Source organism: Pseudoduganella sp. GW821-FHT12E03 (assembly GCF_058807115.1).
In genome coordinates, this window is sequence record NZ_JBXAQJ010000006.1 from 339,126 (window position 1) to 396,796 (window position 57,671).

At 61.8% G+C, this 57,671-nt stretch carries 40 protein-coding genes, 1 tRNA gene and 2 pseudogenes (2 of these 43 cut by a window edge); 27 read left to right on the forward strand and 16 right to left on the reverse strand.

The window, feature by feature from the left end; translation table 11 throughout:
- Nucleotides 1-1,112, reverse strand: the 5' portion of a protein-coding gene (mdtH, locus tag AC1RRC_RS17685) for a multidrug efflux MFS transporter MdtH (protein ID WP_493056828.1). 109 nt of this gene lie to the left of the window's left edge; the window shows 1,112 of its 1,221 coding nt (coding positions 1-1,112); it begins with the start codon at nucleotides 1,110-1,112; its stop codon lies beyond the left edge, outside the window.
- Nucleotides 1,113-1,201: 89 nt separating this feature from the next.
- On the opposite strand from mdtH, the gene AC1RRC_RS17690 reads away from it, so the two are divergent.
- Nucleotides 1,202-2,107 (forward strand): LysR family transcriptional regulator, encoded by a 906-nt coding sequence (locus AC1RRC_RS17690; RefSeq protein WP_493056829.1) that lies wholly within the window; start codon nucleotides 1,202-1,204, stop codon nucleotides 2,105-2,107.
- Nucleotides 2,108-2,256: 149 nt separating this feature from the next.
- On the forward strand, nucleotides 2,257-2,679 hold the full coding sequence (locus tag AC1RRC_RS17695) for a hypothetical protein (RefSeq protein ID WP_493056830.1): 423 nt from the start codon (nucleotides 2,257-2,259) through the stop codon (nucleotides 2,677-2,679).
- A gap of 64 nt (nucleotides 2,680-2,743) precedes the next feature.
- On the opposite strand, the gene AC1RRC_RS17700 is transcribed toward AC1RRC_RS17695, so the two are convergent.
- Nucleotides 2,744-3,313 carry an RBBP9/YdeN family alpha/beta hydrolase gene (locus AC1RRC_RS17700; protein ID WP_493056831.1) on the reverse strand — a complete coding sequence of 190 codons (570 nt, stop codon included), beginning with the start codon at nucleotides 3,311-3,313 and terminating at the stop codon, nucleotides 2,744-2,746.
- Between the two features lie 77 nt (nucleotides 3,314-3,390).
- Complete coding sequence (locus AC1RRC_RS17705) at nucleotides 3,391-4,350, reverse strand: 3-keto-disaccharide hydrolase (protein ID WP_493056832.1); 960 nt, start codon at nucleotides 4,348-4,350, stop codon at nucleotides 3,391-3,393.
- Between the two features lie 185 nt (nucleotides 4,351-4,535).
- On the opposite strand from AC1RRC_RS17705, the gene AC1RRC_RS17710 reads away from it, so the two are divergent.
- Nucleotides 4,536-5,639, forward strand: coding sequence for an aromatic ring-hydroxylating oxygenase subunit alpha (locus AC1RRC_RS17710; RefSeq protein ID WP_493056833.1), 1,104 nt, complete (start codon nucleotides 4,536-4,538; stop codon nucleotides 5,637-5,639).
- Nucleotides 5,632-6,981, forward strand: a complete 1,350-nt coding sequence (locus tag AC1RRC_RS17715; RefSeq protein ID WP_493056834.1) for an amino acid permease — start codon at nucleotides 5,632-5,634, stop codon at nucleotides 6,979-6,981. Before AC1RRC_RS17710 ends, AC1RRC_RS17715 begins: the two co-directional genes overlap by 8 nt.
- Nucleotides 6,982-7,009: 28 nt before the next feature.
- Here the strand turns inward: AC1RRC_RS17715 and AC1RRC_RS17720 are convergent, their stop codons facing one another.
- Nucleotides 7,010-7,837 (reverse strand): substrate-binding periplasmic protein, encoded by an 828-nt coding sequence (locus AC1RRC_RS17720; protein WP_493056835.1) that lies wholly within the window; start codon nucleotides 7,835-7,837, stop codon nucleotides 7,010-7,012.
- A gap of 124 nt (nucleotides 7,838-7,961) precedes the next feature.
- Entirely contained in the window at nucleotides 7,962-9,137 is a 1,176-nt protein-coding gene (locus tag AC1RRC_RS17725; protein ID WP_493056836.1) for a glycerophosphodiester phosphodiesterase, read from the reverse strand.
- A gap of 136 nt (nucleotides 9,138-9,273) precedes the next feature.
- Here AC1RRC_RS17725 and AC1RRC_RS17730 point away from each other — a divergent pair.
- From AC1RRC_RS17730 to AC1RRC_RS17740, 3 genes are all read left to right on the forward strand, one after another.
- Nucleotides 9,274-9,349, forward strand: a tRNA-Lys gene (locus tag AC1RRC_RS17730).
- Nucleotides 9,350-9,574: 225 nt separating this feature from the next.
- Entirely contained in the window at nucleotides 9,575-10,324 is a 750-nt protein-coding gene (locus AC1RRC_RS17735) for a hypothetical protein (RefSeq protein ID WP_493056837.1), read from the forward strand.
- A 379-nt stretch (nucleotides 10,325-10,703) separates the two neighbouring features.
- Nucleotides 10,704-11,705, forward strand: a complete 1,002-nt coding sequence (locus tag AC1RRC_RS17740) for a metallophosphoesterase family protein (RefSeq protein WP_493056838.1) — start codon at nucleotides 10,704-10,706, stop codon at nucleotides 11,703-11,705.
- Between the two features lie 4 nt (nucleotides 11,706-11,709).
- On the opposite strand, the gene AC1RRC_RS17745 is transcribed toward AC1RRC_RS17740, so the two are convergent.
- Nucleotides 11,710-13,281, reverse strand: coding sequence for a sigma-70 RNA polymerase sigma factor region 4 domain-containing protein (locus AC1RRC_RS17745; RefSeq protein ID WP_493056839.1), 1,572 nt, complete (start codon nucleotides 13,279-13,281; stop codon nucleotides 11,710-11,712).
- Between the two features lie 362 nt (nucleotides 13,282-13,643).
- A pseudogene (locus AC1RRC_RS17750) lies at nucleotides 13,644-13,793 on the reverse strand (IS4 family transposase); the annotation flags it as partial.
- Between the two features lie 350 nt (nucleotides 13,794-14,143).
- Here AC1RRC_RS17750 and AC1RRC_RS17755 point away from each other — a divergent pair.
- A complete protein-coding gene (locus AC1RRC_RS17755; RefSeq protein WP_493056840.1) occupies nucleotides 14,144-15,499 on the forward strand; it encodes a Fic family protein in 1,356 nt (451 codons plus the stop codon).
- An 82-nt stretch (nucleotides 15,500-15,581) separates the two neighbouring features.
- Here AC1RRC_RS17755 and AC1RRC_RS17760 read toward each other — a convergent pair whose 3' ends face one another.
- Nucleotides 15,582-16,061, reverse strand: coding sequence for a PEP-CTERM sorting domain-containing protein (locus AC1RRC_RS17760; RefSeq protein WP_493056841.1), 480 nt, complete (start codon nucleotides 16,059-16,061; stop codon nucleotides 15,582-15,584).
- Between the two features lie 172 nt (nucleotides 16,062-16,233).
- A pseudogene (locus AC1RRC_RS17765) lies at nucleotides 16,234-16,449 on the reverse strand (HipA domain-containing protein); the annotation flags it as partial.
- 110 nt (nucleotides 16,450-16,559) lie between these two features.
- On the opposite strand from AC1RRC_RS17765, the gene AC1RRC_RS17770 reads away from it, so the two are divergent.
- Nucleotides 16,560-17,768: a hypothetical protein gene (locus AC1RRC_RS17770; RefSeq protein ID WP_493056842.1), complete on the forward strand. Its 1,209-nt coding sequence runs from the start codon at nucleotides 16,560-16,562 to the stop codon at nucleotides 17,766-17,768.
- 5 nt (nucleotides 17,769-17,773) lie between these two features.
- Here AC1RRC_RS17770 and AC1RRC_RS17775 read toward each other — a convergent pair whose 3' ends face one another.
- Nucleotides 17,774-18,139: a formylglycine-generating enzyme family protein gene (locus AC1RRC_RS17775; protein WP_493056843.1), complete on the reverse strand. Its 366-nt coding sequence runs from the start codon at nucleotides 18,137-18,139 to the stop codon at nucleotides 17,774-17,776.
- Nucleotides 18,140-18,370: 231 nt separating this feature from the next.
- Here AC1RRC_RS17775 and AC1RRC_RS17780 point away from each other — a divergent pair, with 231 nt between their 5' ends.
- Nucleotides 18,371-19,252 (forward strand): extracellular catalytic domain type 1 short-chain-length polyhydroxyalkanoate depolymerase, encoded by an 882-nt coding sequence (locus AC1RRC_RS17780; RefSeq protein ID WP_493056844.1) that lies wholly within the window; start codon nucleotides 18,371-18,373, stop codon nucleotides 19,250-19,252.
- A gap of 167 nt (nucleotides 19,253-19,419) precedes the next feature.
- A complete protein-coding gene (locus AC1RRC_RS17785) occupies nucleotides 19,420-21,330 on the forward strand; it encodes a TOL_0244 family TonB-dependent receptor (RefSeq protein WP_493056845.1) in 1,911 nt (636 codons plus the stop codon).
- Between the two features lies 1 nt (nucleotide 21,331).
- Here the strand turns inward: AC1RRC_RS17785 and AC1RRC_RS17790 are convergent, their stop codons facing one another.
- On the reverse strand, nucleotides 21,332-21,790 hold the full coding sequence (locus AC1RRC_RS17790; RefSeq protein ID WP_493056846.1) for a YciI family protein: 459 nt from the start codon (nucleotides 21,788-21,790) through the stop codon (nucleotides 21,332-21,334).
- A gap of 147 nt (nucleotides 21,791-21,937) precedes the next feature.
- On the opposite strand from AC1RRC_RS17790, the gene AC1RRC_RS17795 reads away from it, so the two are divergent.
- A complete protein-coding gene (locus AC1RRC_RS17795; protein WP_493056847.1) occupies nucleotides 21,938-22,732 on the forward strand; it encodes a substrate-binding periplasmic protein in 795 nt (264 codons plus the stop codon).
- A 151-nt stretch (nucleotides 22,733-22,883) separates the two neighbouring features.
- Nucleotides 22,884-25,067 carry a LamG-like jellyroll fold domain-containing protein gene (locus AC1RRC_RS17800; RefSeq protein WP_493056848.1) on the forward strand — a complete coding sequence of 728 codons (2,184 nt, stop codon included), beginning with the start codon at nucleotides 22,884-22,886 and terminating at the stop codon, nucleotides 25,065-25,067.
- A gap of 19 nt (nucleotides 25,068-25,086) precedes the next feature.
- Here the strand turns inward: AC1RRC_RS17800 and AC1RRC_RS17805 are convergent, their stop codons facing one another.
- On the reverse strand, nucleotides 25,087-27,054 hold the full coding sequence (locus AC1RRC_RS17805; RefSeq protein ID WP_493056849.1) for a helicase-related protein: 1,968 nt from the start codon (nucleotides 27,052-27,054) through the stop codon (nucleotides 25,087-25,089).
- A 65-nt stretch (nucleotides 27,055-27,119) separates the two neighbouring features.
- Between AC1RRC_RS17805 and AC1RRC_RS17810 the strand changes: the two genes are divergently transcribed.
- Nucleotides 27,120-27,713 (forward strand): IMPACT family protein, encoded by a 594-nt coding sequence (locus AC1RRC_RS17810; protein ID WP_493056850.1) that lies wholly within the window; start codon nucleotides 27,120-27,122, stop codon nucleotides 27,711-27,713.
- A gap of 21 nt (nucleotides 27,714-27,734) precedes the next feature.
- Here AC1RRC_RS17810 and AC1RRC_RS17815 read toward each other — a convergent pair whose 3' ends face one another.
- Nucleotides 27,735-35,351 (reverse strand): two-partner secretion domain-containing protein, encoded by a 7,617-nt coding sequence (locus tag AC1RRC_RS17815; RefSeq protein WP_493056851.1) that lies wholly within the window; start codon nucleotides 35,349-35,351, stop codon nucleotides 27,735-27,737.
- A gap of 311 nt (nucleotides 35,352-35,662) precedes the next feature.
- Here AC1RRC_RS17815 and ypfJ point away from each other — a divergent pair, with 311 nt between their 5' ends.
- A complete protein-coding gene (gene ypfJ / locus AC1RRC_RS17820) occupies nucleotides 35,663-36,544 on the forward strand; it encodes a KPN_02809 family neutral zinc metallopeptidase (protein WP_493056852.1) in 882 nt (293 codons plus the stop codon).
- Nucleotides 36,545-36,577: 33 nt separating this feature from the next.
- The gene (locus tag AC1RRC_RS17825; RefSeq protein WP_493056853.1) at nucleotides 36,578-37,450 is read left to right on the forward strand and encodes an RNA polymerase sigma-70 factor; all 873 of its coding nucleotides are present in this window, start codon (nucleotides 36,578-36,580) and stop codon (nucleotides 37,448-37,450) included.
- Here the strand turns inward: AC1RRC_RS17825 and AC1RRC_RS17830 are convergent.
- The gene (locus AC1RRC_RS17830) at nucleotides 37,445-37,903 is read right to left on the reverse strand and encodes a hypothetical protein (RefSeq protein ID WP_493056854.1); all 459 of its coding nucleotides are present in this window, start codon (nucleotides 37,901-37,903) and stop codon (nucleotides 37,445-37,447) included. The genes AC1RRC_RS17825 and AC1RRC_RS17830 overlap by 6 nt on opposite strands.
- Nucleotides 37,904-38,149: 246 nt before the next feature.
- Between AC1RRC_RS17830 and AC1RRC_RS17835 the strand changes: the two genes are divergently transcribed.
- The 3 genes from AC1RRC_RS17835 (at nucleotide 38,150) to AC1RRC_RS17845 (ending at nucleotide 40,544) form a co-directional block, all read left to right on the forward strand.
- Entirely contained in the window at nucleotides 38,150-38,602 is a 453-nt protein-coding gene (locus AC1RRC_RS17835) for a carboxymuconolactone decarboxylase family protein (RefSeq protein WP_493056855.1), read from the forward strand.
- A 73-nt stretch (nucleotides 38,603-38,675) separates the two neighbouring features.
- A complete protein-coding gene (locus tag AC1RRC_RS17840; RefSeq protein WP_493056856.1) occupies nucleotides 38,676-39,734 on the forward strand; it encodes a SecDF P1 head subdomain-containing protein in 1,059 nt (352 codons plus the stop codon).
- A gap of 207 nt (nucleotides 39,735-39,941) precedes the next feature.
- Entirely contained in the window at nucleotides 39,942-40,544 is a 603-nt protein-coding gene (locus tag AC1RRC_RS17845) for a DJ-1/PfpI family protein (RefSeq protein ID WP_493056857.1), read from the forward strand.
- Between the two features lie 32 nt (nucleotides 40,545-40,576).
- On the opposite strand, the gene AC1RRC_RS17850 is transcribed toward AC1RRC_RS17845, so the two are convergent.
- Nucleotides 40,577-42,532 (reverse strand): alpha/beta hydrolase family protein, encoded by a 1,956-nt coding sequence (locus AC1RRC_RS17850; protein WP_493056858.1) that lies wholly within the window; start codon nucleotides 42,530-42,532, stop codon nucleotides 40,577-40,579.
- 382 nt (nucleotides 42,533-42,914) lie between these two features.
- On the opposite strand from AC1RRC_RS17850, the gene AC1RRC_RS17855 reads away from it, so the two are divergent.
- The 8 genes from AC1RRC_RS17855 (at nucleotide 42,915) to AC1RRC_RS17890 (ending at nucleotide 55,057) form a co-directional block, all read left to right on the forward strand.
- Nucleotides 42,915-44,627 carry a glycosyl hydrolase family 18 protein gene (locus tag AC1RRC_RS17855; RefSeq protein WP_493056859.1) on the forward strand — a complete coding sequence of 571 codons (1,713 nt, stop codon included), beginning with the start codon at nucleotides 42,915-42,917 and terminating at the stop codon, nucleotides 44,625-44,627.
- Between the two features lie 165 nt (nucleotides 44,628-44,792).
- Complete coding sequence (locus tag AC1RRC_RS17860) at nucleotides 44,793-45,806, forward strand: cupin-like domain-containing protein (protein ID WP_493056860.1); 1,014 nt, start codon at nucleotides 44,793-44,795, stop codon at nucleotides 45,804-45,806.
- A gap of 4 nt (nucleotides 45,807-45,810) precedes the next feature.
- Complete coding sequence (locus AC1RRC_RS17865) at nucleotides 45,811-48,189, forward strand: chitinase C-terminal domain-containing protein (RefSeq protein WP_493056861.1); 2,379 nt, start codon at nucleotides 45,811-45,813, stop codon at nucleotides 48,187-48,189.
- Between the two features lie 75 nt (nucleotides 48,190-48,264).
- Nucleotides 48,265-49,662: a glycoside hydrolase family 19 protein gene (locus AC1RRC_RS17870; RefSeq protein WP_493056862.1), complete on the forward strand. Its 1,398-nt coding sequence runs from the start codon at nucleotides 48,265-48,267 to the stop codon at nucleotides 49,660-49,662.
- A gap of 86 nt (nucleotides 49,663-49,748) precedes the next feature.
- On the forward strand, nucleotides 49,749-52,532 hold the full coding sequence (locus AC1RRC_RS17875) for a DUF4214 domain-containing protein (protein WP_493056863.1): 2,784 nt from the start codon (nucleotides 49,749-49,751) through the stop codon (nucleotides 52,530-52,532).
- Nucleotides 52,533-52,682: 150 nt separating this feature from the next.
- Nucleotides 52,683-54,056: a DUF4214 domain-containing protein gene (locus AC1RRC_RS17880; RefSeq protein WP_493056864.1), complete on the forward strand. Its 1,374-nt coding sequence runs from the start codon at nucleotides 52,683-52,685 to the stop codon at nucleotides 54,054-54,056.
- A 231-nt stretch (nucleotides 54,057-54,287) separates the two neighbouring features.
- Nucleotides 54,288-54,779, forward strand: coding sequence for a cache domain-containing protein (locus AC1RRC_RS17885; protein ID WP_493056865.1), 492 nt, complete (start codon nucleotides 54,288-54,290; stop codon nucleotides 54,777-54,779).
- Nucleotides 54,780-54,865: 86 nt separating this feature from the next.
- Entirely contained in the window at nucleotides 54,866-55,057 is a 192-nt protein-coding gene (locus AC1RRC_RS17890; protein ID WP_493056866.1) for a DUF2970 domain-containing protein, read from the forward strand.
- Nucleotides 55,058-55,176: 119 nt separating this feature from the next.
- Here the strand turns inward: AC1RRC_RS17890 and AC1RRC_RS17895 are convergent, their stop codons facing one another.
- On the reverse strand, nucleotides 55,177-57,671 hold the 3' portion of the coding sequence (locus AC1RRC_RS17895; protein WP_493056867.1) for a diguanylate cyclase. It continues 568 nt past the right edge of the window; only the last 2,495 of its 3,063 coding nucleotides appear in the window; the start codon falls outside the window, past its right edge; it ends in the stop codon at nucleotides 55,177-55,179.

Sequence of the window (57,671 nt, forward strand, 5' to 3'; positions counted from 1 at the left end):
AGCCAAGGCAATGCCGGCATATGCAGCGCGCGGCTGCTGTCGGACAGCCAGCCGCCCGCCACGTAACCCAGCAAGCCGCCCAGCGCCAGCCCGATGCGGCTTAGCCCCATGTAGCTGGCGCGCGCCGTGGGGCGGGCAAAGCGCGCCACCAGGGATTCGCGGGCCGGCTCGGCAACCAGCAAGCCAAGGTAAAACAGCGCCACCACCGCAAACAGCGGCGCCACGCCTGACGCCAACGGCACCATCGCCAGCGCCACCGTCATCACCCCCAGGCCGCACAACAGGCGCACCTGTTCCGTCAGGTAGTGCGCCCCCAGCCGCGCCAGCGGATACAGCAGCAACACGGCCAGCGCCGCATCCATGCTGTACATCCACGCCACCGCTTGCGACGTGCCCGCCACTTGCGTCACCAGCACCGGCAACAACATCATCAACTGCACATTGAGCACGTAATAGCCGCTCAGCGCCAGCACCAGCAGCAGGTAGCGTTTGTCGGCCAGCGGCGTGCGCAATGCGGCCAGCGCGCCGGTACCCGGGGCCGCCATTCGGTAGGCCGGCAGCAGCAGTGCATTGAGCAACGCCGCCAGCACGAACACGGCGCAACCCCCCATTGCCACCCAATAAAAATCAAACGACAGCAGCCATGTTCCCAGCAGCGCGCCCGCCACGGCGCAGGCGCTCTCCAACGTCATCAGCAATGCATAAAAACCATTGCGCTCGGCGGGCCGCGTCAGCTTGACCGCCAGCGCACCGCGCGCCGGTTCGAACAGGCTACCGCCAAGCCCGGACAAGACGCAGGACACCAGCAAGTGCACGGGACTATGCGCATACGCCAGCACGGCAAAACCCGCGGCGCGCAGCAGCATGCCCGTCACCACCATCGGCCGCGCGCCATAGCGGTCCGACAGCGAACCACCGACCAGCGCCAGCCCCTGCTGCGCCACCTGGCGTATGCCCAGCGCCAGCCCCACCGCCGCCGCCGCCCAGCCCAGCTGGTCGACGAAGCGCAGCGCGATCATCGGGAACACCAGATAAAAGCCCGCCACCACCAACACGTTGTCCATCACGATAAACCGCTTGCCCAGCGTCCTTGCCCGTTCCGCACCTTGCATCACAACCTCCCTGATCAAGCAGCCATGGTAGGGAACCCTCAGCCATAATAGAATCCTCAATACTGAAATAATTTCTATTTGAAATTCTTATGGCTGAAAACATGTCGATTGAGTTCGATGACCTGCGCCTGTTGCTGGAAATCGTCGAGTGTGGCAGCTTCAGCCAGGCGGCCGCGCGGCGGCGCTGGTCGCAGCCGCAAGTGAGCCAGCGCATCGGTGCGCTGGAACAGCAAGTCGGCGCGCAATTGTTCCGCCGCCACCGGCGCGGCGCGATGCCGACCGAAGCCTGCCTGGCGTTCATCCCGTCCGCGCGCGACGCGCTGGCCGCGCTCGATGTGGGCCGGCGCGCGGTCAAAGGCACGCCGGCCCTGCCCAACGTGACATTGGCCTGCCTGCCCTCGCTGGCGTCGACCGTGTTTGGCGCGCTGCTGCCCGCGCTGGTCAGTTCACCGATGGAGATCCGCTGCACCACCGACCATTCGCCCATCATCATGGACATGCTGCTGACGGACCGTGCGCAATTGGGTTTTGTCTTGAAGTGTCCGGCCGTGGCCGGGATCCACCTGGAGCGGCTGTGCCTGTCGCCGATCACGGCCGTGGTGCGGCGCGGCCATCCGCTGGCGCAGGCCACGACGGTGGCCGATGTGGCAAACGCGCAACTTGCACCGCAATATTGGGGCCCGGATTGTGACACGCTGATTGCCATGCTGCGCGCCCACCGCACGGTCGCGCAACCGATCCACACCATCCAGCCATCGAGCGCCGCGCAGGAACTGGCGCTGGAACATGGATTCCTGACGTTTATGCCGGAAATGGCCGCCGCGCGCCTGCTGCGCACTGGGCAATTGCAGCGGTTGGCGCTCACGGATTTACCGCGCTGGGAGTGGGAATTGATGGTGGCCTGGCGCAGCGGCAAGCGGCCTGACGTTGCAAAAGAAACAGTGTTACAGCAAGTGCGCGCGCTGGCCAAAGACTGGACCGTGCCACCGGTTTGATACCGGGTTGGAACAAAGCTGCAACAAAGCTGACAATCAGACAATCAAATGTATAGTTGTGCACGATTGATGTGACAATGTGCGTATTTTGCGCGGGTCTGAATGGTGTACTCTTGCTGTCAAGTTATCCCCAGACCCCGGAGAACAGAATGATGATACGGATCCTGGCCAGTATTAACACCGGCCTGATGCTTAGTGAAAGTGCCCCTCATGGCGAGAGCCATGCCAGCCTCCCGGACGACATCGAGCGTCACGGCCAGTTGGAGCTGGTGCTGTTCGCTACCGATCCTTGCCCGACACAGCAAGATATCCAACGGCGCGCACTGATGCGCAGCGCCGACCGCGCCCGCAAGCGCAACAAAAAATATTTCATCATGTACGACTCGCTGGCCAGCGCAGCGCTGAACCAGCCATCGGAATCGCCACGCGTGGGCATGGTGGAAGGCTTGATGATGGCCACCGCTTGCGTATTGATGCTGGACGACCCGCTGCCAGGCGCATATGAAACCCGCGCCGTGCTGTCCGGTGTGCATGAAACCATGATGGCGGCGGGCTACGCGAGCCGCGCATAAATCAGCCGTTGTAAACGCCAACGCCGCGCTTCGACAGCGCGGCGTTTTTGTCTGTGCTGCCGCCCTACGCGGTCAGCGCCGCGTCTTGCAACAACTCCGCCAGCAATGCCTTGCCCTGCGCCCAATCCCCCAGGCCACTGGCCGCATTGATATGTCCCTGCGGGCCGATCGAGATATAGCGGCTGTTCCACGCCTGCGCGATCGCGGCGGCATATACCGGATTGCCATAAGGGTCGTTGTCGCTGGCGACCACCACGGACGGGAAGCCCAGCGCCTGCAAGGGCAGCGGCTTGAAATGGCGCGCCTGTGACGGAAAATTCGGGCCGTCCGGGTCCGGCACGGCCACCAGCAAGGCCGCGGCCACCGGCGCCTTCTTGCCCGCGTGCGTGGCCGCATAACTTGCCGCCCAATGCGCCACCGCCAGCGTCCCCAGGCTGTGCGCCACGATCACAGTGTCCGGTCCCAGTTCCCGCACGGTGGCGTCCAGCGTGGCCACCCAGTCATGCCGGTCCGGCTGGTCCCATTCCGCGAACGGTACGCGCACATAGGAAGGATTGTGCTGTTGCCAGCGGCTCTGCCAGTGTTCGGGGCCGGAATTGCCGATACCAGGGACGATCAGGACGGGATGTGACATTGGACTCTCCAGGTTAAACAGGTCGAGTCCATGCTAGCACGCCCCTCGGGCCACTATTAGTTTGTTTATTTATATCGTTATTCCACCGCGCGCGCCACGCTGATCTTGCGGATCATGATGGGGGTATGGTCGCCCTGCAGCATCAGCGGGCCTTTGTCCGCTTCGCGGCTGTCCAGCGCGCCGCCGGTAATGCCGGGAATTTCCTGCTGTTCGATGACGGTCACGCCGTTCAAGGTCACCGTGACAAAGCGGCCGCTCAGCGCCACTTCCAGCACCTGCCATTCGCCCGGTTTGCGCGATGCATTGGAGGTCGGCCGCAGGTGGCCATAAATGGCGCCCATGCGCAGCGGGTCGGGTGGCGCGCCATACGCATCGCCCAGTTGCACTTCATAGCGGCCGCGCAGATACACGCCGCTGTTCCCGCCCGCCACTGACATGAATTCCATGCGCAATTTGAAGTCGCCCAGCAGCGCATCGCTGATCAAGTTGGTGCACGCGGCGCTGTTGGTCAACACGCCCCGCTCGACTTTCCAGCACGGCTGCGTGGCAGGCTGCTGCGCGCGCCAGCCGTCCAGGTTGCGGCCATTGAACAAGTCCACCGGGCGGCTCCAGCGCTGGCCGGCTTTGCGCGGCAGCGCCGGGGCGCGCTGCGCCGTCCACGACAAGGCAATGCCGTCTTCATCGACCGTGGTGCCGCTCATGCGGTCACCCGCCGCCATGCCGTCGAAAATCAAGTCCGCCGTATCCTTTTCATATTGGCGCGGCACGCGCACCACCAGTTTGCCGCCCTGGTAACTGACTTCCGTGGCATGCCGCGATGAACCGAAACGGCCCACCATGGTGGCCATCAATTCCGTTTCCTTGCGCAGCCGGATATCGAACCAGCTCGCATAGGGCACGCCATCCTTGCCGGTCACCGTCAAATTCCACCGTCCCAGCACCGCATCGGCAAACCCGGGCGCCGCCTGCACAGGAGCGGTGGAGACGGTGGCGGCACAGCAAACCACGACAGCGGCAAAGGAAGAACGCAACAGCATAAGATCTCATCGGTAGCCGGCAGCCGCGCTGCCCATGTTAACAGTATGCATGGCACTCCCCGTTTCAGCCACGCAGACAGGAAGTCACCGGCGCCAAGCGTTGTATTACCGACAGTTCCCGATTTCCACTTGCCCCACAGCCATCAAATTGTGCGAAAGTGCAATTTTTCCGCCACGGAGCCGCCATGACGCCGCCGCGTGTTGTACCGCGAGGTTTACCGGAACCCTGCCATCCCGAACCGCTGGAACAGGCCCATGCCCTGCACGCCGCGTTTTACCGCGACGCGCACTGGCTCGCGGTCGAACAGGATGCGGTGTTTGCCCGCAGCTGGCAACTGGCGGCGCATAGCGGCGACCTGCGGCACAGTGGCGACCACGTGGTCGGCGTTATCGCCGGCAAGCCGGTCCTCATCGTGCGCCAGCCCGACGGCGGCCTGTCCGGTTTTTATAACGTGTGCCGCCACCGCGCCGGCCCGCTGGCCGTGTGCAATGGCAGCCAGGCGCGCGCGCTGCATTGCAAATACCACGGCTGGACTTACACGCTCGATGGCCAGTTGCGCGCCGCCACGGAAATGCAGGGCGCGCAGCAATTCGACATCGCGCAGATCCGCCTGCCGCGCATCCAGGTGCGCGAGTGGCAGGGACTGGTGTTTGCCGCGCTGTCCGAGGCGGCGGCGCCATTCGACGATGTGTTTGGCGGAATCCGTGAGCGCATTGCCCCGATCGATTTATCCGCCATGCGCTTTGCCAAGCGCGATACCTACCGCATCGCGTGCAACTGGAAAGTCTACGTCGACAATTTCCTCGAAGGCTATCACCTGCCCTTCGTACATCCCGGCCTGAACAAGGTGCTCGATTACCGCGCCTATGACACCGAATTGTTTACCTGGTATTCGCTGCAGCATTCACCGCTGCGCAATAACGACGGCATCTATGGCGACGGCGACGCGTTTTATTACTTTGTTTATCCGAACATCATGCTCAACATCACGCCGGGGCGGCTGCAAACCAACCGCATTCTGCCCGATGGCCATGGCCACTGCATGGTCGAATTCGATTACTACTACACCGGCGATCCGGACGTGCAGGCGCGCATCGCGGCGGAACAGGCCTTCAGCGATGAGATCCAGGCCGAAGACATCAGCATTTGCGAACATGTGCAGCAAGGGCTGGCGTCCGGTTCTTACCAGGCCGGGCGGCTGAATCCGAAGCGCGAAAGCGGCGTGTGGCATTTCCAGAACCTGCTGCGCGCGGCCTATCTGCAAGCAGATGCGCAAGCCCATGGCTGACCGCGACGACGTAGCGGCCCGCCCCCTGGGCTTTTGGATGTGCACCTCGCTGATCGTCGGCAATGTGATCGGCATGGGCATCTTCCTGTTACCCGCCTCGCTGGCCCCGTATGGCTTGAATGCGTTTATCGGCTGGGGCATCACGGTGGCCGGCTGCTGTTGCATCGCCTACGTGTTTGCCCGCTATGCCCAGGCACTGCCGGAAGAAGACGGCCCCTATGGCTATACCAAGCGCGCCTTTGGCGGCGGCGTGGCCTTCTTCGTCATGTGGTGCTACTGGGTCTCCACCTGGATCACCAACGCCACCCTGGCAATCGGCGTCACCGGCTACCTGACGGCGCTGGCGCCACCACTGGCCAGGGCGGTCCAGGCGGCGCCGCTGCTGGCGCCCGCCGTGGCGCTGCTGCTGATCTGGCTGTTCACCATCATCAATTTACTGGGCGCGCGCATGTCGGGCCGGGTGCAGATGGGGTCCACCTTGCTGAAGCTGTTGCCGATGGCGGCGGTCATGGTGCTGGGCGCGATGGTGCTGGCCACCGATCCGCAAGCGTATGTGGCCCATATGCCAACAACGCCCTTGTCGCTGGAAGCCACGGCGGCGGCCGGCACGGTATCGCTGTTCGCCATGCTGGGCGTGGAATGCGCCACCATCCCTTCCGGCAAAGTGGCCCGGCCGGCCGTGACGATTCCCCGCGCGACCATCGCCGGGACGCTGATTGCCGCGCTGGTGTCGATCGGCGTGTCGGCCGTGCCGCTGCTGCTGTTGCCGCAGGCATCGGTGGCGCAATCGGCCGCGCCCTTTGTCGATTTGTTCAACAACTACTGGGGCGCCGATGCGGGGCGCTGGGTGGCGCTGTTCGTGGTGATCAGTGGACTGGGTGCGCTCAATGGCTGGACCCTGGTGGGTGGCGAACTGACCGCGTCCGTTGCGGCCCACGGCATTTTCCCCGCCTGGCTGCGCCGGCAAAACCACCGTGGCGCGCCCGGCGCCAGCTTGCTGCTGATGGCGGTGCTGGCCAGCGCCATGGTGGCCATGAGTTACAGCCGCACCCTGGCGGACGGCTTTACGTTCCTCAGCGTGGTGACGACCGCCGCCAATCTGCCGTTGTACCTGGTGGGGGCGCTCGGCCTGTATAAACTGTGGCGGCGCGGCCTGGTTCCCGGCGCGGCAGGCTGGCTGCGCGGGTGCGCAATCGCGGCGGCCGTGTATTGCCTGTGGGCGTTTTACGGCATGGGCCGCGAGGCGTCGCTGTGGGCGGTGGCGCTGGGCGCGGTCAGCCTGCCGATGTTCTGGCTGGCGCGCCGCCGTCACAGGCAGCAGGCAGCCGCCCCCGCCACGTAAGCTTGCCGCAGCCGCTGAAAGCCTGCGCTCAGCGGCGCGCCAGCGCCACCCGTGGCAGCGGCGCGTCCACCGGCACTTCGTCATACCATTTGCCGACCAGGCGTTTCAGTTCGCCGCTGGCGTCAAGCTGCGCCAGCGCGCGGTTCAGGCGTGCCAGCGTACTGCCTGCCACATGACGGCCCGCCACCATGTAAAAGCGCTGGTTATCCATCATGACGGGCAAGACACGCACTTTGCCATCCAGTCCTGCCTTGCGGATTTCCGCCGCGATGCCGGGCGAACGGTGGTAATAGAAGCGTCCGCGCCCCGCCAGCAGCTTGCGCAGGTTGGTGGCGGCATCGACCGCGCCGGCATCGACCGTCAGGCCGCCCAGTTCCTTCAGGCGCGCCACCTGGCCAAAGCCGTGGATCGCGAGGATGGCGCCCTTGTCACCCAGGCCGCGCACGTCGTCCCATGACTGGACGTCGACCGGATCATCGGCGCGCGCCACCAGGTGGTACGACACGGTAAACAACGCCGGGTCGGCGTATGCCAGGTCCACTTCGCGTTCGCGGTTGCGCATCAGGCCACAGCCGATATCGAGCGTCCCGCTGCGCAATTCCGCTTCCAGCCGGGGCAAGGGCCGCCATTGCTGGTCGCCCGTGATGCGCAGCGCCGGATCGGTTTTTTCGATGGCGCGGTGAATATCGACACACAGGCCTGCCGCGCCGCCTTCGACTTGCACGAATTTCGGCGCGGTAGACTGCTGTGCGGCGGTGCGCAATTCAATGATATCAACTGCCTGCGCGGGAACGGACCATGCCGCCGCCGCTGCGATGGCGGCGATCATGATGGCGCCGCGCCCCTTGAACTTCATGCTTATCCCCTGATCCGCTCCGGTACCGCCATTTTGCCACGGTCCGTGCTGTAACTATAGGGCAGCCACGCGGGCCGCCTGCCAGTCATTGTAGGCGCAGCGGCGACGACGGCCATCAGGGATATCACCTACGCCCGCGCTCCAGGAGGAATTCCGCGCGCGCCGCCAGCGCGGTATCGGCGAAGTCGGAAAACAGGCCATCGACGCCCAGCGCATAGAACTGCTTGTATTCCGCCCCGGGGTCGCCCTTGTAATCGCTGGCCAGGCGGCGCTTTTCATTGCGGAAGGTGTAGGGATGCACGAATAGGCCCGCCTTGTGCGCATCGTCGACCAGGGTGCTGGCCGGCAGGGTCGCGGTATCGGATTCATTGACCTTGCCATCGCCATTGATGTCCGCCACCTTGCCGTCCGCGCCCACCGAGCCTTTGACGCTGACGATATAGCGTTTCCACGGCCCGATGCCGTCGGCGTAGGTCTTGATTTCCGCCAGGCCGGCCGGCGTCACCATCGACGAGAACAGGCGCGCATCGCCCGCCTGCGCCCAATCATGCGGGCGGTCGTAAGGCGCCGCATAGGTCAGCTTGCCGGTTTTCAGATCCACGTCGTCGGCATCGATCAGTTGCACCATTTTCAAGGTGGAACCCTTGCTGCGCATGTATTTCAGGCTGCCCGGCTCGAACGACTGGATGAACACCGGTGCGCCGCGGTCATTCCAGCCCGCATTGGCCAGCAGCGCCAGCAACTTGTCTTCCAGCGGCAAGCCTTGCTGGCGGTGGAACGTGGGGTTCTTGGTCTCCGGATAGAGCGTGATGGTGCGGCCGCTCTTCTTGATCATGTCGATGATTTCCTGGATCGTCGCGATCTTGTATTTGCCATTGAATTCCTGCGGGCGCTCGGCATCCGTCGAGATGCCGCCCAGCGTCTTGATTTCCGCCAGCGTGAAGTCGCCGGCGAACCAGCCTTCCTGCACTTCGCCGTCGACATTCATGGCGCGTTTGCGCGCAGCGAACTCCGGGTGCCGCGCAACGTCCGTGCTGTAGGCCAGGTTCGGGTCGTGGCGGGCGATCAGCACGCCGTCCTTGGTGGAAATCACATCCGGCTCGAGCGCATCGGCGCCCATCTCGATGGCCCTCGCATACGCTTCCACGGTTTCTTCCGGCAGCGCGCCGCTGGCGCCACGGTGCGCCAGCACCATCGGAGCCTTGCCATCGAGTGTCGGCAACGGGGTCTCCGTGCTGCCGCAACCGGCCAGCGCCGCCAGCATGCCCACCGCCACGGCGGTCTGTTTCAAGTGTTTCATGTTGCCATCCTTGCCGAGTTGAGATCGGGCGGATTGTAGTGAGCAAAGATGACAAGCTTGTGAAATTGATACCGAATTCTGTATCGAGACTATGGCTTGCGGAATTGAAGCAAGCTCCGTATAATGCGGGCCCTTCGGGTCGTTAGCTCAGCTGGTAGAGCAGCGGACTTTTAATCCGTTGGTCGCAGGTTCGAATCCCGCACGGCCTACCACGAATACCGCAGTAACTAAAAAGGCTTACCCGCTTCGGCGCGTAAGCCTTTTTTGCATCTGCATATGAAAAATATTCCGCAATGGGGGAATATTTTCTCACAATCACTCTCCACCCGAGAGCAACAAAAGTCTTAGTGGAGCAATACCACAGCGACCACAGATGACGTGCCTAGCTGCAACCAGAGACCGCTATACTGGACCTTGTTGCCTTTTAAGGAATTGTTATGTGGTCTCCTGCAGCACCGCTACCCCGGTGGTTCTATGCGTTTGCCCTACTACTTGTTGGCGCAATACTGGCTCTCCTTCTGCATGTCGAGGTTATAAGGAGCGATCACTTCATTGCACCATTAATGTCCGTCTTCGGGACGTTCTTCGGTGCCACCTTTGCATTCCGTCTCAACGAAGAAAAGGAAGCAAAAAAGTTAACAGAAACACGTCAGGAGGCTCTCAATAGAGCTCTCTTCACGCTCATGCGCCAAGTTAACGCAATGCATAACCTGAAGAAAGACTACGAGAGCAAGAATACGCTTTTCGAGCGCGCCTTTAATCTCCCGGCCCTGAAACCACCAATGTACGATGACTTAGTATTTAATTTTGCTGAGTTAGGATTTTTACTAGCATCGGACAATCCTCACCTATTGATGCAGCTCTCGATCGAACAAGAGCGCTTTCAACAGGCATTGGATGCTATTCGAATTCGAAATGAGTTCTATGTAGATGAAATCCAGCCAAAGCTGTCTTCTCTGAGCTTGAACGGAACCATAGTTACCGCTGGAAGACTAGAAGAACTGCTTGGCGATCGGCTGTACTCTGGCGCAATGAATGGTGCCGACAGAGCTTTTAAGCATATTGTAAAAACCGCTGAAAGCACATTGTCATTACAACAAGAATTATTCGACCTCGCAAAGAGGATTTACCCGAAAGGTCAATTTATCCGTTGTGATCCACTAGAAACGAAAATCCAGAATCAATAAATAAAATAAGAAATACTAGCCTTGGCGCTGCCCTAGACTTCCCCTGAGAGGGAGAAGGCGACTCCGGGCACCTCACCTCGCCTTGCAGAGTTAGACCGAACAATAGGATCATTCTCTTCATTTCCATTCATCGCTCGCATGTTCGGCATCGAAACGTCAGGGAGACGGACTTTGATGTAGACATCAGTGGTCGTGACGCTCTCGCCCCCCCCCGCCCCCCATCATTGTTTGATAGACTTATCCACAGCCGCCCCCACTTGGCGCAGCACTTCGCCCTAGGTCAATTTTCGCTCGGCGCCAGCAAATAGTGACAATTGGTTAGTTTTTCTCCAAACAAAAGTATTATATTCTTAAGAAGAAATTAAAAAGAGAGGGAAAAATGACCATACTCGCAACATTTCTACATATTTCCGATTTGCATATTGGCATCATCGATCCCATGTCTGGGGATGCACAGATATCCGCTGCAGCCGCAAACGCACCAAGTATTTTTGACGGGTTACTTGGACATCATGGGAAAGCCCTACAGCAGCTAGATGAATTTGTTGCAAACTTACGAAAGAAAGATAGCAATATTCACCTAATCACCAGCGGGGACTTAAGCCGCTGGGGCGATTATAAGGAATTAGAAATTGCGAGGGATTTCCTAGAATCAACGATTGATATCAATTTTCCAAACAAAAATATTGTTGGCTTAGAATTCCCCAACCAAGTTATCATTCCTGGAAATCACGACCACTGGGCGGGAATAGCCCCACCAATTGGCGCAACCCCCTCCGAATTTCCTTCCATTTATCCAAATATCAACTTACCGTTTTACAATGCAGCTTACATATTAAAAAACGGAGCAACAATAAGGTTTATTGGAATAAACTCAGATTCCGATATAAAACCCAATTCAATTGAGCGCATTCTAGCCATGGGGGATTTCAGATCTCAGCTCGCAAGTTTGGATCGCGCGCTACCCACTAAACCAAATAACGAAATACGAGTCATGGTGATCCATCACTCTAGATGTCACAGCAACACAATATTAGGAATGACAGAGAAATCAAAAAAAGCTCTTGATTCATTCTTACTTAAGCATCAAATAAAAGCCATGCTTTCTGGGCATACACATCAGCACCATTCAAAGCAGCATTTAGCTGATCAACAGACTTTAGTCCATGAAATCGGTGCAGGGACAACTACTCAACTCGACACTAAACGGCTGAAGTTTAGATCCTATTTCAAAAACAGAAAAAGCGTAATATTTCAAAAAAACACACTTGTCCTCCATAGAATAATTCAAACCTCTTCCGGGTTGGTATGGGAAGCCCAACCCCACCTCAGATTTGCAAAAGGCTTTTCCCCTATCGCCAACTACAGTTTCCCCATATAGGCCATCAGACGGATTCATGTAAATTTTCTCTATTATCAACAGGATGGCGTTTAAAACTGGACGCCGCTGGCTGAGCATGCCATATCTCTATCAAAGCAGCACCATCTATTGGCGTGCTCAATGATTCGCCAGATTTAGAGAATTTATTAGATGTTTCATCATATATATATCCATCCACTAGGAAAGGATGTGTTTCTAATATTTTCGTCATCCACCGAATCAAAGTATCTGCCCCGCCATCTCGAAGATCTCGAGTTCCTGAAACCTGAGCGTATAGCAGTTCTCCTGGAACGAAACAAGATTTTTCATTTGAATAACTTACATATACACCATCAGCCTGGGGCTTAGAAGCTTCTATTGGCCTACGCTCCAGTCTATTGAATAGTAGACGAAGACTATCTAATGCCTCGAAAAGCATACCTGGGGTTATTCCAAATCTGAGCAGTCTTTCCCCTGCCGGTCCAGCAGCTGCAACTGATGGGTCTTCTCTAAGATGAGTTAGCACTTCCTCATCTCTCTCATTCAATCGGCTCAACATATTTTCCCAGCCGATTCTTTCGCAATCAAGATCTTGCGCAAGAACTGCCCAAGCTTCACCTATCTGAATGTTTTCATTCGACTGCATTTCATCTAATTCCGTGAAAAAATCCATCTCCTCATCCATGTCAAATTCCTTATTTGACAATGCTAAATAGATCTTTTCAACCCACTCCGAATTTTGCTCCAACAACTCCATTTCCAGATTATTAAAACTCAACTCCACCTCACCCAAGGAATACCTGATTTTTTCCGAATTTTCACTTACCTTGTTCAGAAGCGAAATATTACCAGGACTCAAAATCGCATCCTTAATTATTTCAATATACTCATTCATGATCTCCATACCCCCATGTGTATTTTTATGAGACTGCCTAATTGAATTCAATAATAATTTTGAAAACCTATTCTTTATAGCATGCACATCATCTGTTGCCAGACCACGCCTTGCTGCCACAGTCCTTACCGTCTTACCCTCAATCCAAAGACTTCGTACAATCTCAGCTTCATCTGCATTATCAGGAGCTTGACTAAGTTGCAAAGAGATCCGCCCCAAAAGCTCAACCAAGACTTCCCGGACACGGTATCGCGAAATTTGGTGCCGGCTAGCAAGTTCCCGCTCACCAATTTCCTCATCACTTAAAAAATCCCATAAAATAGATTTTTTAGAGAATTCCATATCATTTATCAATTGGCGAACAATTTTAGTTTGCTCTCTAAGCTCAACAATTTCCGATGTAGATAAATTGGGAGATGGAATTTCCGAAGCAAGTTCAATTTCGATCGTTTGAGATCGAAGTTTATGCAATTTAAAAAAACATCTTCGACTAAAACGATAAAAAGCTGAAACCAGATATGATTCAAATGAGCCTCTACCTTCTTGAAATCGCGATACCAACGGATCCCATTCAAAATAGAAGTCATGTATTAAGTCACGAGCATCTTGAGGGTCGATAACATAACCATCACGAGCCAACTTTGCATGAACCCGCCAGAGCAAAGGTTCATACTCCAGAAATCGCTTATCGGAATCAATCATCACATACTCCAGATCAGGCCAATTAGCTCAGACAATGCTCTCATCTCTTCTCAAGCTTATATTGCACTGCTGAGCAACCTCGGTTGAAATGCGGCAACTTTTTTTCCCTAGCTCTTACACTATGTTGCAGTGCATCGTGCGTTTGGTTGAAAAGTTCGCAACAAATTCTCTCGAACCAGGAGTTTCCATTATGAAATATTTTCATATTGAAATTATCCTGCTGCACTCATTGTCGAGAAAACATCTTATTTGAGCAAGATATAGGATGAGTGACAGTCTGTTGCATAACTTACGACATATTTTGCAACAACTTGAAGGAACTCAAGACCATTTGACCCCACTCGTTATACACAAGTCGCAGGCTAACTACGCTGGCGTATCAGCGGCATCGTTTTTACCGCGACATGCACATCATTCAGTCCTAGCCAGATCGTTTTGACACCCAGCCCACCATCGCCATTACGAGCCAGGAAGCCGCCAATGCAGGCGATCTGCAGCAAGACATCGTTGAGGCGCGGCCATGCAGTGGAGTATTTTCGAGCAGCACATAAGCAGCCTCAATTTCGTCAGAGTCGAAGAACTGCGCGGCATCAAGGTCGGGCCAAGTTTCTCCCGAGTCGCATCAAGTGGGTAATGCGCCACGACACCACCAGATACAGAGTCAACGCGCACTAAAATGCTTTTTGCATCACTCTGCGAGTGTAACTTCCAAGCATACTAATTCCCTAAAGGCAACTCCGTCCCCCCCTCCAGGCCTCACCGACTAGAGTCTCCAAACCTGAGCCGATTCCCCAACAATCAGCTCAAATTGCAAAATCAGCTCACCTTAGCTAGAATCAGCTCACACAAAGTGAGCCGATTCATGTCAACTGAAAATACCCGCCTGTCCCCGGAAGCACTGCTGCAAGCCATGGCCAACCTTGCGGAAAATGGCCATCCCGCCGCAACATCCGCAGAGCTTGCCAAGGCTGTGGGCACAAGCCTGCCGACGGCCAAACGCATGCTCGCCAAACTGGTGGAACAGTCGAAGGTGGTAGTGGTCGGCAAAGCGCGAGCGACTCGCTACCGGATTCAAACCTCTGCTCCCTCGCAAACAGCCTCTGTTGATACGCCGGGGCATTCAGTCTGGAGTGCGGCGAGCCTGGAACTGCGGCGGCGATTGTCGCTGCCCCTGGCGGCCCGCCAGCCGGTAACTTACCTGCGCGAGTTTGTCGAAGCCTACAGGCCCAACGAAACATCGTTACTGCCACATGCGCTGGCGGAAGAACTGGCAGCGTTGGGCCGCCTGCCCGGCCAGCAGCCGGCCGGCACCTACGTGCGGAAAGTCCTCGAGCAACTGCTGATCGACTTGTCCTGGTCGTCGTCCCATCTCGAAGGCAACCGTTACAGCCTGCTCGATACGGAAGAGTTGTTCAAAAGTGGCAAAGCCGCAACCGACAGCGATGCGGTCATGCTGCTCAACCACAAAACCGCCATCGAATTCATGGTGGATGCGGTTCCAGCCTATGGCCTCGATGGGAGCCTCGTCCGCAACTTGCACGCCATCCTGATGCAGGATTTGCTGGCCGATGTCGAGACGCTGGGCACCATCCGCAACAAGGTGGTCAATATCACCGGTACCACGTATGTGCCAGCGCAGACCCCTTTGGTTCTGCAAGAAATGTTCGAACAGATCATCGCCAAAGCCCAGTTCATCAAGAACCCCGTCGAATCCGCATTCTTCCTCTGGGTGAATCTGGCGTATTTACAACCCTTCGAAGATGGGAATAAACGCGTCAGTCGATTGACCGCCAATATCCCGCTGATGTTGTATAACCAGGCGCCCCTGTCCTTCCTCGATGTGGCACGGGACGATTACGCGCTGGCGATGATGGGCGTGTATGAGTTCCGCGACGTCGCAATGGCGGTAGACCTGTTCGCTTGGACCTATCGGCGCTCCCACGCCAAATATCAGGTGGTCGTGGAATCCATGGGCTTACCGGATCCATTCCGGGTCCAATATCGCGAAGCGCTGAACGAGGCGATCGGCACCATCGTCCGCGACCGCATTCCGTTGGCAATCACGCTGGCCAATCTTGCTCTTCCCAGTGTGGATACGGCGAAGTTCGTCAGCCTGCTGGAGCAGGAGTTGAACGCACTGGCAATTTTTAACTGCGCCCGCTACCGGCTTGGCCTCAGGCAGACGCAGGCATGGATCGACGAGGGGCGCCCCCGATAAGCCGAATACAGCCGTAAAAAAAGGTTATCCGCTTTGGCGCATAACCTTTTTTCTTACTTCCCACCGCGGCTTATTTTGCCGCTTATTTTGCCGCTGGTTTGCTGCGGCGCGCGATGCCGGCAGCCGCCAGGCCCAGACCGAACAGGGCCAGCGAAGCGGGTTCCGGCACATTGTTGCTCTCGGCCTGCGCGGTGGTGGCCACCATGGTGACGTTGGTCGTGTTCACAGACGAGCCGCCGTTATTGAACGACAGATAGGCAAAGTTTGACTGGCCCCAGCCGCTGGCATCGTGATTCCAGACATTTTGGGCAATGTCATAGCTGCCAAAGTCCGACAATTGGGTCAGGTTGATGTTGAAATAAGGATCCAGCTTAAAGGTGAATTCGCTCAGCTCATTCAACTTCAGGAAACCGTCCGCGTTGCTGTCCAGTCCTGTAAAGCCGCCACTGGAATAATAGCCGGCGACCGTCATTTCATAGGTGACCACGGTGGCCTGGGCATTGACGGCGAAGCACGACAACAGCAGGGCTGGCAGCAGTTTGCGGATATTCGTGAAGTTCATAGGTTAATTTCCGTGAGTAGATTGATAATGCGCAACTATACTTACAAATAAGCAATTTACATGCCATACGGGAATCTTTTCTATTTTTCAAACACTTGCAGAAAACTCATGCGGGCTGGTGCGCTCGACTGTAAAGTTTTTCGACAAGGGTAAGACCGTCAAGTGCGGCGCGCCAGCCCGCAGGCCCGACGCAGAAAGTCAGGTCATATGCGGGCGACAAATCCCAGCGGCGGTCTCGCCCCAGGAGATAGGAAAAATTCTTCGGATGGTCGTCGCGGTTGTTGAACAGCACATTGAACACGGTGCGCTGGTAGGCCTTTTGACCACCGGCAGTTGTGTGCCGAGGATTTTTAAGAGTAGGGACACTTTCACCTCGATGGACGATCAACTTACAACACCCGCTGGCGCCACCAGATAAAAAATATTATCGAATGCACAACATCAACATCCGCTCCGCGTAGAATGACGCTCTTCATTCTTTACGACGAGGAAACGTCCATGCCGCGTTCATTTGCGTTGCCGACTGCCGCCATCCTGATGCTGTGCCAGTTCCCATCCCTGCACGCGGAAATTCTCCCTGGCCTCCCGCTGAAGATCCATGTCCGGCACATCGCCAACGATAAATGGCGCGTCGATTACCGGTTCCCACAACCCGTTACCGCCATCACACTGCCGGCAGTCGTCGAGTATCGCCAGCGCGCCTGGAAAATCCTGACGCCCGGCATGCGCTTGAAAACGGTTGATGAACAGGATGTCATCGCGGCGAATGGCAAGCCATTCAAGGCTGTCAGCGTTGAAATCACGACGTTTGATGGCCTGGCGCCGAAGGACTATGCCTCGTTTAACCGCTTTACGGACGGCGGCACCGCGATTTACCTCGGCCATTTGCAAGGCGGCGCCCAGCGCGGCAAACAAAAGTATGCGATGCAAACTGACATCAAGCTGACCGGTTTGGCGCAGGAAAATGTGATTGCGCCGCCGCTGAACCGGCAGATGCCAGGCGGCGCCCGTGGTTACGCGTATTTCGGCCCGGCGCAAGCCGTGTCCGTGGGCGGCACGAAAATCCTGATGGATCCGGAAACGCCGCCATGGGCCCGTGAAACCATGCTCGATGCCGGAGCCAAAGTCTCGCAATACTATGAAACCGCGTATCAGCGCGCCTTGCACGACGATTTGCTGATCATGGTGTCGATCACGGGCTTCGAAACGCCCGGATTGTCCATGAAAGGCGGCGCAGTCATGGGCCAGCTGTCGTACCGTTTTGAAGGCAAGGCTTTGCTGGGCGATCATCCCAAAAAACGGGATTACCTGGCCCGTGTCGTGGCGCATGAACTGGCGCACCTATGGCAATTAAATATTGTCCGTGGCGGCGTCGGCGCAGATGAACCGTGGGTGCATGAAGGCGGTGCGGAAGCCATGGCGCTCGATGGCTTGCAGCACACTGGTTTGTTCTCGGAGGAAAAGGTTCAGGCTTACCGCGCAGCACAAACCGCCACTTGCGAAAAACTGGGCCGTTCCGTGGCGTCGTATGACGGCATTTATGCCTGCGGCTTGTTGCGGTTTGATCAGCTGGGCGTGGGCATCGTGCCGTTGTGGCGCGCCATGATGCAGGCCACGGAAGTGAAAGGCGAAGTTTATTCCGGCGCGATGATTGAAACGCTGGTGCGTGACCAGGGCGAAAAATGGCGTTCCGGCGGTGCCAACTGACACCATCAGCTTGATTGAACGGATTCCGCCGACATGATTGGCGCATCGCATGAGGTCCATGCGCCGCCTTCGTTCGCCGCCAGTTTCCAGCAATCGCCGTCGGCCTGGTAGCCGGTCGCCTCGACAAACTGGCGAAACTGCCGGACCGTTGTTTCGTATTTGGACAGCTTGAAAGTCTTGATCCTGACGGTATGCACCGGCTCCGAAACGGGATAATTCGGGTTCCTGGGATTGGCCGTGCTCCCCATCGAGAATTCGCCCCCCTTGACCGTGACCATGGGCGGCGTGATCACCGCGTCGGTGGCGGCCACCAATGGGCCACTCACGCTTGCCAGGGCGAGCAACGCCAGGATGAGGAGATTTTTTTTCATTGCATGTGTTCCGGGAAAAGGAAGCCTGAGCCGGCCAGCGGTGATCGGCGATCACGTGGCGGCAACGATCGCACGGGCGACCGGTGCGGGCGAGCGGCAGGCGACGAATCGACGGCAGCGCCGACGAAATGCAAGCCCGCCGCGGCGTGCCCCCCCCAAGGCATGATTCACATCCTCTTCACATAGGCCCGCCTACTCTGGCGGCGGTATCCACTCAAATCGCCGCCCACCATGAAAAAACTGATCGCCGTACTGTCCCTGCTGTGCCTCGCCGTTCCCGCGCTGGCCCAGCTGCAATCGCTGACCCACCAGGACGTCAAACGCAAATACATCGTCTACACCCCGTCCACCTATGCCGCCACGCCGGAGCAGAAATTTCCGCTGGTGCTCAATTTTGCGGGTGGCGGCATGACCGCCGCCGAGCAGATGTTGTATACGCAAATGAACCGCAGCGCCGACCGCCATGGCTTCATCGCCGTCTACCCGCAAGGCATCAAGAACGACTGGAACGTCGGCTTCGGCATGGATTACAAGGGAGGCAGCGACGATGTCGGCTTTGTGCGCCAACTGCTCGCCGCGCTGGAACGCGATTACCGGATCGATCCGCGCCGTGTGTACGCCACGGGACTGTCACGCGGCGGCTTCTTCGCCCTGCGCCTGGCGGCGGACATGCCGGAGCGGTTCGCCGCTGTCGCCTCGGTGGGGGCGCCCATGCCGGAACCGGTGATCGCCCATCACCAGGAACGCCGTCCGGTCGGCGTCATGCTGGTGCACGGCACCGCGGACGCCGTCGTGGCCTACGACGGCAAGGCCGGCGGCTACCTGTCGGCGCGGGAATCGGCCAGCTATTGGGCGCAAGTGAACGGTCTTGAGTGGCGCGTCGCACCGGTACGCCAGCTCCCCTCGGCGGCAGGTGACGCGACCTCGGTGTCCATCAGCGAGCATGGCACGCCGCACCACCGCGTGGCCCTGGTGACGGTGCACGACGGCGGCCACACCTGGCCGGGCGCGGAGCCGTTCAATGTCGGTCTGCCGATAGGCGCCACCAGCAAATCCGTCGACGTCAACGAGTTGATCTGGTCCTTCTTCCGCCGGCACGGCAAGCCGGATTGAGAACATGGCGCGGTCCACGTGATTCCGGGCTGCCGAAGACGGCATACCCAATCCGTCCATGACAAACTGATCATCGTGACGAATTAACCACACTCCCCATTGCGATTGGTGCAACGGTCCAGCCGACCTCAAGTAAGATTCCTGTACATAACTTCGGAGACGGGCTGATGAAGTTCCGGCGATGCTTCCCCTGCGCAGTGGCGGTCATGCTGGCCTGCGGCCCGGCGCATGCCACGGAGCCGTCATCCGAACAGTGGGCCGATATGTCGCTCGAACAATTGGGCAATATCGTCGTCACTTCCGTATCGCGCCAGGAAACCCGGCTCTCCACTGCACCGGCCTCCCTGTACATCATCAACGCCAGCGACATCCGGCGCAGCGGCGTTCATTCGCTGCCGGAAGCGCTGCGCCTGGCGCCCAACCTGCAGGTGGCGCGCATCGATGCGCGCCAGTACGCGATCACCGCGCGCGGCTTCAACACTGAAATGGTCAACAAGCTGCTGGTGCTGATCGACGGGCGCAGCGTGTATTCGCCGCTGTTCTCCGGCGTCTTCTGGGACATCCAGGACATGGTGCTGGCCGACGTCGCCCGCATTGAAGTCATCAGCGGTCCCGGCGCCACGATCTGGGGCGCCAACGCGGTCAACGGCATCATCAACATCATCACGAAAAGCGCCGCCGACACCCAGGGCGGCCTGGCCCGGCTGCGTGGCGGCGAGTTTGAAAAGACCGGCCTGGTGCGTTACGGCGGCGCGCTGGGCGAGAACGGCCATTACCGGGCGTATGCCAAAACCGTGCGCGAAGACGGGCGCTTCGCCCCGGCAGGCCACAATACACGCAACGAGTACCACCGCAACCAGGCGGGGTTTCGCGCCGACTGGGCGGGCGATAACGGCACGTACACCGTCTCCAGCGACGTGGTCCGGACCAGGATAAAACGCTATCCCACCCAGGGCGACATCGATGCCGAAGGCTTCAACCTGCTGGGCCGTTACACGGGCAAGCTGGCCGGCGGCGAATTGCGCCTGCAAGCCATCTACGACCACACCGGGCGCAACCAGCGCAACACGATTTTTGAGCGCATCAATACGCTCGACCTGGAAGCCCAGCATGGCATTGCGCTCAATCCGGACCATCAACTGGTGTGGGGCGCCGGCTTCCGCCAGTCATGGGACCGGGTCCGCAATCCGCCCCAGGCCGCCATGCTGCCGCCCGCGCTGGATCTGCATTGGGGCAATGTCTTCGTCCAGGATGAAATGCGCGTGGCCGAGCAGGTCAAGCTGACCGCTGGCTTGAAAGCGGAGCACAACCACTACACCGGCTGGGAGACGCTGCCCAACGTGCGCCTGGCGTGGACACCGGACACGTCACAGCTGCTGTGGAGCAGCCTGTCGCGGGCGGTACGCGTCCCGTCCCGTATCGACCGCGACTATCACTTGCCGGGATCACCGCCCATCGTCAACGGCGTGCCGCAATATATCCTTGCGGGTGGCCCGAAATTCATTTCTGAAACGGCAGACGTGCTGGAACTGGGCTACCGGGCCCAGCCCGTCCCCACCTTCTCCTGGTCCGCCACGGCCAACGTTGGCCGCTACGACCACCTGCGCACCTTCGAGCAAGTCGCCGCGCGCCGCTTCGAGTGGCGCAATCTGGCGCAGGCGCGCAGCCGTGGCATTGAAATCTGGGGGCGCTGGCAATTGATGCCGCGCTGGCGCCTGGATGGCGGCCTGGCGCTGCAGCGGATCCGCACCAGTCTGCGCCCTGGCAGCACGGACCTGACCTACGCCGGCCTGAAGATCAACGACCCTGGCGTCAACTGGTCGCTGCGCTCCTCGCACGACTTGACGGACAACATGCAACTGGACTTGATGCTGCGCCACGTGGGCAAGCTGCCGAATCCGGCAATACCGTCCTACTCCGAGCTCGACATCAACTTCCAGTGGGGCGTGACGCCGGCCATCGACCTGGCCGTGACCGGACAGAACCTGCTGCACCGGCGCCACATGGAATTCAACGCGCAATTTGGCAACAGCCAGTTCGAACGCGGGGTGCTGTTCAGCGCCATCGTGCGCTTTTGACTTACGGCTTGCTCAACTTCCCGTGAATCTCGTTCATCATCATCAGCCCGGCCGTGCTGTATAGCTTGTGGTACTCCGCCACCATCGCGCCCTTGATGATCACCGGATCGGTGGCCACCAGTTTTTTTGCTTCCTCGATGTCGGCGACAGCAAAGATGAACATGCCGCGCCAGCCTTCGACTCCGTCATAGGGTCCGGCCACCACCAGCTTCTTGTCCTTGGCCAGGCGTTCCATGTTGGCGAAGTGGCCCTTGAACATCTCATCGCGCTCCGGACCGGCAGGGACCTGGTTCGGCCCCGTCTTGAGCAGCACGAACACATAACCGCGCATGCCGCGCTGGTCGGCGCCAAGGGACTTGGCTAGCGCTTCATCGAACTTGGGCGTTTCCTGCGCGTGGGTGCAGGTACCCGCCAGCGCGGCAAACAGGAAGGTGGCGGTCAGGGCGGCGTGACGCAGCATGGAAAACTCCCGGCAAAGTGGATAAACGTCCAGTCTGACGCAGCTGGCCGCATTGTCAAGCGCGGTCGGATTCCCGCCACAGGCGGTTGACGGGGTGCGCCGCCAGTGTGCTACGCTGGCCATATCCCCGCCTGCCGGAGCCGTGCCGTGAACCTGCGCACCATTGCAGCTTTCTACGCCTTCATTGCCGCCACATTTCCCCTGCCGCCCGGCAGCGCGCAGGCGCAGGCGCAGACGCAGCTCCAGCCACCAATCGAAACCATCACGGTCGGCGTGTTCACCGTCGCCCCCTACGTGACGGCCGGCGACGATGGCCCGCACGGCGCGCTGGTGGAATTCTTTGACAGGGAAATCGCCCCGCGCATGCAGGTGCGCTTCCAGTGGGAACGGCCCGTCACGGTGGCGCGGCTGGAACAAAACCTGATTGCCGGGCGCGTGCTGTTCACGCCCATCCTGGGCAAGACCGCCGCCCGTGAACTGGCGCATATCCAGTTTACAGGTGAACCGCAGATCCGTTTTACGCCCGTCATCGCCCTGCTGCCGGACCACCCGCTGCACGCGATCAGCACCCCGTCCGACCTGGCCGGCGTGACGGTGGGCTGGGTGCAGGCCGGCGCGCTGCCACCCTTCATGCAGGATGCCCGCATCCGGCTCGACCTGGCCGGCGCCATCGACTGGGAGCGCACCAACCTCGACAAACTGCGGCTGGGCCGCATCGGCGGTGCCTATTTTTCCGACCGTCATACCGCGCGCTACTACGCGGCGCGAACCGGCATGCAGCTCAAGCTGCTGAACCTCCCCGTGCCGGGCGCCGCGCTGTATGCGGCATTCTCCCCCTCCGCCCCGCCTGCGCTGGTGGAACGCTACCTGCGCGCCGCCAGCGAAGCGTTCGCCGGCAACCGCTTCCATGCCTACCTGAACCGCGCGGTAACGGAACCCTGATTTCAGCCACGGCGCGACCTATGCCAGGATCGCCCATTATTCACGTTATCGATATCAGTTATCGATAACTAAAATATCTCATCTTGTATTACCATGGTCGCGCTGTCGGAACACCCCTGTCAACCGCCCCACCCTTTCCCGGAGATCCCCGATGACGCAGCTGAACGATTTGCCGTCCCCATCCGCCGAAGCCGCACTGCTGGACCACGTGTCGCGCCGCAGTTTCCTGTACAGTTTGGGCGCGCTGGCGCTGACCGCCTGTGGCGGCGGCGCCGGCGAGCTGCTGTCCGCCGCGCCAGGCGCCGCCCCCCGCGCGGCCGGCGCGCCGACACCGTTCGTGCATCCGGGCCTGCTGCACACGGACGCCGACTTCACGCGCATGGCGGCAAAGTACACCACCAGCCCGTGGTCCGGCAGTTGGAACTTGCTGGTCGCCAACCCGAAATCGTCCAGCACCTATACGCCGAACCCGCAAGCGGTGGTGTATCGCGGCAGCGACGGCGTGCACGCGGAAAATTACTCCAAATTGATGTACGACGTGGCGGCGGCCTACCAGTGCGCACTGCGCTGGAAAATCTCGGGCAGCACCGCCCATGCCGACAAGGCCGTGCAAATCATGAACGGGTGGGCGGCCACCCTGACCGCCATTGGCGGCGATAGCAACGCGCTGCTGGCGGCCGGCCTGTATGGCTATGAATTCGCCAACGCGGGCGAGATCATGCGCAGCTACAGCGGCTGGGCGGCGGCCGACCAGACCGCGTTCAAGAACATGATGAGCGGTATTTTCTATCCGATCTGCTCCGACTTCCTGGTGCGCCATAACAATACCGAGTGGACCCACTACTGGGCCAACTGGGACTTGTGCGCCATCGCCTCCATCCTGGCCATCGGCGTGCTGTGCGACGACGGCGCGAAGTTCGACGAAGCCGTCAATTACTTCAAGAGCGGCGGCGGCAACGGCCGCATCTACAAAGCCGTGTATTACCTGCACCCGGGCTATCTCGGCCAGTGGCAGGAATCGGGCCGCGACCAGGGCCACGCCACGCTGGGCATCGCGCTGGGCGGCGCCATCTGCGAAATGGCGTGGAACCAGGGCGTCGACCTGTACGGCTACGACAACAACCGCTTCCTGGCCGGCGCCGAATACGTCGCCAAGTCCAACTTGATCCAGTCCGGCAGCACCTATTACACGGTGCCCTACGTCACCTACAACAACGTCGACAACGTCAACCAAACCGTGTTTTCCACCAGTGCGCAGGGCAACGCGCGGCCGTGCTGGGCGCTGGTGTACAACCATTATGTCAACCGCAAGGGCCTGGCGGCGCCATATTCGAAACAGTTCGCGCTCGTGGTGCAGCCTGAAAATGGCGGCACCGGCTCCACCAGCGGCGGTTACGACCAGCTCGGCTTCGGCACGCTGACCTGCACGCTCGATGCGATTGCCAGCGGCGCCGTACCCAGCGGCCTGACCGGCTATGTCAACGCCGGCCAGCCGGTGCTGTCGTGGTGGGGCAGCGCCTATGCCACCAGCTACAACGTCAAGCGCGCCACGGTTTCGGGCGGCCCGTACACCACCATCCAGACCGGCATCACGGACTTGCTGACCTATACCGACAGCACCGCGCCGACCGGTACTGTTTATTACGTGGTGACGGCCATCACCCCATCGGGTGAAACCGCGGTGTCGAACCAGGCCACGATTATCACCGGCACGCCGCTGCACACTCACCTGACGTTCGACGCCAGCAGCGGCACCACCGCCGCCGATGCGACGGGCCTGGGCCATACCGGCACCCTGAACGGCGGCGCCAGCTGGGTGGCGGGCAAGAAAAACAATGCCGTGTCGCTGAACGGCAGCACCGGCTACGTCAGCCTGCCGGCCAACCTGATGACCGACGTCGGCGACTTCACCATCGCCACCTGGGTCTATTGGAACACGGCCAGCAACTGGCAGCGCATCTTCGACTTTGGCGACGGCACCGGCCAGTATATGTACCTGACGGCCAAGAACGGCTCCGTGATGCGCTTTGCCATCACCACCAATGGCGGCAAGGGCGAACTGGGCATCAACCACACGGCGGCGCTGGCCACCGGGCAGTGGGTGCATGTGGCGGTCACCCTGTCCGGCAAGACCGGCACGCTGTATGTCAACGGCGTGTCGGTGGGCAGCAACGCCAATATGTTCCACGCGCCGTTCCGGCTGGGCAGCACCAGCCAGAACTGGATCGGCCGGTCGCAATATGCCGACCCGTACTTCAACGGCAAGATCGACGACTTCCGCATTTATCGCGGCGCGTTGAACGCGGCAGCCGTGCTGGCGCTCTACAACAGCTGAGGGCGTAGCTGAAGGCTGATCAGCGGTAGCGCTTCGGTTGCCGCTTGCGCTCCGCCGCATTCTGGTCGCGCAGGATGGCATCGACCTTGTCGGACGCCATGCGCGACAGTTGCAGCGCGGCGTCCACGTCGGGGAAGAATTCCGGCAAGCGGTAACCGAGCCACGCATAGGCGGAGTACAGGCGGCACAGGTCTTCCACGTCCTGCAGGTTTACATGGCGCATCGGCTGGTCGCCGATCTTGATGTGGCTGGCCTTGCCGCGCGACAGGGCCAGCGCCCACTGTTCCCACGCGTGCTGCAGCGACATCACCTTGCTGGAAACCGGCACCAGCGACAGCGTGAATTTGTCCGCCACCGACAGCGGCAAGGCGTCGAGCCACGCGGCACGTTCGAACTGGTCTTCCGTGATGCGGGGATAAAAGAAGCCGTCCGGCACATCGATGTTGTGGACGAAGCGCTTGAGCAGGCGCTGCAGCGACGTTTCACTGGTGACCGATGAAATCAAATGCAAGTGTTCCAGGGTCGGCGCCACGGAAAAACCGGTGGCGTTCAGCGGCGCCGGCTTTTCCTTCAGCAGCGCGCGCATCACCTGGTGCGTATCATCGTCAAAACCGGCCACCAGCCCTTCTTCGTGGATGCCGTAGCGCCCCGCCCTGCCGGCGATCTGGCGCGCCAGCGCGGCCGGGATTTCCTCTTCTTCGCGGCCATTGTATTTGACGGTGGTGGTCATCACGATGCGCGAAATCGGCAGGTTCAGGCCCATCGCGATCGCATCCGTCCCCACCACCACGTCGGCCGCGCCATCGCGGAAACGCTGCGCCTGCGCGCGCCGTACTTCCGGCGACAGGTTGCCGTACACGGTGGCGGCCGACAAGCCCATGTCCGTCACCATGTCGCGCCACATCAGCACGTCGCGGCGGGAAAACGCGATCAGCGCATCGCCGCGCCGCACGCCTTTCAGCTTGCGCACGGCGGACGGCTCCATCGACAGCGGCGCCTTGCGTTTCAGGATATGCACTTCCAGCTGGCACTCGAGCCGCTCGGCCAGCGCTTCGATCGCCTTTTTGGCTTCCGGCGCCCCCACCAGGTACACGGTGCGCGCCGGGGCGCCGCACACCGCCGCTGTCCACGCGGCGCCCCGGTCCGGGTCGGCCAGCATCTGGATTTCATCGATCACCGCTACCTCGACCGGCGTGCGGGTGTCGAGCATTTCCACCGTGCTGGCCACGTGCGTGGCGCCTTCCTCGATGCGGCGCTCCTCTCCCGTCACCAGGCTGACCGCCAGCGGCTTGCCATGGCGCGTGACCGCTTGCAGGCGCTCATAGTTTTCCAGCGCCAGCAGGCGCAGCGGCGCCAGGTACACGCCGCTGGCCGCCTTGCCCAGCGCTTCCATGGCCTTATGCGTCTTGCCGGAATTGGTCGGCCCCAGGATGGCGATGAAACGGCGCGGCATGCGGTGCGCCGTGGTGAACGAAGCCGGATATTCCCCCAGGCTGATGCTCTGGCGGGTGCGCTCCGCATGGCGCTCTTCGCGCTGGCGCTCGACCGCGTGTTCCAGCCGCAGGCGGATGCGGTCGCATACTTCGCTGCCCAGTTCCGAGGTTTGCAAATCCGACAGCGTATGCAGGAACGTCATCGGGTCCATGCCGTAATCGTCCGCTTCCACGGCGATATCGCGCACGAATTCCAGCACGTAGGCGTGCAGGTCGCGCACCGCCTTGTCGCCGCTGCGTTCGCGCAGCAGGGCCCGGCGGGTGTCGCGCTCCATCTTGCGCCATTTCGACGGTTTGGCCAGCACGCCATAGGGCGGCACCAGCTGGTATGGCACGCGCAGCCCCACCTCTTCCACTTCGCCGGCAAAGCGCAGGAACACGCGCCCTTCCATTTTCACCAGGGTGATGCCACGCTGCGGCAAGCCCAGTTCTTCGCACAGGCGCTCGTCGTCATCGTCATGCGGGGGAGGGGAAATTTCGTGGGTACTGGTCATGGGGGTTCCTGCGTGACGGGGTTCTATCCGGTTGCGAGTATAGCGCCGCAAGGTACAATACCGCCATGCCGCAAACCATCGTCACCCCGGTTCACCACGAACTGATCATCAAGAAAAGCCGTTTTATCGCCTGCGTCCAACCCATGGCCGACCGCGCTTCCGCGCAAGCCGTGGTGGCGCAATTGTGGGCGGAACACCCGGGCGCCGCGCACGTGTGCTGGGCGCTGCTGGCCGGCGGCCAGTCGGCGGCGGTCGACGACGGGGAGCCCAGCGGTACCGCCGGACGGCCCATGCTGGACGTGCTGCGCCATCAGGACCTGGAAGGCGTGCAAGCGACCGTGGTACGTTATTTCGGCGGTGTCAAGCTGGGCGCCGGCGGCCTGGTGCGGGCCTATACGGACAGCGTGGCGCAGGCGTTGCTGGGTGCGCAAAAGGTCGCCATCATCCGGATGCAAACCTTGCGCTGCACGGCGCCCTACGCGATGGAAGGCCTGGTGCGGCGCGAAGTGGAACTGGCGCAAGCCAAGCTGCTGAACGTCGCGCACCGCGACGACGTACTGTTTGAATTGTCATTGCCGCAGGACGCCGCGGCGGCGCTGGTGTCGCGCCTGACCGAAGCGGGCCACGGCCGCATCCTGTGGCTGGGCGACGACGACTAAACCCGCACGCCCACTGGCCTGCTAGCGGCACACCGTCATTTTCTTCGCGGCTTTCTTGTCCTTGCCGTCGCCAGCGCTCCCCTGGCCCTCTTCCTTGCCTTTGCCGTCCTTGCTGTCTTTGCCGTCTTTTTGATCGCCGCCCGATGCACCTTCGGCGCCGCCAAAACTGTCGGCGCCGCCGCCGATGGTTTGCTGTTCAAAGGCCTGCGCCAGGGCTGTGGAAGCGGGTGATGACGATTGCATGGCGGGACTTGAGGACGAGCCGTCAGGCTGGCTATTGTTGTTGCCAGACTTATCGCCATCCCCGGCGTTGACTGCCGGCGCCGGGTCTTTCAGCTTGCTGTCCTGGGGCTTGGACTCTGGCGGCTTGCTGTCTTGCGGCTTGCTCTCCTGCACGGGCGGCTGTGGTTTGGTATTGCTGGTGGCGGCTTTGGCGGCGTTTTCCGCAGCCTGCCGCGCGGCTTCATCGGCGGCGGCCTTGGCGGCGGCATCGGCTGCCGCCTTCGCTGCCGCGTTGGCGGCGGCTTCCGCCGCAGCCTTTTCCGCCGCGGCTTTCGCGGCCGCTTCCGCCGCTGCCTGAGCTGCCGCCTCCGCAGCGGCCTTGGCTGCCGCTTCTGCCGCCGCTTTCTCCGCAGCGGCTTTGGCGGCGGCTTCCGCAGCGGCCTGCTCGGCTGCCGCCTTGGCTGCCGCTTCTGCTACGGCCTGTTCCGCCGCTGCTTTGGCTGCCGCCTCCAGCGCTGCCTGTTCCGCCGCCGCTTTGGCTGCCGCTTCCGCCGCTTCCGCCGCTGCCTTGTCCGCTGCGGCTTTGGCCGCTGCTTCCGCCGCCGCTTTGTCCGCTGCGGCTTTGACTGCCGCTTCCGCCGCCGCCTTGTCCGCTGCGGCTTTGGCTGCCGCTTCCGCCGCCGCCTTGTCTGCTGCGGCCTTTGCTGCCGCTTCCGCCGCCGCCTTGTCCGCTGCGGCCTTTGCTGCCGCTTCCGCCGCCGCTTTGTCCGCTGCGGCCTTTGCTGCCGCTTCCGCCGCCGCTTTGTCTGCTGCGGCCTTTGCTGCCGCTTCCGCCGCCGCCTTGTCCGCTGCGGCTTTGGCGGCGGCCTCCGCTGCCGCCTTGTCTGCCGCCGCCTTGGCCGCAGCCTCGGCCGCCGCTTTTTCCGCCGCGTCCGCAGCGGCTTGCGCGGCCGCTTCCGCCGCCGCGATATTGTCCAGTTCTGTCGATGCAATGACCACGCCGCCGGTCACCGTGCCCGCCGGCGCCACCACGGTGCCGCCGGCGCCGCGCGCCTCCAGCGAGGTTGACCCGCCGCCGCTGTCGATACGGGCCGCCGCGTCGAGCACCACGCTGCCGTTTTGCGCCAGCAATGCAATGGGGCCCTTGGCGGTATTGGTCAACCGTGCGCCGGAACCCAGGCTGATGCCGGTGCTGGCGGTTACCGCGATGCCCGTGCCGCTGCTGATGGCGGTATTGATGACCACCGGGCTGTGCGCCGTCAACGTCACCTTGCCCGGCGCGGTAATGGCGCCCGGTCCGCTGGCGGCAATGCCGCCGGTATTGTCGACGGTAATAGCGCCGGCCGGATTGGCCAGCGCGCCCAGCGCCAGCGACGCCACGCCGCTGTTATTGGTGAAGACGATATCGCCGCTGCCGCTGTTGGTTGCAACAAACGACTTCACGTGGTTGACACCGCCCAGCAAGATGCCACCCACCGCCGTGATCTCAAGTCCATTGGCCGTGATGGTTTCCGCGCCGCTGCGGCCGAAGGCGCCGTTGTTGACGAAGCGCAGCGTGCCGCTGACATTGGGCGCCGCGATGTCGCCGCCATCGGTCAGGCTGATGGCGCCGGTATTGCCCGCATCGCCCAGCACCAGGGTGGGCGTGGTGAAGGCCGCCATGTCGCGCGCATTGAGCAGCAAGCCGGTACCGGTATCTTCACCGCCCAGCGAACTGAATTTGACGGGCTGCGCAGCGGTCAAGGCATGGACTTTGACGAAATTGGCCTCACCGCCCGCCGACGCCACCGTACTGCCGCCATACACATCCACTTCGTCGGCCTGCAACGTGACATTGCCGCCGGTGGAGGTGACACCCGCGTTGATGGCCAGGCCATTGCCCGCCAGCGCGATGTCGCCGGCCGCCGTCAATGCGCCAGCCACCGCAGCCACGCCCTGCACCGACAAGGCGCCGCCGGCATTGCCCTGTAGCCCCGCTATCGCATTCGCCTGCGGCAGCGACACATCGCCCGCCGCGCCCACTTGCAACAGCCGCACCGCCAGTGCCGTGCCGCTGTTCTGGGCAATGCCGCCCGTGGTGGCTTTGAGGTTGACCGTATCGGCCGTGATATTACCCACCGTGAGCATGCCGGACGCCTGCGTGACATCGAGCGTACCCAGGCCGGAAATCAATCCGCCGGTCTGGCTGAACGCGCCCGCCACCGTCACGCCGGAGGCGGCGTCGCCCTTCACTTCGCCGCCGCCCTGCGTATAGCTGGCCACCGCCAGCGCCGCCTTGCTGAGCGTCAGCGCGCCACCGCTCACTGTCAGCGAGCCGATCGCGGGCGCCTTGTCCGTCAATGCCAGCGCGCCGCCGTTCAGGGTCAGCGCACCGCCGCCGGCCAGCGTATCGGAGGTTACGGCGGTGCTTTCGCCATTGATGCGCAGCGCCCCGTCGATGATGGCGCCACGTTTGATCTCGAACTGGCCGGCATTGATATCGAGCGCCGCGCCGGACGTGATGCGCAAGTTCGAGATCGATTGCTTGCCCGCCCCCGCCACCAGCCCCAGGCCGGTATCGATCACCACATCATCCGCATTGCCGGGCGTCTTGCCCTTGCTCCAGTTATCGCGGTCAGTCCAGTCCAGCGTGCCGGCGCCGTTGCTGAAGTAATTCGCGTCCGCCACCAGGTTGACGCGCACCGCCTCCCCCGCCGCCAGGCCATAGCCCGGCTGGTAGCCGGTTGGCAAGTTGACCTTGCTGAACGTGCCGCTGCGCGCACCAGCCACTGTAACGATGGCAATCGGCTGGAATGCCACCGCCTTGTAGCTGGGCAGCAATGCCGCCGCCAGCGTGCCATCCAGCGCCGCCTTGCCGGAAACGGCCAGCAGGTCGGACTGCCCGGCGCCATGGCCACCGAGTTCCATGTCCAGCGTGCCACCGCTTCTTTGCGTGTAATCGCCTTGCACCGACAAGGCGCCGATGGCCGCATCGCCAGCATTGCCGGGACTGACCTTGCCGTTGTTGATGAAGGCGCCGCCCCCCACGTCCACCGTCCCGCGGCCCTGCAGCACGCCTGTGGCGGCCAGCGTCAAATCCCCGGCGCGCGACAACACCGCGCCGCTGCCGAGGTCTATCACGCCGGCCAGCGTGGATAGTCGCTCACCCAGCGTCAAGCTCGCCTTACCGCTCAGCGCCAGCGTATTGCCCTTGCCCAGGTCCAGCCCTTTGATGACGGCCGGACCGGCGGTCCCGCTCAAGGTCACCGTCAGCGTATCCGGACGCGCGATATGCACCATTTGCGCGGCGGTCGGCAATCCCAGCAGCCAATTCGCGCCATCTTCCCATGACCCCGACACATAAGCGCCGCCGCTCTGGCGCACCCAGAAATTGTCGCCCGCCTGTGACGTCAGGCGCAGCGCATGGTACGACGGACTGGCCTTGTCCACGGCAAAACCTGCGACGGCCGGCAAGGCGCCGGCCAGCGGCGCACTCGTACTTTGCACGATATCGAACGTGTCGCCACTGCCGTACACCCCGGCCAGGTCGGTGCGGTTGATGACCGACGCGGCGCCGGCCGTCACGGCGCCGGTGGCGGACACCTTGTCATATGACGCGGCGGACGTCAGTTCCGAATTGAGCGTGCCAGTGGACATGTCGAGGGCGCCGTCAATCGCCAGCGTACCGATCGCCGCTGCGCCGCCCGGCGACAACGTGCCCTGGTTGATGACGTTGGCGGCCACCGTGCCGCTGCCGGTCAGTACGCCCCCGGCACTGTTAGTCAGCGTGCCGCCCGCCACGCCCACCGTCGCGCCGCTGCTAATCGCCATGGTGCCGCCATTGGCGCTCAGGCCGGACAGGGTCAGCGCGCCTTTGGTTGCCGTCAGCGTGCCCGTATTCGATGTCAGCACCGCGCTTTGCGTACCGGCGGAGGTCTTGTTGAATTTGCCCGCATTGTCAAATGTGCCGCCGCCGCTGATCGGAGTCGCATGGGTCCCCGCCAATGTCACCGTTCCCGCCGCCACATTGGTGAAGGCTGTGCCGGCGGCCATGGCAAACTGCCCGCCCGCGCCGTTGATATTGATGACGCCCGCGTTTTCCGACACGCCGCTGGCCACATTCAAGGTGGCCGACAAATCCACGATGCCGTTGTTGAGCAGGTCGAGGGTTGCGGACGCGCCGTTGATGGTCAACTCGGTGCCGGACGCTGTTTGCAGCAAGGCCGCCCCCGCCTGCAAGCCGCCGCTGCCGATCGTCATGGCGCCGGCCAGCACACGAATCGCATTGCCGCTGTACGCGCCGGACAAGGTCACGGCGCCAGCCATCTGCGCCATGCCGCCGCCCGCCAGTTGGCCGGACAGGGTGCCGCCTGTCAGCGTATAGCCGCTGGTGGCGGTCAGGGTTCCCGTGGCGGCGTTGACGGTGCCGGCGCTGGTGATGGTATCGACGGTTTGTGCAAAGCCGGAAGTGTCGAGCGTGCCGGCCGCATCGACAGTGACGGCGGCGCCACTGCTCAAGCGGTTGGCCGCGCCGAATGTCAGCGTGCCGCCGGTAATCGTGACGGCGCCGCCGCCATGGACGCCGGCCAGTTGTGTACTGCCCGACGCCTGCGTCAGCGTGCCGCCGCCAAGGTTCGCGCTGACCGTGCCGCCATCGAGCTGGTAGCCGCCGGTGGCGGTCAGGGTGCCGGCGCCACTGAGCGTACCGGCGCTGGCCAATTTGCCGCCAATTGCGGCGTTGGCGGCCAGGTTGACCGTGCCGCCTGCGCCGATCGCCAGGTTGCCGGCGCCCAGTGCATCGGCCGCGGCCACTTTCAGTGTTCCGCCATTGACGGTGGTGGCGCCGGTGTACGTGTTGGCGCTGTTGAAGGTGGTGGTCCCGGTGCCGGATTTGAGGATGGCGCCGGCACCGCTGATGCCGCCGCTGAAGGTGTCGTCGGCGCCGCCGCCCAAGGTCAGTACCGAATCCGCGCCCAGTGTTACCGGCCCGGTCAGCGTGAGCCCGCCACTGGCTGTCAGGGCGCCGCTACCGGTCAGGTTCAAGGCGCCGTTATGGAACCACTGCGAAGGCATGGCCATCGACGTCACGGCCAGGGTGCCGCCGGTATTGACGCGCTGGAATCCCTCGAAGCTTCCCGACAGCGCCGTGTTTTGCGCCTGGATGGTCAGCGGAACAGGCAGCCCCCCGCCATTGCCCACGCCCCCGCCGCCCAGGGTGACGCTGCTGCCCTTCAGTACGACCGGCGTGACAATCCGCACCTGGCCGGTATAGGCCTGCGCCCCCACCGTGGTGACATTCCCCTTCAACAGCGCGGGCCCGCTGATGTTCAGCGTCCCGATCCCGGCGCTGGTGCCGTTCAATGTGGCCAGGCCGGTATTGGTGATGGTCAGCGCCGGCTGCAGGCCCGGGGTTCCGTTCAGCGGCCCGTTGAAATCCGCCGTGCCGCCGCTGGTAACCGTGGTGGTGGCGCTGACCACCATGTTGCCCTGGTAGGACTGGCTGCCGCCCGACTGCAAGGCGCCGCCCTTGAAAATGAGCTGGTGGACATCGGCGTTGACGGCAATGCCGTCACCGGCACTGAGGTTCGTGAGTGTGACATCGCCGCCCGCTGTCACCACGTACTGGGTGCCCGCGCTGCCGGACAGGGTCAGCGCGGCAGGCGCATTGACGGCAACCGAACCGCTGGTGGAGGTGGCGGCCACCGCACCGGCCACCACATTGCTGAGCGACAGGTTGCCGCCGGCATTGGCGGTCAGCACGCCGCCATTCAGGCTTTGCGAACCAAACGTATCGGAATGAATCATGCTTCCCGCCGTCAGGTTCAGCGCCAGCGCGCCGCTGGTGGAATTCACCGGCTGCCGGAGCCAGATGTCGCGACCCGCATTCAGGGTCAGCGTCTGGTCACTGCCGGCGGTCTTTTCGATCTTGGTGTCGATCGTGATATCCATGGTGGCGGCCAGCGACACGCTGTTGGTGGCCAGCAGGGTGGCAATCGCATCCGCCGTCAATTTGCTGGTGTCGCCCACATAGGTGCCGGCGTCCAGGGTCACCACGGGGTCGGCAGGATCCACCTTCAGCGCGCCGGCATCGACACCTTTGCCGGCGCCATCCGCATCGGCCACGGCGCCGATAATGATATTGGCGGGATCGAGCAGCAAGGTGCCGGTCTTGCCGCGCGCCGCCGTGGTGTCGGCGCGCAGACCTGAAATCGACAAGTGCCGCAGGCCGGAGGTTTCCACCAGCCCGCCGTCGCCGCCCTGCGCGCCGCCGCGTGCACTGATGGCGCCCTGCGCCATGGTGGCCTGGTCCGACCACAGCACCACCTTGCCGCCGTTGCCCGAGTCCAGCGCATCGGCGCGCAGCACCGCGTCCGCGCCCAGTAACGCGGTTTGCGCGTGCGGCAGGCTGCCGCCGCCCTGGTAATCGCCACCGACCAGCACCGTCCCGCCGCCGCTGGCGCCGGAAGCATCCAGTGTTGCCGTCCCCTGCACGGCAACGCTGTCAGCGGTGATCTCGATCCGGCCGCCACGGCTGCCGGTGGCCAGCAATTGCGCGGCGCCATCCGTCACCGCGGCCCTGGTGGCGCGCAGGAAGATGCGTCCGCCTTCGCTGACCACGCTGCTGGCATTGAGCACGCCGCTGTTTTTCACCAGCACGCCCGCCATGCCGATGCGCCCGGCCGTGCTGACGATCTGGCCCAGGTTCAGCGCACTGCCCTCGGCGCCGGTCACGGCGACCCGCACGCCGGGCGTGGCCGTGTCCAGCAATTCCACACTGGCGCCGGCCGCCAGCACGACTTCACCGCCCGGGGCCCGGATCACACCATGGTTTTGCACATCCGGCGCCACCAGGTAGACCGTGCCGCCGGCGGGGGTGGTGATGGTCCCGTGGTTGCGCACGGCGCCCGCCTGCGCCGCTTGCGGGTTGGCGCTGAACAGCATGCGTCCGGCCAGGAAATCCGCATCGCGCACCGCCAGCGTGCTGGCGACAAAGCCATGCAAATCCAGGGTCGCGCCCTGACCCACCATGATGCCGGCCGGATTGACCAGCCACACCTTGCCATTGGCCGACAGGCTGCCCAGCAATTGCGACGGCGCATTGGAGGCGACGCGGTTCAGGATCACCGCGTCGGCGCCGGGCTGGCGGAACGTCACGGCGGCGCCGCTGCCGATATTGAAGGTGTCCCAGTTGAGGATGGCCTTGCCGGTTTGCTGGACGATGTCCATGCGGTTGCCCGTTTGCGCCACGCTCGCCTGGCCTGCGGCCAGGGTGGCGCCGGTCGGCAGCGCCGTGGCGGATAACGTTGGCAAAGGCGGCGCGGCATGCGCGGCAGGGGTGGTCAAGGTTGCCGCCGCCAGCATGGCCAGCGCGGCCGCCGTGCGGCCCCAGGCGGCGCGTGCCCCCAGCAGGCGTGCCATCATGCGTACGAGCAACATCGCCACGCGCCGCGGCGGTCGCCGGAACAACGTGAACCGATGGCGTCCGATGCGCAACACGGCGGCAACGGAAAAGGGAGACATCCTGGCGGCGTGCTCTGGGGCGCTCATGATGGGGACTTTCCGGAGATCAGTCTCTACATTATCGGCCACTGCGTTGCAAATTACCTATGGAATTCACCCCAATGCAACATTGTCGCCACGAATCTGCGCGCTGATCACGCGAACAACGGGCCTTACCGCACAGACGGTTACCGCCCACTCGTGTTAAAAAGAGCCTGAGAGCAAGTATTTGACTGGAGGAAAGTCCGATGAAATGGGAAGGCAACCGCGAAAGCGATAACGTGGAAGACCGCCGTGGCGACGGCGGAGGTGGAGGGGGCGGCTTTGGCTTCGGCGGCGGCACGGTCGGCATCGGCACCGTGGTGCTGGCGCTGGTGGGGTCGTGGATTTTCGGCGTCAATCCGCTCACGATGCTGAGCCTGCTCAGCGGCGGTGGCGGGCCGGCGCCCCAGGTCCAGCAAGCTCCGGCCCCGGCGCCGCCGAAATCGGACCGCCAGGCCAACTTTGTGTCTGTCGTGCTGGCCGACACGGAAGACGTGTGGGGCGAATTGTTCCGCGCCGGCGGCAGCCAGTATGTCCGGCCCAAGCTGGTGCTGTTCTCGGACCGCACCGCCACCGCGTGCGGCACCGGCCAGGCCGCGATGGGGCCGTTTTATTGCCCGGGCGACTCCAAGGTGTATATCGACCTGAGTTTTTACCGCCTGATGCAGCAGCGCTTCCACGTGGCGGGCGAATTTGCCCAAGCCTATGTGATTGCCCATGAAGTGGGCCATCACGTGCAGCATCTGACCGGGGTATCGGGCAAGGTTGACCAGGCGCGCCGCTGCGTATCCGAACGGGAAGGCAATGCACTGTCGGTGCGGCTGGAATTGCAGGCCGACTGCTACGCGGGGGTCTGGGCCCATCACGCCAACCGGGCGCGCAGCATCCTGGAACAGGGCGACGTTGAAACCGCGCTCAATGCCGCCAGCGCGATTGGCGACGATGCGCTGCAGCGCCAGTCGCGCGGTGAAGTGGTGCCGGATTCCTTCACGCACGGCACCTCCGCGCAGCGGGTGCGCTGGTTCAAGCGCGGCATTGAAACGGGCGACGCCATGCAGTGCGACACGTTCAAGGCGCGGACACTGTAAACTGGGCGGCATATCCTTATTGGTGCCGCCCTCATGACCGAACCCGCCGTCCTGTTTTCCGCCCAGCGCCCCCGCTTGTTCGCCATCGCCTACCGCATGCTCGGCATCCGCGCCGATGCCGAGGATGTGGTGCAGGACGCGTGGCTGCGCTGGGCGCAAACCGACCACGCCGCCGTGCAATCGGCCGAGGCGTGGCTGGTCACCATCGTGACACGGCTGGCGATCGACCGGCTGCGCGCCGCCCGGGCCGAGCGCGAAGCCTACATCGGCTGGTGGCTGCCGGAACCGCTGGTGGAACTCGATGAGCGCACGCCGGAATCGGCGGCGGAAATGGCCAGCGATTTGTCGGTGGCGTTCATGTGGCTGCTGGAGCGGCTGGGCCCCGAAGAACGCGCCGCCTTCCTGCTGCGCCAGGTGTTCGACCACGATTACGCGGAAGTGGCGGCAATCCTCGGCAAGAGCGAAGCCTCGTGCCGCCAGCTGGTGCACCGCGCGGCGGAACGCGTACAGCAGGAAAAAACCCGGAATAAAGTCGCGCGCGGAGCGCACCAAAGCTTGCTGTCCACCTTCGTGACGGCGGCCCGCAGCGGCGACAAGGATGCGATCCGTGCCTTGCTGGCGGAAAACATCGAGCTGGTCGGCGACGGCGGCGGCAAGGTGCCCTCGTTCATGGAAATCCTGCGCGACCTGGACCGCATCGCGGAGCTGTATTGGGGCATGCTGGACAAGTTCCCCGGCCAGGTCGAATACCGCATGGCCACCGTCAACGGCGAACCAGGCCTGCTGCGCTATATCGGCGGCAAGCTGGAATCGGCGCAAGCCTTCGTCATCGACAATGGCCGGATCAGCGCGATTTACGCGGTGCGCAATCCGGACAAGCTGGCCGGGGTGCCGATGGCGTTATAAGGGCTGCCCGGCCCTGCCGGCGCGATTGGCAGCCTCCTCTTTCAGCAGTTGTCGGCGCAGCCAATTCGCCAGGTACCACTTCTTGTCTTCCGGTCGCTTGATATACAAGTCGCGCCACGCATTACGCTCGGTCCGTGCGAACGAGCGCGCAAACTGGTTCGGCGTGACGACCGTCCCTTGATGAATAATCTGGTCGCCAACCACCCGCGCATAATTGTGCTCCCCATAACTCCAGGAGCGCAGGCATGTTCCTTCCGGCAGAAAAAGCGTTTTCCATTGATAGCCGCGCATGCTTGGTTCCGTCGGCGGCAAGCCGGATTGATCGCGCAGCCAGACACGTAAAGCTTCCGTTGCCGCGCGGTCCAGGCTGCAGCGATCGGTACGGGAACTCAGGTAGGTGAGCAATTCGAGGAGCAAGGCCTGGGGTATCTCCACACTCAGTCTGGTTAACATTCTGGACCTCCGTCTGAAATGGTCTGTTTCTGATCCTTTTGACTTGATAAGTTGGAAAAGGTTCAAACCAGAGCAAATCAGACGCCTTCCCAGACGGTTTACCAGACAGGCTCCGGGAGGTATATGCGCCCTACTCCTGCTGTTGGAAAAAAAGTTTAAAACCTGTCACAAGCGGGAAACGCGGTCCGTCTAATGAGCATGGACGGCCGCACGGTGCGGCTGCCGCAAACCGAAAAAGGAATCACCATGTCCCTGACCGCCCGCCTGAACTACTTCCAGTTGGCCCAACCCAGCTTCAACGCCCTGCTGGCCCTGTCCGAAACCATCCAGAAAAGTTCCCTCGGTGTCCGCCTGGTGGACCTGGTGCTGCTGCGCGTTTCGCAAATCAATGGCTGCGGCTATTGCATCGATATGCACTGGCGCGACCTGGTGCGCAATGGCGCCGATCCACGCCACCTGAACGCGGTGGCCGCCTGGCGCGAAGCCCCGTTCTTCAGCGACCGTGAACGCGCCGCGCTGCACTGGTCGGAGCTGGTAGCGCAAATCCCCCGCACCGATCCGGACGACGCGGCGTTCGCCGAACTGCAGCGCCATTTCAGCGACACGGAAATCGCGGAACTGGGCTTCACCATTGCCACCATCAATGCGTGGAATTTGCTGAACGTGAGCTTCCGCAATCCGATTCCAGCCAAGGCCTGATAAACCGACCGGCGGAGTTTTCCAACACGGCTGATACACTGCGGGGCTCTTGATTACTCCAAGGAGCCCCCGTATGTACAAACTCCACGGCGCATCGACCATACACCTTCGCAGTCACAGAAATGCCCTGGCAGCCATTGCGGCAATAGCTGCCACGCTTCCTTGCATAGGGATGGCATCCGCCACGTCGGTCATACCCCATGTATGCGCAGCAAGTGCGGACGATGCTGCGCTAACGCTTATCCAGCATGCATTAGTTGCCCCAGCAACAGTTGTTGACGTCCTGGATACGAACTCGAGGGCAAAACTGTCTGCTCGGTTGAAACAGTTGTTTGACGATCGTTACTCGCCCGAATCAGCCCGGCTGCGCACCCGGCTTTGGGGCCCCGAGTGGACAGCAGACAAATTGCAGACAGCAACGGAACGCGAGCTGCTGACGCGTTTCTTCACTTACAGCCAGCAGCAACGCGACAGCCACCGCATGTCAAATGCTACTGTTATCAATCGCTCCACTTCTGCCCTGCTCCAAACGACCGATATCACGGTTAATTACGAAGTTCATTCAGGCGCTTCGGTGTCAAATGCGCAGCGTACCTTCACAGCCCGTTTTGATAGCCAGTGCTGGAGGTTGCTGACTCCCATTGAAACCACGGCAAGACTTGCCTTGATCGCCAAGGAGCTGAAAGCATCCCGGCCATCCATTGCGGAAAACCGCGTTGGCCCTGCAAAAGCAAGTTTGGCGGTGGTCCCGTCATCGGAATACCCGGCCCCAGGCTGGCTGGCGGTGGTTCGGCCCAATAGCACCACCGGCCAAACCATTTGGATACACAATGAAAAGTTGGCGACAGAAGCCCGGATACGCGCTGTTTCCGCCAGTTGGGATTGCGAGATGCCTGGCGAAGTTGAGGCACCCGCGCTGGCGATGACATTGGATGAGGAAGGTGCCCGGCGCCTTGGCTCCTGGTCGGCAAACAATATCGGCCAGATGCTGGCCGTCATACTGGACGGCACACCGGTATTCCATGCAACGGTCCTCGAAACACTGAACAACAAAATCACTGTCTGCCTGCCAAAAGCCACTTTGGAGGAAGCCCAGGCTATCGCCGCCAGATTGGCTGGAGAGCCACGATGAAGGCCTGATCCTGTGACCACGGCCACGCCGGGGGCAGCCTGCCACGCCTTATCTGCATCCGGAAGCCTTGCCGGCACTACCCTGCGATGTTCTCTGCACACCCGGCTTCAAATGCCGGTCAGCGAAACTGGCAGAAATTGCCCGTAAAGTGGCAGCACGGCCAAACTGCAATGCGCAATCATGAAGCTTCCATCAAGAGGAGCCATCATGACGCGCAAGATTGGAATCCTGCTGTACCCGGACGTCGAAGTACTGGACTTTGCCGGTCCCTATGAAGTGTTCACCTGCGCCACCCGCGTGGCGCGCCTGCAAGACCCGCACGCCCCCACGCCGTTCGAGGTCTGCACGATTGCCGCCACGCCCGGCCCCGTGCGCGCCCGCGCCGGGTTATCCGTGCTGCCGGACCACACGCTGGACGATCACGCCCCGCTCGATGTGCTGCTGGTGCCGGGCGGTGTGGTGGACCGCGAACTGGGCCATGCGGCCATCCTCGATTGGATCCGCCGCACCGCCAGCCAGGTTGAATTAACCGCTTCTGTGTGCACCGGCTCCCTGTTGCTGGCGCAGGCCGGCCTGCTCGATGGCCGCCCCGCCACCACGCACTGGGACGACATCGCGCTGCTGCAAGGCTATCCCGGCGTGCAGGTCCACCCGGAAAAACGCTGGACCGATGATGGCGACATCGTCACGTCCGGCGGCATTTCCGCCGGCATCGATATGTCGCTGTACCTGGTGCAACGCTTTGCCGGACCAGCGCTGGCGCTGGGCACGGCGCACCGCATGGAATATGCGTGGAACGCCATGGCGTGACAGCACAGCCGCACGCCGTGGCGCGGTTGCCCTCACTGCCCGCCGCTGCCCTGCTGCTGCACCTGCACACCCGGCTTCAAGTGCCGGTCCAGGAATTGCACGACTTTCCCGTAAGCCACCGCCTGGTTTTTCTTCTTGCGGAAGCCATGCCCTTCGTCCTCGAACACGACATACTCGACCGGCACGTTGTTTTTCTTCACCGCGCTCACGATTTCATCGCTTTCCGCCTGGATCACGCGCGGGTCGTTTTTGCCCTGGATGACCATCAGCGGGCGGCGGATTTCGCCCGCATGGAACAGCGGCGACGTCGCCAGCAGGAATTCCTTGTCCTTGACCGGGTCGCCCACTTCGTCGTACAGCGCCTTGCGCTGCGCTTCCCAGTAAGCCGGCATGGATTCCAGCGTGCGCAGCCAGTTGCTGACGCCGAAGATATCCACGCCGACCTTGAACGCCTCGGGCCGGAACGCCAGCGCCGACAGGGTCATGTAGCCGCCATAGCTGCCGCCCATGATGCCGATGCGCTCGGGATCGACGTGACCGAGTCCGGCCAGGAAGGTTTTCGCTTCCACGCAATCCCACAGCGGTTCGCGGCCATGCTTGCGGTCGTCCGCCATGAAGAAGGTCTTGCCATAGCCGGAACTGCCCCGGTTGTTAATGCCCAGCACCGCATAGCCGTGGTTCACCAGGTACTGGATTTGCGCGCTGTAGCCGCGCTGGGTCTGGCCGCCCGGGCCGCCATGCACGAACACCACGGCCGGCACTTTCGCTTGCGGCGACGCCCCCTTCGGCTTGTAATAGATCGATGGAATCACCATGCCGTCAAACGAACGGAAACGCACCACTTCCGCTTCCACCAGGTCATTTTGATCGATGTCCTTGCTCAGGCTTTGCGTCAGTTGCCGGGTTTTGTTCGACTTCAAGTCATGCACGAACAGGTTGCTCGGCGAGCGGTCGCCATTCAGATAAAACGCCATCAACTTGCCGCTCGGTGAAAACACCACGCCGCGCATATTCCCTCCCGGCAGTTTCGGCAGCGCCACCGGCTTTTCGTCCGGCCCCTCCACCACGCGCAGCACCTGGCTGCCGTCCTGGTTGATGATGGTGGTGCGGTGGCGGCCATCGATCGAGTAGCCGGACCAGTCGATGTCCCAGTCGGCTTTTTCATGGACCGCCATGGCGCCGGTGGCCAGGTCATAGGTGCGCAAGTTCGTGAATTCGCCGCCGTCGTTCGATGTGAACAGCAGGCGCTTCGATTGCGGATCAAAGGCGGACGGACTGTAGGCCGCGGCGCCCTGGTGCGGTGTGATGTGCTTGATCGCGCCATTGGCCAGGTCCACCAGGTGGATGTCGCTGTCGGCCGTGGTATTCGGTTTCTCCAATGCCAGCCAGCGCTCGTCGCGGCTCAGTACATTGGGCGTCATGCCGCTGTCGTTCTTGTACAGCATGGTGCGGGCATAGGTTTTCGCATCGTAGCGGTACAGGTCGAAGAACTTCGCATCGCGTTCATTGGTCAACACGTAAAACGCGTTGCCCTGCGGCTGCCAACCCATGAAGATGGCTTTCAGCTTGTCGCCCGGCGTCAAGTCCTTTTCAGCGCCATCGAGTTCCCGCACATACAAATGGTTTTGCTCATTGCCGCCCTGGTCACGGGTGAACAGGAAGCGGTCGTCGGTGCGGAAAAAGCCCACGGCATAGGTGCTGTCCGCGCTGGGACGGGTCATCGGCTGCGGCTTGCCGCCGGCGACCGGCATCGCATACACGCTGAACGTGCCGCTCTCGTTGCTGCTGAACAGGATGCGTTTTTCATCCTGGCTGAACGACGCGCCGGTGACCGACGTGGTGGCCATGAATTGTTCAATGGTGTACTGGCGCGGCGCCTTGGCCGCCGCCTTCGCGGCCGGCGCGGCGTGGACGATGGCGGGCTGGAACGCGCATTGCAGCGATAAGGCCAACAGGGACAGGCCGGTGGCCTGGCGGATCAAACGCATGACAAATCTCCTCGGACAAATGGATTGCATGATGATGCCAGCGTCCCTCGCGGCCGCACACTGTCAAATCCGACAGGTTTTGCATGCATACCACTTTAAAACCGCTGAAAACTGGTACGCACAATTTAACAAAATGTCTCATTTCGGACATTTTTATTTTCCACCCTTTCACAGAGTGGCGAACTGACCGACGTGAGCGCTCCCATCAGGATAGCAATCTGCGATCCATACGCTTCCCCCATGCAACTGGTCTTGGATTGGATACAATTTTCCAAAACCACTTGACTACCAATTTTCCGCATTCCATGCTGGTCTCCGGCTGCACACATTTTGAGCCGCATAACAAAAGCAATAACACCCATCCCAACCAAGGAGGAGATTTATGGCACGTACTGCACGTACTATCCGGGCCAACGCCCGCAACATCTGGCTGGCCGGCCTGGCCGGCGCCATGCTGGCCGCATGCGGCGGCGACGGCATCAGCACCACCGACTCACCGCAAAAACTCAAAATGGGCGCCACCGCCAGTTGCCCGGCGTGGACCTCCACCGACATCTACACGGCAGGCATGTGCGTGACCTACAACGGCAATACGTACAAGGCCAAGTGGTGGACGCAAAACAATGTGCCGGGCACCGAACAGTGGGGCCCGTGGGAATTGCAGGCCACCACGCCAACGCCGACTCCTACGCCGACGCCGACACCCACCCCTACGCCAACCCCAACACCCACCCCAACGCCAACGCCGACACCTACTCCGACACCTACTCCGACACCAACGCCGACGCCGACGCCAACGCCGAACGGCCGCGAAATCGGTTCGTACTTCGCCCAGTGGGGCGTGTATGGCCGCAACTATGAAGTGGCCGACATCCACACCACGAAAACCCCGGTCAACGGCGTGCAAACCAGCGTGGCCGACCAGCTCACGTTCATCAACTATGCGTTCGGCAACGTCTACCAGAAAAATGGCGGCTACGAATGCGACATGGTCTCCCGCGCCGAAGTCGGTAATGAAAATCCGACCTCGCCGCAAGCGGGCACCGGTGGCGACGCCTATGCGGATTACCAGCGCCAGCCGGCCCGCACGGTCGATGGCAAGCCGGTGGCATGGGACGCCAAGCTGTCGGGCAATTTCCAGCAATTGAAACTGCTGAAACAGCAGCATCCGAACCTGAAAGTATTTATCTCGCTGGGTGGCTGGAGCTGGTCGAAATTCTTCTCGGCCGCCGCCAAGACCGATGCGCTGCGCAAGCAACTGGCGAAATCGTGCGTGAAGATGTTCATCGCGGGCGACTTGCCGGTACAGGATGGCCGTGGCGGTCCCGGCGCCGGCAAAGGTGTGTTTGACGGCATCGACATCGACTGGGAATACCCGGGCGGCGGCGGCCAGCCGTACAACACGTACGCGCCTGAAGACAAGCAAAACTTCACCTTGCTGATGCAGGAATTCCGCGCCCAGCTCGACGCCCAGGGCGCCACCGACGGCAAACGCTACCCGCTGACCGCCGCGATTGGCGCGGGCGCCGACAAGATCGCCAACACGGAACCCGGCAAGTACGCGCAATACATGGACTGGGTCAACCTGATGACGTACGACTTCCACGGCGCGTGGGAATCGAACACCAACTTCCATGCCCCGCTCTACCACGATCCGGCCGATCCATCGACCGGCAATGTGGCCAAGTACAACGCGCATGACGCCGTCACGGCGCTGGTGGCGGCCGGCATGCCCCGCAGCAAAATCTTGCTGGGCATCCCATTCTATGGACGTGGCTGGAAAGGCGTAACGGCGGGACCGAACGGCAATGGCCTGTACCAGGCCGGCACCGGCGGCGCATCGGGCGCTTGGGAAGGCGGCATCGATGACTACAAGGTGTTGATCAACAAGACCGGCAACCGCTGGTACCACCCCGTGACCAAGCAGCTGTTCCTGTACACCGGCACCGGTGAATGGTGGAGCTACGACGATCCGACCGTGATCGCCACCAAGATGAAGTACGTGCGCGATGAAAGCCTGCGCGGCGCCTTCTCGTGGGAACTCGATGGCGACGCCAATGGCGCGCTGACCACGGCGGTGTGGCAAGGCCGCTGATCCCAGCCAGGCACGCGCCCCAACTCCGTAGGGCGGTTGCCGCCTTGGCGGAAGCCGCCGTGCATGAGCCAACGCGGCGCATGCAATGGCGGCTTTGTAAAAGCCGCCCTACGGGATCACGCCAACGATGTATCCACCAGTGTGGCCTGCCCCCGGGAGTAATCGATGAAACTCAAAAGCAATGTCTCACCCATCGGCATCAGCGACGAATGGCGCCGCTGGATTGCGGAAAACCTGATGCTGGGCAGCCATCCGGATACCCTGACCGGCATCCTGGTGCAATCGGGCGTCGCCTTGCGCGACGCCCAGGCCGAACTGGCCGCCGCCCTGACCAGCCCTTACCTGCAAGGCGTGCAGCGGCTGCACAACCGTCTCGCCAAACGCGACTGGGTGCTGGGCATCCAGGCACAGCTCAACCGGCTGATGCCGATGGAAATCCCCCGGCGCCACCAGCTGTCCGGCGAGGATTTTCTGCGCCAGCACTATCTCGCCAACCAGCCGGTGATCCTGACCGGTCTGCTGGACGGCGCGCCGCGCGAACACTGGGCGCTGGAGCGCCTGGCGCGGCGCTTTGGCGAGCGCACGGTGGAAGTGCAGTTCGGCCGCAATGCGGACCCCGACTATGAAATGAACAGCATCGCGCACAAGCGCACCATGCGTTTCGGCGAGTACGTGGACCTGGTGGCAAACAGCGGCCATACCAACGATTTTTACATGACCGCCAACAATGACCGCCACAACCGCCAGGCGCTGCACGAGTTGTGGGACGACGTGCCAACACTGACGGAGTACCTGACCGACGGCCAGGCCGGCTTTTTCTGGCTCGGCCCCGCCGGCACCGTCACCCCGTTCCATCACGACTTGACCAACAACTTCATGATCCAGCTGTCCGGCCGCAAGCGCGTGCGCCTGATCGCGCCGTGTGAAACGCCAAAGCTGTACAACCAGCGGCATTGCTTCACGCCGGTCGACGGCCGCGCGATCGATACGCAGCGCTTCCCCGCCATGGCCGGCGTGCCGGTGCCGGAATGCGTGCTGGAACCGGGCGAAGTGCTGTTCCTGCCGGTCGGCTGGTGGCATTTCGTCGAAGCGCTGGACATTTCCATCACGGTCTCCGCCACCCATTTCAAGTGGGATAACGATTTCTATTCGAACTATCCATCCAATCACGATTTTTAAAACCATGACCTATAAATCACACCTGATGCTGGCGCTGCTGGGCGGCGCCCTCGTTGCATGCGGTGGCGGCGATCCTTCCGCCACCACCGGCAAGCCGATGAAAATGGGCGCGGCCGCCACGGCCACCTGCCCCGCCTGGACCTCTTCCGACATTTACACGGCCGGCATGTGCGTGACCTATAACGGCGCCACTTATAAAGCCAAGTGGTGGACCCAGAACAACGTGCCGGGCACGGAACAATGGGGACCGTGGGAACTGCAGTCGGGCACGCCGACGCCGACGCCTACCCCGACACCGACACCGACACCGACTCCGACTCCGACTCCGACTCCGACGCCAACACCCACTCCAACGCCAACGCCAACACCGACGCCAACACCCACTCCGACTCCAACGCCTACTCCAACACCGGTCGCATGCCGCCCTGACGGGCTGGCATCCCCCGTCACCAACGTGCCCTATTGCAGCGTGTACGACGCAAGCGGCCGCGAAAAGCTGGCCAACGGCATGAACCGCCGCATCGTCGGCTACTTCACCAGCTGGCGCACCGGCGCGGGCAATACCCCGTCCTACCTCGTCAACAACATCCCGTGGGACAAGGTCACGCACATCAATTACGCCTTTGCTTCGGTGGACGGCAATGCCAAGGTCGCGATCGGCAGCGGCGCCAACAATCCCGATACCGGCATGACCTGGCCAACCATTCCCGCCGCCGCGATGGACCCAACCCTGCCGTACAAGGGCCATTTCAATTTGCTGGCGCAATACAAGAAGCGCTACCCTGGCGTCAAAATCATGCTGTCGGTGGGCGGCTGGGCCGGCAGCGGCGGCTTCTATACCGCCACCACCAATGCCGATGGCAGCACCAACACGGCCGGCATCAACACCCTGGCCGATTCGATGGTGTCGTTCCTGCGCCAGTACACATTCTTCGATGGCATCGACATCGATTACGAACACCCGACCACCAACAATGAAGCCGGCAACCCGCTCGACTTCGGCGTATCGAAGCCGCGCCTGGCCGGGCTGATGAAGAGCTATAACCTGTTGCTGAAAAACGTGCGCCAGAAGCTCGACACGGCGGCCGTGGCGGACAACAAGTACTACATGCTGACCATTGCCGGTTCCGCTTCGGCGTGGATCTTGCGCGGCGAGGAAAACCTGTCCGGCCTGCAGTACCTGGACTATGCGAGCCTGATGTCCTATGACTTGCACGGCGGCTGGAACCAGTACGTCGGCCCGAACGCGGCGCTGTTCGACGACGGCAACGATGCGGAACTGAAGGCGGGCAATGCCTACCAGTACGGCGGCATCGGCTACCTGAATGTGGACTGGGCCTACCGCTATTACCGTGGCGCCTTGCAGGCGGGCCGCATCAATATCGGCGTGCCGTATTACACGCGCGGCTGGAAAGACGTCACGGGCGGCACCAACGGCTTGTGGGGCACGACGCCGCTGGTCAACAACACCGTCACCTGCGCGGGCGTAAAAACCTGCGGCACCGGCGCGGTCGGCATCGACAATGTCTGGCATGACCTCGACAGCAATGGCCAGCCGGTCCCGGGCGGCGGCAATCCGCTGTGGCACGCACTGAACCTGCAAAACAATATCGTGCCGGATTACCTCGACGCCTATGGCATCACCGAGAAAACCATCACCGGCGTATACAGCCCGAACTACAGCGCCACGCTGGCGGCGCCATGGCTGTGGAACGCCACCCGCAAGGTGTTCCTCTCCACGGAAACCGCGCAATCGATGGCGGCCAAGACCCAGTACGTGATCGACAATGGCATTGGCGGCATCATGATCTGGGAACTGGCCGGCGACTACGCGTGGGATGCGGCCAAGAATGGCGGCCGTGGCGAATACTTCATGGGCTATACGCTGACCACCAATATCGCCAACGCCTTCAAGACGGCGGCGCCGTATGGCCACCTGCGGGCGGAAACCGCGATGCCGGCATCGTCGGCGAAAGTCGCGATTTCCCTGGGCGGCTGGAAGCTGGGCGACAGCAACTACCCGATCAACCCGGTAATGACGGTGACCAACAACTCGACCGTCACGATCCCGGGCGGCTCGGTGGTGGAATTCGACTATCCGGTGTCGGCGCCCGCCAACATGAGCGACCAGTCGGGTTATGGCCTCTCCGTCATCAAGGCCGGCTACACGGGGCCGAACAATATCGGCGGCTTCAAGGCCAACTTCAACCGCGCGAAGTTTACGATCCCGGCATGGCAGTCGCTGGCGCCGGGGGCCTCGGTGCAACTGACGTTGAATTACACCTTGCCGATTTCCGGGCCGTCCGCGTACACCATCACGGTCAATGGCGTGAAGTATGCGCTGTCGGATGAGTATCCTGATTTGCCGGTGGTGCTGAAGTAAGCCGCTGACATGCATGGCGGTTTTGCGCGCCAGCGCAAAACCGCCACAACGCACGTATCCACACAGGAGACACCAATGTACAAATACACCAGCCTCCCGCTGCTGGCCGCCCTGCTATTGTCCGCCTGCGGCGCGGACACATCACAAGACATCCGGCAACGCCAGCGCGCCGGCGCCGCCGCCCCCTGCCCCGCCTGGAGCAGCACGCAAGTCTATACCGCCGGCATGTGCGCGATTTACCAGAACAAGCAATTCGAAGCCAAATGGTGGGTGCAAGGCACGGCGCCAAACGCCGCCGACGCCTGGGGCCCATGGAAATACATCGCCGACGCGACCACGCCACCGGATCCTGGCCCCGGCCCGAATCCGCAGCCCGGCGGCGTGCCCACCAAAGCCCAGGCCGAGGCGCGCGAAGCGGAACTCACCAACAATGACTTCTTCCGCAAGGTCAAAGCGTCGGTGCGCACGCTCGATAACGCGGCGGTGGACGCCGTCACACCCGGCGCGGCCGCCAATCCCGTCAACGTCAAGCGCGTGGAACGCTTGATGCCGCCGGCCAAATGGGATTACTACTTCGGCGCGCGCGACGCCAGCTACACCTACCGCCGCTTCCTGCAAGCAGTGGCGAAATTCCCCGCCGTGTGCGACGACTACACCGATGGCCGCAACGCCGACAATATCTGCCGCCACTCGCTGGCCACCATGTTCGCGCACTTCGCGCAAGAGACCGGCGACCACAACGCCAGCATCTCGCTGCCGCAATGGCGCCAGGGTTTGAAGTACCTGCGCGAGCTCGGCTGCGATGAAAACGGGACCAGTTGCGGCTATAACACCGAATGCGCCGACCCGGTCTTCAACAGTGTGTGGGCCTGCGGGAAAAACGCGGACGGCAGCTTCAAGAAATACTTTGGGCGCGGCGCCAAGCAACTGTCGTACAACTATAACTATGGCCCGTTCTCGCAAGTGATGTACAACGGCGACCAGTCGGTGTTGCTGAAGGACCCCGACCTGGTGGCGTCCACCTGGTTGAACCTGGCCTCGGCCACGTTCTTCTTCGTTTACCCGCAACCGCCGAAGCCCTCGATGCTGCACGTGATCGATGGCACCTGGGTCCCCAACGCGGCCGACACGGCGGCCGGCGCCGGCAACAACTTCGCCACCACCATCATGATCATCAATGCCGAATGCGGCACCGGCACGGAAAAGCCGGCGGCGCAAAACCGCATCGATTATTACAAGCAATTTGCCGCCGATCTGGGCTGGAACGTGGCCGGCGAACAGTTGTCGTGCGCCACCATGCAGCGCTTTGGTCCGTCCAGTTCCGCCTCCTACAACATTTACTGGGAAAAGAACTGGAACAGCGGCGGCGATTACCAGTGCCAGCTGGTCAGCTACCAGACGCCATACAGTGCGCTGATCGCGGGGAATTATGCGAAGTGCGTGGAGAAGAACTGGAATATCGTGCTGAAGTGACGCGAGCAGGCCGGGTGTGACTTTGTGATAGTTTCGGCACTATCACAAATGTTACACTCGCTGCTTTTTGCAAGCTCAATTGGCAAATGGCAGACGATTTCTCCTCGAATACTTCCACCACGGGTACGTTGCTGCCAGGCGGACAGGTCAGCGGTGTCTACGAAACCAGCAAGGACAGCGACTGGTTCAAAATCACCCTGGCGGCGAACAATTATTATCGCTTCGACGTGACCAGCACCGGCAATCCGTATTACGCCAGTTATAACCTTGGACTGGCTGTCTACGATGCGGCGGGCAATTTCGTATCGTCGATCACGGCGAACGATTACATCGACAACGGCCGGTATGGTGTGTACAAGCCCGCCACATCCGGCACGTATTATATTGCCGCCCTTGACGACAGCTTTGGCCTGAACGGCACCGTGACGTATACGCTGAAAGCCGGCACCGGCATGGCCGACGATGTGGGCGATAGCAACGCCACCGCCAAGACCGTCACTGCGGGACAAACGCTGCAGGGCACGCTGGAAAGCCCGCTGGACAAGGATTATTTCAAACTGGCGGTGGAATCCGGCACCAGCTATACCCTTACGCCGTCCTGGGGGACGAGCAGCGTCAGCACGGGCGGCAACACGATGTACGTGCTCGATGGCAGGGGCCAGACCATTGCCGGCTATGGCAGTTACTCCGAGGAGAACAAGAAGATTTCGTTTACCGCGGCCAGCACCGGCGATGTTTATGTCGTCGCCGCGTCCGGCGGTTACGCCAGCTCGACAGGCGCCTACACCTTCACCGTGGCCAAAGCGGCGGACGACTATGTCGCCACGACTGCCACCACGGGTGAACTGATCCCAGGGAAGACCCTGAACGGCAGCCTGGAAACCGCGTATGACCGCGACTGGTTCGCCACGAAACTCACTGCCGGCACCTATTACTGGTTCACGCTGGCGGGCAGGAACGTTGAAGGCAGTTACACTGGCGACCTCTATTCCGACGCCACCATCCGGATCCTCGATGCATCCGGTAAAGAATTGACGTCGATGTCCTATGCGGGACTTTACGCCAACAAGTTCACCCTGCCTTATACGCCAGCCGCCAGTGGCACATATTATGTGGAAGTCACGGACCAGCGCGGCGCGCTGTTGACCTATTCGATCGGCGCCGACTATGGCGTTGCCGACGATTACACCAGCGATTCCACCAAAGCCAAGGCCATTGCCGTCAACAGCAAATGGACCGGCAAGCTCGAAATCCCGCAAGACCGCGACGCCGTCAAGATTGCCGTCACCAAGGGGAAAACCTACCTGTTCGAGATTGCGACCGACCTGCCGCTGCCATACAGTTACATGCTCGACTTCAAGGGTTCAACCGCTGACTACGTGGGCACCAGCTTTGATTTCCTGGCCAAATATGCCAAACCCGGCGTCGAAAACTACAAGATGTACACGGCGGACTATACGGGCGACTTTTACCTGACCACGTCCACCATGTCGTCCAATGCCGTCGCGTATACGGTCAATATCGTTGAAGCGACTACCGACGACTACAGCGCCGATCGCAGCACCACCGGCGCGTTGCCGATGGATGGCAAGGCCGGCGGCGCGCTGGATTACACCGGCGACGTCGATTGGATCAAGGTCACGCTGCAATATGGCGGCAAGTATGCGTTCATGTTGCGCGGCGCCGCCACCGGTGAAGGCACGGCGCTGATCGGTTCAATGATTGGCGCGGAACTGGATTTGCATGCTCCGCCAGGCAGCGGCGACTACTTGCAACGGGCAGGTTCCGGCAATTACACCTTGAACGCGAAAACCGGCGGCGATTACTATATCAGCGTGAGCAGGAGCTATGCGGCCGCCATCAACGCCCCGTACAACGACGGTACCGGAACGTATACCTTGCGCGCAGTGGCGCTGACCAATGACTTTACCGCGCCCAAGGTGATCAGCCTCACCTCGGCCAGCGGCGCGGCAGTGCAGAACCTGTACGACGACATCTACCTGACCTTCGACGAGACGCTCAACGTCAATTACAGCGCCGGCCCGATCCTGCTGAAAGATGCCCAGGGTGAAACGGTGGACACTTTCTATATCGATGAGCGCGACATGCGGTCCGGCGGCACGGCGTTCAAACTCAATCCATCCTATAACCTGAAACCCGGCGCCAAATATTTCGTGGACCTGGGTACAACTTCCCTCATGGACCTGGCCGGCAACAAGCATGTGACGCAAGTATTGTCATTCACGACCGTGGCCACGGTGGAACAAGGCGGCGCCGGCAACGATAACCTGATGGGCCAGGCCGCCGGCTTGAAGCTCGACGGTGGCGCCGGCACTGACACGGCGGTCTATGCCGGCGGGCGTGACAGCTACGCCATCAGCAATGGCGCGGCGGAAGTCCGTATCTATCCGATCGATGCACGTGAAAAAGCCGACGTGCTGACCGGCATCGAGCGCCTGCTGTTCAAGAACGCCGCCGTGGCGCTCGATATCGCCGGCGCTGGTGGCCAGGCCTACCGCCTGTACCAGGCCGCGTTCAACCGCACGCCGGATCTGGAAGGCCTTGGCTACTGGATCGCGCAAATGGATAGAGGCACCAGCGTGCGGGATGTCGCGCAAAGCTTTCTCGACAGCGCCGAATTCAAGAACCAGTATGGCGCATCGTTGTCCGATGCAAGCTTTATAGACAAGCTGTATCAAAACATCTTGCACCGTGCGGGAGAACAGGCTGGTGTCGCCTACTGGAACCAGGTACTGGTCGATGGGACGCCGCGCGCCGATGTCCTGGCGTTTTTCAGCGAGGGCCCGGAAAACCAGGCCGCCGTGGTGAAAGTCATCGGCAACGGCTTCGAATACACGCCCTACGGTTGAGCGGCCGGCGCCGGCGCGGAAAAATCGGCAGCGCAACACCGCGTCTATCGTGCTGGCGTTATAGTTAAAATATTTCCATTGTGACAAAGCGATAGTATTCGGTGGCGGCCCGGTGGTTACAATACGTGTTTTCCTTGCATTTGAGATAACATGGCCGCCACTGATGATTATGCTGATACACAAGCCAACGCAACTGCGCTGGCCTTCCAGACGCTACTGACTGGCCAGCTCGGCACGCCGCAAGACAAGGATGTCTTCAAAATTCAGGTCACCAAAGGCAGGACTTATCACATTGGCTTGGCTGTGGAAAATGCCCAAGGCGACCCAGGATTGAAAGGCGGAGCTGATGGGGAAACGCCCGTCCTGTATTCCAAAGAATCTTCGGCGATCAGCTATACGGCGGATTTCACGGGTGATTACTTCCTGGAAGTCGGCAACCTCACCACGCCAGGCACTGCCAACTACAAGCTGCTCACCATCGAGGTCTATCCGGACGACTACTCATCCAATCACGGCACGACCGGTACGCTGCCGGTAGGCGGCAAAGTCTCCGCGCAAATCGAAGTCAATGGCGACCGCGACTGGTTCAAGCTGAATTTGCGGAAAGGCGTCCAATACACGTTGACGCTGGAAGGCAAAGGTTACGGTGAAGGCACCATGCCGATTGGAGAATTTGGCGCCAAAGTATTTCTTGAAGCCACCCCGTTGCCCGGCACGCCCATTCCGCTGGTAGTCTCGGACAACACGTGGACGCGTTACTCGCTGACCGCCGATACCAGCGGCTTGCACTATGTCTCCGTCTATGACGACGGCCAGTTCTTCGTCCCCCCATCGCCGGACTTCCACACCGGTACCTATACATTGCATGCGGCACTGGTCCCCAATGGCGCCGGCACCGGCAACAACGACACCCTGGCCGGCCTTGGCACCGGCACCGTCATTACCGGCGGCGCCGGCCTCGACACCACGGTGTATGCCGGCATCCGCGCGGATTACGCCGTCATGCAGGCGGCATCCCCAGCCGCCACCACCGCCACCGCCACGAACGACATCATGTTTGTTCTCCATAACGGCGCCGCCAAGGAAGACACCCTGACGGACGTCGAGCGTCTGCTGTTCGATGACACCGCCGTGGCGCTGGATACAGCCGGCGCCGGCGGCCAGGCTTACCGGCTGTACCAGGCGGCATTCAACCGCGCACCGGACAAGGCCGGCATCGGTTACTGGATCGCGCAAATGGATAAGGGCACCAGCGTCTACCAGGTCGCGCAAAGCTTTATCAACAGCGCTGAATTCGGCGTCCTGTACGGCGCCGAGCCGGCCGATAGCACCTTTATCGGCAAGCTGTACCTGAACGTGCTGCACCGCGCCCCCGACCAGGGCGGGATGGATTACTGGACGGGCGTGCTGGCGTCCGGCGTGCCCCGCGCCGCCGTGCTGGCCTCATTCAGTGAAAGTCCGGAAAACCAGGAAAACGTACTCCACCTCATCGGCGGCGGTTTCGAATACACCCCATACGGCTAACCGCATAACAGAGCGGCATTCCCGGCATGCGGATTCCCGCCGCCGGATTCCGCTTTTCCAGCCGCGCGCCGCCACGATGTGACGCGCGCAACCAACAAATCAACGACTTACACACCGGCAATAGCTGGCACAGGACTTGCGATGCTATCGCTGCGAAGTGGCACGCGCTAGACTGCATGAGCGTGCTCCATTCGCGATGACAACGATTACAACGTTCTTCAGGAGACCATCATGCGCAAGTCCCATCCATTCCGCCCGTTCCAGTTTGCCGTGTCCGCCCTGCTGTCACTGTGCCTGGCCTCGTCCGCCTGGGCGCAAAAATCCGAACATGGCACCGCCGACGAAGCCGTCGCCATGGTGCAGCAAGTGATCGCCTCGATCAAAGCCAATGGCAAGGACAAGACCCTGGCCGAGGTGAACAACACCACCACCGGCAAGTTCCGCGACCGCGACCTGTACGTCACCATCAATGACTTGAGCGGCAAGAACCTGGCGCACGGCGCGAATCCGAAAATGCAGGGCAAGGACTTGATCGACCTGAAAGATGCGGACGGCAAGTATTTCGTGCGCGAGCGCATCGAGCTGGCAAAAACCAAGGGCAAGGGCTGGCAAGACTACAAGTTTGTCAATCCCATGTCCAAGCAGATCGAACCCAAGTCCATGTACTTTGAAAAGTATGACGACATGATTATCAATTGCGGCATCTACAAGCCGGCGAAATAAAACTGATACGGTCCGGGCGGCGCGCATCTGCACCTGCCCGGCGCGCCGGCACGGGGGGACAATGGGACATCAACAAGGAGCCCATCATGTCCACCCAACGCAGTTTTGCTGAAACCCTGGTCGCCGTCGCATGGTCGTTTGCCGGCTTGCGGCGCAAGCGGGATTTTGACCGCGATGTCGGGGCGTTGAATCCCCTGTATGTGGTGGCGGGCGGCGTTTTAGGCTGCGCGCTGTTTATCGCCGTGCTGCTGGGTGCTGTGAGGCTGGCGACATCGTAGGGCGGATTGGGTTTATCAAGCCGCCATGCGTGCAGCGTGGCGATGATTGATGACTGTGGCGGCGCCTGCATGGCGGCTTTGCCTCCGGCAAAACCGCCCTACGCATTTTGCGTTACGTCTTACGCGCTTTGTACGCGGTTGCGTCCTGCGGCCTTGGCCTGGTACAGCGCCTGGTCCGCCGCCTCCACCAGCTGGGCCGGGGTACTGTCCTTGCCCGGCACCATCGACGCCACGCCGCAACTGACGGATACATGGCCAAGCGGCGACCTTTCGTGCGGCAGCGCCAGCGCGGCCAGGGCGCGCCGGATGTTCTCGGCCACGCGCAGCGCATCCTGTGGCGAAGCGCCGGGCGCGATAAACGCGAATTCCTCGCCGCCATAACGCGCCACCAGGTCGCCCGCCCGGTTCATGCCACTGGTTAGCACTTGCGCCACGCGGCGCAGGCATTCATCGCCGGCCGGATGGCCGTAGCGGTCGTTATACGGCTTGAAATAATCGACGTCGAACATGGCCACCGCCAGCGCTTCGCCACGGCGCGCCGCGCGCCGCCATTCGCGCGCCAGCACGTCATCGAAACAGCGCCGGTTCGCCACGCCGGTCAGGCTGTCGGTCGAGGACAGCGCCGCCAGCTTCTGGTTGGTTTCCTGCAATTCGCGCGTGCGCGCTTCCACCATCTGTTCCAGCTTGTGCGTATGCGCCATCAATCGCCGCACGCGCCAGCGGTACAGCGCGCCCAGCATGGCCAGCGCCAGCACACCCATGGCGCTGCGGAACCACCAGGTCTGCCACACCGGCGGCAGCACCGTCACCGGCAGCACGACTTCATCACGGCTTTCCATGCCCTTGTTGTTGGTCCCCATCAGCCGGAAGCGGTACGTGCCCGGATACAGGTTGGTATAGGTCGCGACGGGACGGCTGGCATCGGTCTGCACCCAGTCCTGGTCGAACCCTTCGAGCATGTAGCGATAGGTATTGCGCTTTGGTTCCGCAAAATGCAGGGCCGAGAATTCCAGCGTCAGCACCGACGCGTTCCACGGCAAGGTCAGTGCGCGCGGCGCAATCACGCTGCCCTCGAGTTTCACGCCGGGCAGCGCGCCGCCGTCATTGAGCGAGCGGTTGTACAGGCTGATGTCGGTGACCGCCAGCTGCGGCGGGCGCGACACGCTGCTGTGGATCGACGGATCGACCGCCGTGACGCCGCTGGTACTGCCGTAATACAGCTTGCCATCGCTGCCGCGCGCCGACGCATCGAGATAAAAGCCTTCGGTCAGGCCATCTTCCGTCGAATAATGCGTGACGGTTTCGCTGACCGGCTCCAGCTTCGACAAGCCCGCCACCGTACTGACCCACAGCATGCCGCTGCGATCCGACTGGATTGCTTCCACCAGCTGGTTGCCCAGCGCGCCCTTGCCGGGATAGCGCCGCACTTCCATCCGGCCATCGCGGGTGGTGATGCGGTTCAAGCCTTTCACGGTGCCGACCCACAGCACGCCGGACGCATCTTCATGCAGACAGGTGATGCGCTCGCTCGAAATCGTATCCTGGCGCGCCGGATCGGAACGCAAGTGGGTGAATTTGCCCGTCTCGGGGTCCAGCACATCGAGGCCGCCCCGGTAAAATTCGCCGGTCCAGACCCTGCCCTGGCGGTCTTCCAGCAGGGTCGTCACGCCATCGACGCTGCGGCTGTCGGGATTTTGCGGATCGTGCGCGTAGGTCTGGTATTCGCCGCTGGCCGGGTTGTAGCGCACCAGTCCCGCCCCCGTCCCCAGCCACAGCACGCCGCCTTTGCCGGGAGCGATGCGGTTGATGAAATTACTGCCGCCACTGCCAAAATTGATCACCTTGAACGGCCCGTCGAGTCCATCGAGCCGGTTCAATCCTTTCGACGTGCCGGCCCACAGCGGCCCCCCCGGCTGCTGGTACAGGCTGTAAACCACATTGTGGCTGAGGGTGCCGGGCTGCTTCGGATCGGCCGCATAGTGGCGCACCAGTTTGCGCGCGGCCGGGTCGAACAGCGCCAGGCCGTCATCGACCCCGAGCCACAGCTTGCCATCCGCCGCGCCGCCCAGGCTGCGCACGAAGTTGCTGGACTTGAACACTTGTGGCGCCACGTCGCGCGGGATATGCCGTTCAAAGCCGTGGTACCCCAGGTTGGCGCGGATCACGCCATTGGTGAAGGTGCCGACCCACAGGGTGCCGGTGCGGTCGTGCATGGTCAGGTTGATGGCGTTGGTCGGCAGGCTGTGCGCATCTTCGGCGCGGCGCTGGTACACCTGGAAGGTCTGCGTTTCACGGTCCCAGCGCCAGATCCCGCCGGTGCGGGTACTGATCCACAAATCGCCCGTCAAATCTTCATCGATGTGCAGCACCCTTCCCGTGAGCCCCTCCAGGCGCTGGCGCTGTTCCCACGGCGTGCCGGGTTTCCACACGAAGATGCCGTCATCGGTGCCGATCCACAGCTTGCCGGAAGAATCCACGTGCAGCGAGCGCACGTCGTTGTGGCGCGGATTCGGCTGCCGGTCATCGTCGATGCGGTAATGCTGGAATGTCTTGCCACCCGGCGCCAGGTAATCGAGCCCGCCCGGCCAGGTGCCGGCCCACACGCCACCCGCCG

Excerpts from the sequence above, each read along its gene's own strand:
- ypfJ (WP_493056852.1), top strand. The coding sequence starts at position 35,663 with ATGAAATGGGAAGGCAACCGCGAAAGCGATAACGTGGAAGACCGCCGT.
- AC1RRC_RS17740 (WP_493056838.1), top strand. The coding sequence starts at position 10,704 with ATGACCATACTCGCAACATTTCTACATATTTCCGATTTGCATATTGGC.
- AC1RRC_RS17885 (WP_493056865.1), top strand. The coding sequence starts at position 54,288 with ATGCGCAAGTCCCATCCATTCCGCCCGTTCCAGTTTGCCGTGTCCGCC.
- AC1RRC_RS17850 (WP_493056858.1), bottom strand. The coding sequence starts at position 42,532 with ATGCGTTTGATCCGCCAGGCCACCGGCCTGTCCCTGTTGGCCTTATCG.
- AC1RRC_RS17735 (WP_493056837.1), top strand. The coding sequence starts at position 9,575 with ATGTGGTCTCCTGCAGCACCGCTACCCCGGTGGTTCTATGCGTTTGCC.
- AC1RRC_RS17700 (WP_493056831.1), bottom strand. The coding sequence starts at position 3,313 with ATGTCACATCCCGTCCTGATCGTCCCTGGTATCGGCAATTCCGGCCCC.
- AC1RRC_RS17770 (WP_493056842.1), top strand. The coding sequence starts at position 16,560 with ATGCCGCGTTCATTTGCGTTGCCGACTGCCGCCATCCTGATGCTGTGC.
- AC1RRC_RS17870 (WP_493056862.1), top strand. The coding sequence starts at position 48,265 with ATGTACAAATACACCAGCCTCCCGCTGCTGGCCGCCCTGCTATTGTCC.
- AC1RRC_RS17745 (WP_493056839.1), bottom strand. The coding sequence starts at position 13,281 with ATGATTGATTCCGATAAGCGATTTCTGGAGTATGAACCTTTGCTCTGG.
- AC1RRC_RS17720 (WP_493056835.1), bottom strand. The coding sequence starts at position 7,837 with ATGAAGTTCAAGGGGCGCGGCGCCATCATGATCGCCGCCATCGCAGCG.
- AC1RRC_RS17725 (WP_493056836.1), bottom strand. The coding sequence starts at position 9,137 with ATGAAACACTTGAAACAGACCGCCGTGGCGGTGGGCATGCTGGCGGCG.
- AC1RRC_RS17825 (WP_493056853.1), top strand. The coding sequence starts at position 36,578 with ATGACCGAACCCGCCGTCCTGTTTTCCGCCCAGCGCCCCCGCTTGTTC.
- AC1RRC_RS17695 (WP_493056830.1), top strand. The coding sequence starts at position 2,257 with ATGATGATACGGATCCTGGCCAGTATTAACACCGGCCTGATGCTTAGT.
- AC1RRC_RS17805 (WP_493056849.1), bottom strand. The coding sequence starts at position 27,054 with ATGACCAGTACCCACGAAATTTCCCCTCCCCCGCATGACGATGACGAC.
- AC1RRC_RS17855 (WP_493056859.1), top strand. The coding sequence starts at position 42,915 with ATGGCACGTACTGCACGTACTATCCGGGCCAACGCCCGCAACATCTGG.
- AC1RRC_RS17815 (WP_493056851.1), bottom strand. The coding sequence starts at position 35,351 with ATGTTGCTCGTACGCATGATGGCACGCCTGCTGGGGGCACGCGCCGCC.
- AC1RRC_RS17830 (WP_493056854.1), bottom strand. The coding sequence starts at position 37,903 with ATGTTAACCAGACTGAGTGTGGAGATACCCCAGGCCTTGCTCCTCGAA.
- AC1RRC_RS17715 (WP_493056834.1), top strand. The coding sequence starts at position 5,632 with ATGGCTGACCGCGACGACGTAGCGGCCCGCCCCCTGGGCTTTTGGATG.
- AC1RRC_RS17710 (WP_493056833.1), top strand. The coding sequence starts at position 4,536 with ATGACGCCGCCGCGTGTTGTACCGCGAGGTTTACCGGAACCCTGCCAT.
- AC1RRC_RS17835 (WP_493056855.1), top strand. The coding sequence starts at position 38,150 with ATGTCCCTGACCGCCCGCCTGAACTACTTCCAGTTGGCCCAACCCAGC.
- AC1RRC_RS17690 (WP_493056829.1), top strand. The coding sequence starts at position 1,202 with ATGGCTGAAAACATGTCGATTGAGTTCGATGACCTGCGCCTGTTGCTG.
- AC1RRC_RS17840 (WP_493056856.1), top strand. The coding sequence starts at position 38,676 with ATGTACAAACTCCACGGCGCATCGACCATACACCTTCGCAGTCACAGA.
- AC1RRC_RS17790 (WP_493056846.1), bottom strand. The coding sequence starts at position 21,790 with ATGCTGCGTCACGCCGCCCTGACCGCCACCTTCCTGTTTGCCGCGCTG.
- AC1RRC_RS17875 (WP_493056863.1), top strand. The coding sequence starts at position 49,749 with ATGGCAGACGATTTCTCCTCGAATACTTCCACCACGGGTACGTTGCTG.
- AC1RRC_RS17880 (WP_493056864.1), top strand. The coding sequence starts at position 52,683 with ATGGCCGCCACTGATGATTATGCTGATACACAAGCCAACGCAACTGCG.
- AC1RRC_RS17785 (WP_493056845.1), top strand. The coding sequence starts at position 19,420 with ATGAAGTTCCGGCGATGCTTCCCCTGCGCAGTGGCGGTCATGCTGGCC.
- AC1RRC_RS17865 (WP_493056861.1), top strand. The coding sequence starts at position 45,811 with ATGACCTATAAATCACACCTGATGCTGGCGCTGCTGGGCGGCGCCCTC.
- AC1RRC_RS17860 (WP_493056860.1), top strand. The coding sequence starts at position 44,793 with ATGAAACTCAAAAGCAATGTCTCACCCATCGGCATCAGCGACGAATGG.
- AC1RRC_RS17755 (WP_493056840.1), top strand. The coding sequence starts at position 14,144 with ATGTCAACTGAAAATACCCGCCTGTCCCCGGAAGCACTGCTGCAAGCC.
- AC1RRC_RS17760 (WP_493056841.1), bottom strand. The coding sequence starts at position 16,061 with ATGAACTTCACGAATATCCGCAAACTGCTGCCAGCCCTGCTGTTGTCG.
- AC1RRC_RS17800 (WP_493056848.1), top strand. The coding sequence starts at position 22,884 with ATGACGCAGCTGAACGATTTGCCGTCCCCATCCGCCGAAGCCGCACTG.
- AC1RRC_RS17890 (WP_493056866.1), top strand. The coding sequence starts at position 54,866 with ATGTCCACCCAACGCAGTTTTGCTGAAACCCTGGTCGCCGTCGCATGG.
- AC1RRC_RS17845 (WP_493056857.1), top strand. The coding sequence starts at position 39,942 with ATGACGCGCAAGATTGGAATCCTGCTGTACCCGGACGTCGAAGTACTG.
- AC1RRC_RS17780 (WP_493056844.1), top strand. The coding sequence starts at position 18,371 with ATGAAAAAACTGATCGCCGTACTGTCCCTGCTGTGCCTCGCCGTTCCC.
- AC1RRC_RS17775 (WP_493056843.1), bottom strand. The coding sequence starts at position 18,139 with ATGAAAAAAAATCTCCTCATCCTGGCGTTGCTCGCCCTGGCAAGCGTG.
- AC1RRC_RS17810 (WP_493056850.1), top strand. The coding sequence starts at position 27,120 with ATGCCGCAAACCATCGTCACCCCGGTTCACCACGAACTGATCATCAAG.
- AC1RRC_RS17705 (WP_493056832.1), bottom strand. The coding sequence starts at position 4,350 with ATGCTGTTGCGTTCTTCCTTTGCCGCTGTCGTGGTTTGCTGTGCCGCC.